This is a genomic window from Mitsuaria sp. WAJ17, assembly GCF_014174515.1.
In the GTDB taxonomy this organism is placed as follows: Bacteria; Pseudomonadota; Gammaproteobacteria; order Burkholderiales; family Burkholderiaceae_C; genus Roseateles_B.
The window spans coordinates 115,344-171,842 of record NZ_JACJUG010000005.1 but is presented as its reverse complement, the minus strand read 5'-3'; the positions used below and the strand labels follow the sequence as shown (position 1 = coordinate 171,842).

At 67.3% G+C, this 56,499-nt stretch carries 50 protein-coding genes (2 of these 50 running past the window's edge); 24 read left to right on the top strand and 26 right to left on the bottom strand.

Features of this window, described 5'->3' with window-relative positions; genetic code table 11:
- A protein-coding gene (locus tag H5407_RS06015; protein WP_183103529.1) for a malate synthase G crosses the window boundary here: on the bottom strand, positions 1-1,528 show its 5' portion. It extends 665 nt beyond the left edge of the window; the window shows 1,528 of its 2,193 coding nt (coding positions 1-1,528); the start codon lies at positions 1,526-1,528; the stop codon falls past the left edge of the window.
- A gap of 30 nt (positions 1,529-1,558) precedes the next feature.
- Complete coding sequence (locus H5407_RS06010; RefSeq protein WP_183103528.1) at positions 1,559-2,248, bottom strand: haloacid dehalogenase type II; 690 nt, start codon at positions 2,246-2,248, stop codon at positions 1,559-1,561.
- A 218-nt stretch (positions 2,249-2,466) separates the two neighbouring features.
- On the opposite strand from H5407_RS06010, the gene H5407_RS06005 reads away from it, so the two are divergent.
- On the top strand, positions 2,467-3,402 hold the full coding sequence (locus H5407_RS06005; protein ID WP_183103527.1) for a LysR family transcriptional regulator: 936 nt from the start codon (positions 2,467-2,469) through the stop codon (positions 3,400-3,402).
- A gap of 41 nt (positions 3,403-3,443) precedes the next feature.
- Entirely contained in the window at positions 3,444-3,899 is a 456-nt protein-coding gene (locus H5407_RS06000) for a DUF2214 family protein (RefSeq protein ID WP_183103526.1), read from the top strand.
- A 69-nt stretch (positions 3,900-3,968) separates the two neighbouring features.
- Here H5407_RS06000 and H5407_RS05995 read toward each other — a convergent pair whose 3' ends face one another.
- Complete coding sequence (locus H5407_RS05995) at positions 3,969-4,349, bottom strand: hypothetical protein (RefSeq protein ID WP_183103525.1); 381 nt, start codon at positions 4,347-4,349, stop codon at positions 3,969-3,971.
- Positions 4,350-4,498: 149 nt separating this feature from the next.
- The gene (locus H5407_RS05990; protein ID WP_183103524.1) at positions 4,499-5,899 is read right to left on the bottom strand and encodes a serine/threonine-protein kinase; all 1,401 of its coding nucleotides are present in this window, start codon (positions 5,897-5,899) and stop codon (positions 4,499-4,501) included.
- Positions 5,900-6,039: 140 nt separating this feature from the next.
- On the opposite strand from H5407_RS05990, the gene argS reads away from it, so the two are divergent.
- The 7 genes from argS to H5407_RS05955 all read left to right on the top strand — a co-directional run bounded on the left by argS (position 6,040) and on the right by H5407_RS05955 (position 13,326).
- Positions 6,040-7,764, top strand: a complete 1,725-nt coding sequence (gene argS / locus H5407_RS05985; RefSeq protein WP_183103523.1) for an arginine--tRNA ligase — start codon at positions 6,040-6,042, stop codon at positions 7,762-7,764.
- Positions 7,765-7,847: 83 nt separating this feature from the next.
- On the top strand, positions 7,848-8,513 hold the full coding sequence (locus H5407_RS05980) for an SPOR domain-containing protein (protein WP_183103522.1): 666 nt from the start codon (positions 7,848-7,850) through the stop codon (positions 8,511-8,513).
- Positions 8,514-8,576: 63 nt separating this feature from the next.
- The gene (locus tag H5407_RS05975; protein ID WP_183103521.1) at positions 8,577-9,239 is read left to right on the top strand and encodes a thiol:disulfide interchange protein DsbA/DsbL; all 663 of its coding nucleotides are present in this window, start codon (positions 8,577-8,579) and stop codon (positions 9,237-9,239) included.
- A 156-nt stretch (positions 9,240-9,395) separates the two neighbouring features.
- Positions 9,396-10,031 (top strand): lipopolysaccharide transport periplasmic protein LptA, encoded by a 636-nt coding sequence (lptA, locus tag H5407_RS05970; RefSeq protein ID WP_183103520.1) that lies wholly within the window; start codon positions 9,396-9,398, stop codon positions 10,029-10,031.
- On the top strand, positions 10,028-10,801 hold the full coding sequence (gene lptB / locus H5407_RS05965) for an LPS export ABC transporter ATP-binding protein (protein WP_183103519.1): 774 nt from the start codon (positions 10,028-10,030) through the stop codon (positions 10,799-10,801). The genes lptA and lptB overlap by 4 nt, the downstream gene beginning before the upstream one ends.
- A 12-nt stretch (positions 10,802-10,813) precedes the next feature.
- A complete protein-coding gene (locus H5407_RS05960; protein WP_183103518.1) occupies positions 10,814-12,322 on the top strand; it encodes an RNA polymerase factor sigma-54 in 1,509 nt (502 codons plus the stop codon).
- A gap of 56 nt (positions 12,323-12,378) precedes the next feature.
- The gene (locus H5407_RS05955; protein WP_183103517.1) at positions 12,379-13,326 is read left to right on the top strand and encodes a LysR family transcriptional regulator; all 948 of its coding nucleotides are present in this window, start codon (positions 12,379-12,381) and stop codon (positions 13,324-13,326) included.
- Between the two features lie 17 nt (positions 13,327-13,343).
- On the opposite strand, the gene H5407_RS05950 is transcribed toward H5407_RS05955, so the two are convergent.
- A complete protein-coding gene (locus H5407_RS05950) occupies positions 13,344-14,393 on the bottom strand; it encodes an aminoglycoside phosphotransferase family protein (RefSeq protein WP_183103516.1) in 1,050 nt (349 codons plus the stop codon).
- Between the two features lie 195 nt (positions 14,394-14,588).
- On the opposite strand from H5407_RS05950, the gene H5407_RS05945 reads away from it, so the two are divergent.
- From H5407_RS05945 to rsmA, 3 genes are read left to right on the top strand one after another with little or no spacing between them, the layout of a single operon-like run.
- Positions 14,589-17,030: an LPS-assembly protein LptD gene (locus H5407_RS05945; protein ID WP_310737621.1), complete on the top strand. Its 2,442-nt coding sequence runs from the start codon at positions 14,589-14,591 to the stop codon at positions 17,028-17,030.
- Positions 17,023-18,351 carry a peptidylprolyl isomerase gene (locus H5407_RS05940; protein WP_183103515.1) on the top strand — a complete coding sequence of 443 codons (1,329 nt, stop codon included), beginning with the start codon at positions 17,023-17,025 and terminating at the stop codon, positions 18,349-18,351. Before H5407_RS05945 ends, H5407_RS05940 begins: the two co-directional genes overlap by 8 nt.
- A gap of 13 nt (positions 18,352-18,364) precedes the next feature.
- Positions 18,365-19,126: a 16S rRNA (adenine(1518)-N(6)/adenine(1519)-N(6))-dimethyltransferase RsmA gene (rsmA, locus tag H5407_RS05935; protein WP_183103514.1), complete on the top strand. Its 762-nt coding sequence runs from the start codon at positions 18,365-18,367 to the stop codon at positions 19,124-19,126.
- A gap of 688 nt (positions 19,127-19,814) precedes the next feature.
- On the opposite strand, the gene H5407_RS05930 is transcribed toward rsmA, so the two are convergent.
- From H5407_RS05930 to H5407_RS05920, 3 genes are all read right to left on the bottom strand, one after another.
- Positions 19,815-20,210, bottom strand: coding sequence for a barstar family protein (locus tag H5407_RS05930; RefSeq protein WP_183103513.1), 396 nt, complete (start codon positions 20,208-20,210; stop codon positions 19,815-19,817).
- Between the two features lie 46 nt (positions 20,211-20,256).
- Positions 20,257-20,691, bottom strand: a complete 435-nt coding sequence (locus H5407_RS24190; RefSeq protein WP_404935593.1) for a ribonuclease domain-containing protein — start codon at positions 20,689-20,691, stop codon at positions 20,257-20,259.
- A gap of 330 nt (positions 20,692-21,021) precedes the next feature.
- Positions 21,022-23,319: an NADP-dependent malic enzyme gene (locus H5407_RS05920; protein ID WP_183103511.1), complete on the bottom strand. Its 2,298-nt coding sequence runs from the start codon at positions 23,317-23,319 to the stop codon at positions 21,022-21,024.
- 280 nt (positions 23,320-23,599) lie between these two features.
- Here H5407_RS05920 and H5407_RS05915 point away from each other — a divergent pair, with 280 nt between their 5' ends.
- The 7 genes from H5407_RS05915 to H5407_RS05885 all read left to right on the top strand — a co-directional run bounded on the left by H5407_RS05915 (position 23,600) and on the right by H5407_RS05885 (position 32,360).
- On the top strand, positions 23,600-25,660 hold the full coding sequence (locus H5407_RS05915; RefSeq protein ID WP_183103510.1) for an ATP-binding protein: 2,061 nt from the start codon (positions 23,600-23,602) through the stop codon (positions 25,658-25,660).
- Between the two features lie 37 nt (positions 25,661-25,697).
- On the top strand, positions 25,698-26,345 hold the full coding sequence (locus tag H5407_RS05910) for a response regulator transcription factor (protein WP_255501093.1): 648 nt from the start codon (positions 25,698-25,700) through the stop codon (positions 26,343-26,345).
- Positions 26,346-26,386: 41 nt separating this feature from the next.
- The gene (gene thiL, locus H5407_RS05905) at positions 26,387-27,349 is read left to right on the top strand and encodes a thiamine-phosphate kinase (protein WP_183103577.1); all 963 of its coding nucleotides are present in this window, start codon (positions 26,387-26,389) and stop codon (positions 27,347-27,349) included.
- Between the two features lie 77 nt (positions 27,350-27,426).
- Positions 27,427-27,990 (top strand): phosphatidylglycerophosphatase A, encoded by a 564-nt coding sequence (locus H5407_RS05900; protein WP_183103576.1) that lies wholly within the window; start codon positions 27,427-27,429, stop codon positions 27,988-27,990.
- 5 nt (positions 27,991-27,995) lie between these two features.
- Entirely contained in the window at positions 27,996-28,496 is a 501-nt protein-coding gene (locus H5407_RS05895; RefSeq protein ID WP_183103509.1) for a CinA family protein, read from the top strand.
- Positions 28,496-29,455: a glyoxylate/hydroxypyruvate reductase A gene (locus tag H5407_RS05890; RefSeq protein ID WP_183103508.1), complete on the top strand. Its 960-nt coding sequence runs from the start codon at positions 28,496-28,498 to the stop codon at positions 29,453-29,455. Before H5407_RS05895 ends, H5407_RS05890 begins: the two co-directional genes overlap by 1 nt.
- Positions 29,456-29,567: 112 nt before the next feature.
- Positions 29,568-32,360 carry an ATP-binding protein gene (locus tag H5407_RS05885; protein ID WP_183103507.1) on the top strand — a complete coding sequence of 931 codons (2,793 nt, stop codon included), beginning with the start codon at positions 29,568-29,570 and terminating at the stop codon, positions 32,358-32,360.
- A gap of 30 nt (positions 32,361-32,390) precedes the next feature.
- Here the strand turns inward: H5407_RS05885 and H5407_RS05880 are convergent, their stop codons facing one another.
- The 9 genes from H5407_RS05880 to H5407_RS05840 form a co-directional block, all read right to left on the bottom strand.
- On the bottom strand, positions 32,391-34,805 hold the full coding sequence (locus H5407_RS05880; RefSeq protein WP_183103506.1) for a bifunctional diguanylate cyclase/phosphodiesterase: 2,415 nt from the start codon (positions 34,803-34,805) through the stop codon (positions 32,391-32,393).
- A 22-nt stretch (positions 34,806-34,827) separates the two neighbouring features.
- Positions 34,828-35,445, bottom strand: coding sequence for a methylamine utilization protein (locus H5407_RS05875; RefSeq protein ID WP_255501091.1), 618 nt, complete (start codon positions 35,443-35,445; stop codon positions 34,828-34,830).
- A 78-nt stretch (positions 35,446-35,523) separates the two neighbouring features.
- Positions 35,524-36,618 (bottom strand): DNA polymerase III subunit delta, encoded by a 1,095-nt coding sequence (gene holA, locus H5407_RS05870; RefSeq protein ID WP_183103505.1) that lies wholly within the window; start codon positions 36,616-36,618, stop codon positions 35,524-35,526.
- Positions 36,619-36,628: 10 nt separating this feature from the next.
- A complete protein-coding gene (gene lptE / locus H5407_RS05865) occupies positions 36,629-37,126 on the bottom strand; it encodes an LPS assembly lipoprotein LptE (protein WP_183103504.1) in 498 nt (165 codons plus the stop codon).
- Between the two features lie 5 nt (positions 37,127-37,131).
- Positions 37,132-39,786 carry a leucine--tRNA ligase gene (gene leuS, locus H5407_RS05860; RefSeq protein ID WP_183103503.1) on the bottom strand — a complete coding sequence of 885 codons (2,655 nt, stop codon included), beginning with the start codon at positions 39,784-39,786 and terminating at the stop codon, positions 37,132-37,134.
- A 37-nt stretch (positions 39,787-39,823) separates the two neighbouring features.
- A complete protein-coding gene (locus H5407_RS05855; protein WP_183103502.1) occupies positions 39,824-40,252 on the bottom strand; it encodes a biopolymer transporter ExbD in 429 nt (142 codons plus the stop codon).
- A gap of 40 nt (positions 40,253-40,292) precedes the next feature.
- Complete coding sequence (locus H5407_RS05850) at positions 40,293-40,943, bottom strand: MotA/TolQ/ExbB proton channel family protein (protein WP_183103501.1); 651 nt, start codon at positions 40,941-40,943, stop codon at positions 40,293-40,295.
- Between the two features lie 5 nt (positions 40,944-40,948).
- Positions 40,949-41,764, bottom strand: a complete 816-nt coding sequence (dapB, locus tag H5407_RS05845) for a 4-hydroxy-tetrahydrodipicolinate reductase (RefSeq protein ID WP_183103500.1) — start codon at positions 41,762-41,764, stop codon at positions 40,949-40,951.
- The gene (locus H5407_RS05840) at positions 41,761-42,342 is read right to left on the bottom strand and encodes an outer membrane protein assembly factor BamE (protein ID WP_255501089.1); all 582 of its coding nucleotides are present in this window, start codon (positions 42,340-42,342) and stop codon (positions 41,761-41,763) included. The genes dapB and H5407_RS05840 overlap by 4 nt, the downstream gene beginning before the upstream one ends.
- A 103-nt stretch (positions 42,343-42,445) precedes the next feature.
- On the opposite strand from H5407_RS05840, the gene fur reads away from it, so the two are divergent.
- Positions 42,446-42,871 carry a ferric iron uptake transcriptional regulator gene (fur, locus tag H5407_RS05835; RefSeq protein ID WP_183103499.1) on the top strand — a complete coding sequence of 142 codons (426 nt, stop codon included), beginning with the start codon at positions 42,446-42,448 and terminating at the stop codon, positions 42,869-42,871.
- A gap of 27 nt (positions 42,872-42,898) precedes the next feature.
- Here the strand turns inward: fur and hprK are convergent, their stop codons facing one another.
- The 3 genes from hprK to hpf form a co-directional block, all read right to left on the bottom strand.
- Positions 42,899-43,861 (bottom strand): HPr(Ser) kinase/phosphatase, encoded by a 963-nt coding sequence (gene hprK, locus H5407_RS05830; protein ID WP_183103498.1) that lies wholly within the window; start codon positions 43,859-43,861, stop codon positions 42,899-42,901.
- 13 nt (positions 43,862-43,874) lie between these two features.
- Positions 43,875-44,345: a PTS sugar transporter subunit IIA gene (locus tag H5407_RS05825; RefSeq protein ID WP_183103497.1), complete on the bottom strand. Its 471-nt coding sequence runs from the start codon at positions 44,343-44,345 to the stop codon at positions 43,875-43,877.
- 238 nt (positions 44,346-44,583) lie between these two features.
- Positions 44,584-44,925 (bottom strand): ribosome hibernation-promoting factor, HPF/YfiA family, encoded by a 342-nt coding sequence (hpf, locus tag H5407_RS05820; RefSeq protein WP_183103496.1) that lies wholly within the window; start codon positions 44,923-44,925, stop codon positions 44,584-44,586.
- Positions 44,926-45,547: 622 nt separating this feature from the next.
- Between hpf and corA the strand changes: the two genes are divergently transcribed.
- Positions 45,548-46,522 carry a magnesium/cobalt transporter CorA gene (gene corA / locus H5407_RS05815; protein ID WP_183103495.1) on the top strand — a complete coding sequence of 325 codons (975 nt, stop codon included), beginning with the start codon at positions 45,548-45,550 and terminating at the stop codon, positions 46,520-46,522.
- A gap of 897 nt (positions 46,523-47,419) precedes the next feature.
- Complete coding sequence (locus tag H5407_RS05810; protein ID WP_183103494.1) at positions 47,420-48,298, top strand: ferritin-like domain-containing protein; 879 nt, start codon at positions 47,420-47,422, stop codon at positions 48,296-48,298.
- 70 nt (positions 48,299-48,368) lie between these two features.
- Here the strand turns inward: H5407_RS05810 and H5407_RS05805 are convergent, their stop codons facing one another.
- The 5 genes from H5407_RS05805 to H5407_RS05785 all read right to left on the bottom strand — a co-directional run bounded on the left by H5407_RS05805 (position 48,369) and on the right by H5407_RS05785 (position 52,708).
- Positions 48,369-49,268 (bottom strand): hypothetical protein, encoded by a 900-nt coding sequence (locus tag H5407_RS05805; RefSeq protein ID WP_183103493.1) that lies wholly within the window; start codon positions 49,266-49,268, stop codon positions 48,369-48,371.
- A gap of 12 nt (positions 49,269-49,280) precedes the next feature.
- Positions 49,281-50,171 (bottom strand): ABC transporter ATP-binding protein, encoded by an 891-nt coding sequence (locus H5407_RS05800; protein ID WP_183103492.1) that lies wholly within the window; start codon positions 50,169-50,171, stop codon positions 49,281-49,283.
- Positions 50,168-50,521 (bottom strand): GntR family transcriptional regulator, encoded by a 354-nt coding sequence (locus H5407_RS05795; protein ID WP_183103491.1) that lies wholly within the window; start codon positions 50,519-50,521, stop codon positions 50,168-50,170. The genes H5407_RS05800 and H5407_RS05795 overlap by 4 nt, the downstream gene beginning before the upstream one ends.
- A gap of 414 nt (positions 50,522-50,935) precedes the next feature.
- Positions 50,936-51,151, bottom strand: coding sequence for a hypothetical protein (locus H5407_RS05790; protein ID WP_183103490.1), 216 nt, complete (start codon positions 51,149-51,151; stop codon positions 50,936-50,938).
- Between the two features lie 42 nt (positions 51,152-51,193).
- Positions 51,194-52,708 carry a Fic family protein gene (locus tag H5407_RS05785; RefSeq protein ID WP_183103489.1) on the bottom strand — a complete coding sequence of 505 codons (1,515 nt, stop codon included), beginning with the start codon at positions 52,706-52,708 and terminating at the stop codon, positions 51,194-51,196.
- Positions 52,709-53,100: 392 nt separating this feature from the next.
- Between H5407_RS05785 and H5407_RS05780 the strand changes: the two genes are divergently transcribed.
- A complete protein-coding gene (locus tag H5407_RS05780; protein WP_183103488.1) occupies positions 53,101-54,225 on the top strand; it encodes an SMEK domain-containing protein in 1,125 nt (374 codons plus the stop codon).
- Positions 54,226-54,529: 304 nt separating this feature from the next.
- Positions 54,530-55,543, top strand: coding sequence for a tRNA pseudouridine(13) synthase TruD (truD, locus tag H5407_RS05775; RefSeq protein WP_183103487.1), 1,014 nt, complete (start codon positions 54,530-54,532; stop codon positions 55,541-55,543).
- A gap of 133 nt (positions 55,544-55,676) precedes the next feature.
- On the opposite strand, the gene H5407_RS05770 is transcribed toward truD, so the two are convergent.
- Positions 55,677-56,499: the 3' portion of a hypothetical protein gene (locus H5407_RS05770; protein WP_183103486.1), read on the bottom strand. The gene runs 386 nt beyond the window's last position; only the last 823 of its 1,209 coding nucleotides appear in the window; its start codon lies off the right edge, out of view; its stop codon occupies positions 55,677-55,679.

Genomic DNA, 56,499 nt, shown 5'->3' with positions numbered 1-56,499 from the left:
GGGCGCGTCCGCGCAGGCCGCAGGCCAGGCCCACCAGCACATTGCTGCGTTCATAGGCCTGGATCCAGGGGCTGGTCTTCATGTCGCCCTTGCGCAGCATGGGGCCGGCCAGCATGGCGGTGTGCATCTCGTCGCCGGTGCGGTCCAGGAAGCCGGTGTTGATGAAGGCCACGCGGCTGGCCGCCGCCGCGATGCAGGCCTTGAGGTTGACCGAGGTGCGGCGCTCCTCGTCCATGATGCCCAGCTTGACGGTGCTGTCCGGCAGGCCCAGCAGCTGCTCGACGCGGCCGAAGAGCTCGCTGGCAAAACCCACCTCGGCCGGGCCGTGCATCTTGGGCTTGACGATGTAGATGGAGCCGCGCCGCGAGTTGCGCAAGCCGCTGCCGGAGAGCTGCTTCAGGTCATGCAGCGCGATGGCGGTGGTGATGACTGCGTCCATGATGCCCTCGGGGATCTCCTTCTCCCCGTCCCACAGGATGGCCGGGTTGGTCATCAGGTGGCCCACATTGCGCACGAACATCAGCGAGCGGCCATGCAGCACGAGCTCGCCCCCGGCGGGGGCGGTGTAGCGGCGGTCGGCGTTGAGGCGGCGCACGAAGGTCTTGCCGCCCTTGGCGACTTCCTCGGTCAGCGTGCCGCGCTGGATGCCCAGCCAGTTGCGGTAGGCCAGCAGCTTGTCCTCGGCATCCACGGCGGCCACGGAGTCTTCCAGGTCCAGGATGGTGGACAAGGCGGCTTCCATCACCACGTCGGCGATGCCGGCGGCGTCGGTCTTGCCGATGGCGGTGCTGCGGTCGATCTGGATGTCCAGGTGCAGGCCGTGGTGGACCAGCAGCACGCTGCTGGGGGCGTTGGCCCCGCCCTGGTAGCCGGCGAACTGGGCGGCATCCTGCAGGCCCGTGGTGGCACCGCCAGCGAGGCTCACGACCAGGTGGCCGTTCTCGACGCGGTAGCCGGTGGCATCCCTGTGGGAAGCGCCGGCCAGGGGCGCAGCCTGGTCCAGCACCTGGCGGGCGAAGGCGATGACCTTGGCGCCGCGAACCGGGTTGTAGGCGCCCGCGCGCTCGGCGCCGTCGGCCTCGGGGATGGCGTCCGTGCCGTAGAGTGCGTCGTAGAGCGAGCCCCAGCGCGCGTTGGCCGCGTTCAGCGCATAGCGGGCATTGAGGATGGGCACCACCAGCTGCGGGCCGGCCTGTGTGGCCAGCTCGGCATCGACGTTGGCGGTGCTGGCCTGCACTCGCTCGGGCACGGGCACCAGGTAGCCCAGCTCCTTCAGGAAGGCCTGGTAGGCCGGCATGTCGGTGATGGGGCCGGGGTGGGCGCTGTGCCATTGGTCCATCGCGGCCTGGATGCGGTCGCGCTCGGCCAGCAGGGCGGCGTTCCTGGGCGCCAGATCGTGGACCAAGGCGTCGAAGCCGGCCCAGAAGGCGGCGCGGTCCACCCCGGTGCCGGGCAGGACCTCCTGGTCGATGAAGGCGGCCAGGCGGCTATCGACCTGCAGGCGGTGGAGGGTGGTGCGTGCGTTCATGGCAAACCTCGTGAAGACAAAGGAAGTGAGTCAGGAAAGGGTGTCGGGAAAGAGGGCCAGCACACCGCGCAGCGAGCTGGCCTCGTGATGCGGGGCAGGGCCCAGCTGCTCGCGCGGCTGGCCCTGGCGGTTGACCCACAGCGTGGTGTAGCCGTACCAGGTGGCGCCCAGGGCGTCCCAGGCATTGCTGGAGACGAAGAGGATCTCGCGCGCCGCCAGGCCCAGGGCGGCCGGGCCCAGGGCGTAGGCGGCGGGGTCGGTCTTGTAGCGGCGGGTCTCGTGCACGCTCAGCACCGGGTTCAGCCAGGGCGCAAGGCCGGCGCTCTGCACGGCGACCTGCAGCATGCCGGGGTCGCCATTGCTGAGGATGCCAGCGCGCACGCCGCGGGCCTGCAAGTGATGCAGAACCTCGCGGTTCTCGGGGAAGGCGCTGAGGTGGCGGTATTCGTTCATCAGCCGCTCCTCACTCGCCTGGCCAGGCGTGAGCTTCAGGCTGAGGCAGGCGTGGCGCAGCGCGGCGCGGGTGAGGTCCCAGAAAGGCTGGTACTGGCCGCTCATGGAGCACAGGCGGCTGTACTCGATCTGCTTGTCCCGCCAGCGTTGCGAGAGCGCCTGACCCTGGCCGGGAAAGAGCTGCTCTGCCATCAGCGCGACGCTGTGCACGTCAAAGAGCGTGCCATAGGCGTCAAAGAGCACGGCGCGGACGGTGGGCTGGGTCATGCCGCCAATTTAGGCCCAAACAAGGCCGGGATTGCTGCGTTGCACACACGAAGATTCATGATCAAAACGCAAAGATCCAGACGCTTTTGGCGTTGATTCCACTTGGAGAGATCACCTTTCATTCAGCGAAATGAGGATTGCAACCCTGCATAGGTGTAAATCCAACATTTGTCGAGGCATTGCCATCATTGAGCGTGGGTGGGCGCAGAATGCGGCGCATGGACCGGCTCAAACAGATGGAATCCTTTGTCGCCGTGGCGACCAAGGGCAGCCTCACCGCCGCCGCGCAGGCGGAAGGCGTGGCGCCCGCGGTGATGGGGCGGCGCATCGACGCGCTGGAGGAGCGTCTTGGCGTGAAGCTGCTGCTGCGCACCACCCGCCGGCTCTCGCTGACGCATGAGGGCACCGCCTTCCTGGAGGACTGCCAGCGCCTGCTGGTGGACTTCGCCAATGCCGAGGCCAGCGTCAGCGCTGGCGGCGTCAAGGCCAGCGGCCATCTGCGCATCACTGCGCCGGCCGGCTTCGGTCGCCGCCATGTGGCGCCCCTGGTGCCGGACTTCCTTGCCCAGCATCCGGACGTCTCGCTGTCCCTCAACCTCTCGGATCGCGTGGTGGACATCGTGCACGAGGGCTTCGACTGCGCCGTGCGCGTGGGCGACCTCGCTGACTCCAGCCTGGTCAGCATGCGCCTGGCGGACAACCGCCGCCTCTGCGTGGGTGCACCGGGCTATCTGAAGCGCGCCGGTGCCCCACAGCACCCGGACGAGCTGGTCCGCCATGCCTGCCTGGTGCTGAGCTCCGATGCCAGCCAGTCGCGCGGCTGGGCCTTCACCGTGGATGGACAACTGCAGTACATCCGCCCCGTGGGCCGGCTGGACTGCAGCGACGGGCAGGTGCTGCACGACTGGTGCCTGGCCGGCCTGGGCCTGGCCTGGCGCAGCACTTGGGAGGTGGAGGCGGATGTCGCCGCGGGGCGGCTGGTCTCGGTGCTGGACGAGTTCGCCGCGCCGCCCAATGGCATCTACGCCCTGATCCCGCAGCGCAAGCACCTGCCCCTGCGGGTGCGGCTGTGGATCGATTTCCTCAAACACCACTATGGCAGCGCGGAGTACTGGCAGCGCCTGGACCGCACTTCTGAGGCACACTCCGCCTGACTTTTTTGTTGGCTGACATCGCAATTCAGGGGAGTGCGTCGATGGTGCTCGAGACCGGCCTGGCCATCTTTCACTGGCTGTCCATCCTGACCCTGGTGGTCTTCATCAGCAGCGAGGCGGCGCTGTGCCGCGTCGAGTGGCTCAATGCCGCGGTGGTGAAGCGCCTGCAGCGGGTGGACCTGATCTACGGCATTGCCGCGCTGGCGGTGCTGGCCTCCGGCCTGATGCGGGCCTTTCTGGGCATGAAGGGCTCGGCCTGGTACTGGGGCCAGCCCTTGCTGCATGCCAAGCTGACGCTGTTCGTGCTCGTGGGGATCCTGTCCATCAAGCCCACGCTGACCTTCCGCCGCTGGGGCCGCCAGATGGCCGCGGACGGGCGCCTGCCCGAGGCCGCCGAGATTGCCTCGACGCGCCGCCTGGTGATGATCCAGGCGCACCTGATCCTGGTCTTCCCCGTCCTTGGGGCCATGCTGGCGCGGGGCATACTGACGCGCTGAATACACGCGGCCCCACGAGCAAAGGCCCGCATGCAGCGGGCCTTCGGCTTTCAGCGGATCGAGAGGGGGTCAGCCCTTGGCGGCGTCCGCCGCGCACTTCTTGACGAAGCTGTTCTTGGCAGCGCCTGCCAGCTTCTTCTCTGCGGCCTTGGCCTCGCAGGCGACGGCCGGGTCGGGCTTGGCCTCGGCAGCGGCGCCGCCGCCAGCGGCATCGGCATTGCATTTCTTCAGAAAACTGGTCTTGGCAGCGCCTGCCAGCTTCTTCTCGGCCGCCTTGGCGTCGCATCCGTTGGAGGCTCCGGCGTCGGCGTTGCACTTCTTCAGGAAGCTGGTCTTGGCCGCACCGGCCAGCTTCTTCTCGGCGGCCTGCTCATCGCAGCCAGCATGGGCACTGAAGTGGGCGGCGCCCAGCGCGAGGCTCAGGGCCAGTAGGGAGAGGGACTTCTTCATGGTGGAACTGCCTTCCTGCTTGTGGACTTCGGGAACAACAATGGGTACTGCCTGGAACTGCTGTCGGGAGGCGCCGGGGTCAGGTCTTGCCTGAGATGGGTGGCGCCGTGGGAACTCAATGCCTGGCGAGGTCTTCCGGTTGACCGCGCTCAGAGGATCCTTCGTGGATGGGCCATGCTCTCGTGCGCGGCATGCAGGCGCCGCACCAGGACCTGGATGAAGGCCCGGTCGAAGCGGTGCTGGCATTCGGGGCTCAGCAGGGCCAGGGACTCGGGCGTGAAGGAAATCGTCGTGCAGACCTCGGTCACGCGGATGTCCGTGCTGTGACGGCGCAGTTCCGGGTTGGGCGCCAGATAGGCCATCTCGCCCACCGAGGTGCCGGTGCCCAGGGTCGCGACCTGCTGGCCGTCCCGGAAGACCTCCACCTCACCCGCGGCGATGATGTGGAAGCTGTTGCCCTCCTGGCCCTTCTTGTAGAGTGCATGGCCCTCGGGGTAGCGGCGCCACTTGGCGCGGTGCACTACCTCCCACAGCTCCACATCCCCGAAGCCGGCGAAGAACTCCAGGCCGCGCGCGAGGTTGAAGCGCTCCGAGTCCTTGACCTCGTACAGCCGCGCCAGCGGCACCAGTTGCTTCGCCACGAGCTCGGACAGGGCGGTGGCGAAGCTGTCCCAGTCGGCGTAGCGTTCGGCCGGGTGCTTGGACAGGGCCTTCTGGATGACGGCGTCCAGCTCGGCCGTCACTCCACCCCTCAGATCGGTCAGCGGCTGGGGCACCTGGTGGTAGATCTGGTGCATCAGCGCCATCTGGTTGGGCGCGTCGAAGGGGGGGCGGCCGGCGATCAGGTGATAGAGCACGGCGCCCAGAGCGTAGATGTCGGCCTGGCAGCCGACATCGCCACCCTCGATCTGCTCCGGCGGCATGTAGGCCAGGGATCCCACGCGATGGATCTGGGTCTGGTCGGCATTGAGGTTCAGGGCGCTGCCGAAGTCGCTGACCTTGACATCGGTCACCTGCCCCTGGGTGTCCAGCACGGCCAGCAGATTGGCCGGCTTGACGTCGCGGTGGATGACGCCCTGGCGGAATACATAGCCCAGGGCCATGGCGCACTTGAAGCCCAGCTCCACGATCTGGTCCAGGGGCAGCAGGCGGTCGCTGCGGCAGAAGCTCTTGAGGGTGACGCCGGGCACGTACTCCATCACCAGGAAGGGGGCGTCGGCGTCGGGCACGGCGTCCAGGATCTGGACCACGTTCGGGTGCTGCAGCCGGCCGGCCAGCGCGGCCTCGGCGGCGAAGAAGCGCCAGCTGATCTGCCCTTCCGCCGATTCGCGTTGCTGGCTGGCCCAGGCGCGCTGGCGCTTGATGGCCACCTCCAGGCCGCGGAACTCGTCCAGGGCCAGGAAGACGTCGCTGGTGGCGCCTTCGCCCAGCTGGCGCAGCACCTTGTACTTGCCGATGTAGGCGGGGAGGTCCCGGGAGGAGATCGGGCCCAGGGCATCGGAGCCCGCGGACGGCACGGAACTGGCGAGTGTGCGGGAGTCAATGCTCATGACGGCTCGTATCCTGCCCCAGGCCCCCAGGCGAGGCAAGACCGTGAACAGGCAGTAACAGGCCCAGGCAACAGCTGTTCCGCGATGGCACAAGCACCCGGGCCCGGGTGCGGGGCGGGGGGTTTCGTAGAATCGCGCCCATGATCCAAGCCAAGCAGGAACTGCTCGCCGCCCTGGGCGAGGCCATCCACACTCTCAGCCCCGAGGCCACCCTGGCCCCGGCCTTCGAATCGCCCAAGCAGGCCAGCCATGGCGACCTGGCCTGTACGGCCGCCATGCAGCTGGCGCGACCGCTGAAGGCCAACCCGCGCGCGCTGGCCGAGCAGCTGATCCAGAAGCTGCAGGCCAGTCCGGCCTTCGAGCGCTGGGTCTCGGCGATGGAGATCGCCGGCCCGGGCTTCATCAACATCCGCCTCAAGGATGCAGCCAAGCAGGCGGTCATTGCCGAGGTGCTGGGCGCCGGCAGCCATTTCGGCGACCGTCCGGCAACCGGCAAGCACGTGATGATCGAGTTCGTCTCGGCCAACCCGACCGGCCCGCTGCACGTGGGCCATGCCCGCCAGGCCGCGCTGGGTGATGCGATCTGCTCGCTGCTCAAGACCCAGGGCCACGATGTGACCCGGGAGTTCTACTACAACGACGCGGGCGTGCAGATCGCCACGCTGGCCCACTCCACGCAGTTGCGGCTCAAGGGCTTCAAGCCAGGCGACGCCTGCTGGCCCACCGATCCCGACCATCCCGACACCAAGAAGTTCTACAACGGCGACTACATCCAGGACATCGCCGACGCCTTCCGGCGCAAGGAAACGGTCAAGGCCGATGACCGTGAGTTCACAGCCTCGGGCGATGTAGAGGACCTCGACGGCATTCGCCAGTTCGCCGTGGCCTATCTGCGCCACGAGCAGGACCTGGACCTGCAGGCCTTCGGCCTCAGGTTCGACAACTACTTCCTTGAATCCAGCGTCTATGCCAACGGCCAGCTCGAAGCCGCGGTGCAGCGCATGATCGACAGCGGCAAGACCTACGAGAAGGACGGCGCACTGTGGTTCCGCTCGACGGACTATGGCGACGACCAGGACCGGGTGATGCGCAAGCGCGAGGGCGGCTTCACCTATTTCGTGCCGGACGTGGCCTACCACGTCAACAAGTTCGGGCGCGGCTACACCCAGTGCATCAACATCCAGGGCACCGACCACCACGGCACCATCGCCCGCGTGCGCGGCGGTCTGCAGGCGCAGAGCCTGGGCATTCCGCAGGGCTTCCCGGACTACATCCTGCACAAGATGGTCACGGTCATGAGGAACGGCGAGGAGGTCAAGATCTCCAAGCGCGCCGGCTCCTATGTGACCCTGCGCGACCTGATCGACTGGACCAGCCGCGACGCCGTGCGCTTCTTCCTGATCAGTCGCAAGGCCGACACCGAGTTCACCTTCGACGTGGATCTGGCCCTGAAGCAGAACGACGAGAACCCGGTGTTCTACGTGCAATACGCCCATGCGCGCATCTGCTCGGTGATCCGCAAGTGGGCCGAGCAGGGCGGCGATGAGGCCGGCCTGGCCGGCGCCGACCTCAGCCTTCTGACGGCGCCCACCGAAGCCGCGCTGATGCTCAAGCTGGCGGACTACCCGCGCATGCTCAGCAGCGCCGCGCAAGACCTGGCCCCGCACGACGTGGCCTTCTACCTGCGCGATCTCTCCGGCGCTTATCACAGCTACTACGCCGCCGAGCGCGTGCTGGACCAGGCCCCCGAGCTGACCCGTGCCCGCGTGGCCCTGCTGGCAGCCACCCGCCAGGTGATCCGCAATGCCCTGGCGGTGCTGGGCGTCAGCGCGCCGGAAGTCATGGCGCGCGAGGTCGTGGCCTGAGCGCTGTCCGAACCTGTCGGCGAGCCTAGAATCCGCCGCGTTGAAGAGTCGGCCCCAGGCGGGGCCGCGAGCATGGAGATGGCATGAGCAAGGCTGAAGCTGGCAAGCAGCGCGGTGGATTTGTCCTGGGGCTGATCGTGGGCCTGCTGTTGGGCCTGGCGATTGCGCTGGGTGTGGCGCTCTACATCACCAAGGTACCCATCCCCTTCGTGAACAAGGTACCGCAGCGCACGGCCGAGCAGGACGCCGAGGAAGCGGCGCGCAACCGGAACTGGGACCCCAATGCCCCGCTGGCCGGCAAGGCCGCGCGCAGCGCCAGCGGTGTGCTGAGCCCGGCGCAGCCCGCTTCGGCCCCCGCGCCGCAGGAAGTGGCCCGGCCCGTGGACAAGCCGGCCGACAAGCCCGCGGAAAAGCCGGCCGACAAAGTGAGCGACAAGGCGGCCGACAAGTCCACCGACAAGGTCATGGAAAAGGTCGCCGAAAAGACGGCCGAGAAGGCCGCCGCGGATGCCGCCAGCCTGTACTTCGTGCAGGCCGGCGCCTTCCTGAAGCCCGAGGATGCCGAGGCGCAGCGCGCCAAGCTGGCCATGGCCGGCTTCTCGTCCAAGGTCTACGAGAAGGAGCAGTCGGGCCGCACGGTCTACCGCGTCCGCATCGGTCCCATTGAGAACCGTGACGAAGCCGAGGCCCAGCGCAGCAAGGTCGAGGCCGCCGGCATAGAGGCCAATCTGGCCCGTGTCGCACGCTGAGCCAATGGTCCAGCGTCCTGCCCCATCCACGCGATCCGCGCCCCATCGATCCAGGAGAATGCCGTGAGCATCAACCGCCGTGAATTCGCCGCCGCCAGCCTGGTGGCCCTGAACCTGCCCCTGACCGTCCAGGCCCAGGGCGGCCCCGTCGAGGGCCGGCATTACCAGAAGCTGCAGCAGCCCCTGCCCACCACCGCTGGCAAGATCGAGGTGGTGGAGTTCTTCTGGTACGGCTGCCCGCACTGCTATATCTTCGAGCCCGCCCTGGGGGCCTGGACGGCCCAGCTGCCGGCCGACGTGAGCTTCCGCAAATCCCATGTGCTGTTCCGCCCGAACATGCGGGTGCACCAGCGCACCTTCTTCGCTCTCGAGGTGATGGGCAAGGAGACGGAAGTGCGCGGCAAGATCTTCGACGCCATCCACCGCCAGGGCCAGCGCCTGGACGAACTCGAGGCCATGACCGCCTTCCTGTCCAAGCAGGGCATCGACGCGGCCAAGTTCAAGGACACCTATGCCTCCTTCGGCGTGAACAACAAGTGCAGCCAGGCCGACAAGCTGGCCGAAGGCTTCCGCATCGAGGGCGTGCCCACAGTGGGCGTGGCCGGACGCTTCCTGACCTCGCCGGCCATGGCCAGCTCGGGCATGCGCATCGACGAAGAGCAGAGCGGCCTGCGTGCCCTGGCCGTCCTGGACTTTCTGATCAAGCGCGCCCGCCAGGGCGCCTGAACCCCTGCCGCCTGGCACGCCAAGCCCCCGGCCATGGGGGCTGGCAGGGGCCGCCTCGTGGCAGAATGGTCTGCAAGAACCGTGCCTTGCACTGTGCGCCCTCGGGCGCCCGGGCTGCCGGGGCGCGCCATCCCTGAACTTTCGTCCGAGCGCTGTATGACTGCCACCGGCTTGCGAGCCTCCGCCCTGCTGTGCCTGTCCCTGTCGATGGGCCTGATCGGCATGAACCCGGCCCATGCGGCCCGGGACGATGCCAACAAGCCCCTGAGCGTCAGTGCCGACAAGGGCGGGCGCCTGGATGTGGTCCGCCAGCGTACCGAGCTCAACGGCAATGTCGTGCTGAGCCGCGGCAGCATGCAGCTCAAGGCCGAGCGCATGGACATCCAGGAAGGCGCCGACGGCTTCTACCTGGCCTATGCCCAGGGCGAGACGGGCAAGCCGGTCAGCTTCCGCCAGGACCGCGACGTGCCCGGCGAGTCCATCCAGGGCTATGCCGACCAGCTCGAGTACGACGGCCGCGCCGATACCGTCCGTTTCATCGGCAATGCAGTGGTGCGCCGCATGCGCGGCAGCCTGGTGGTGGATGAGGTCAGCGGGGCCGTCATCGTCTATGACAACCGCACCGAGGTCTTCGGCGTGGAAGGCGGCCAGGGCGCCCTGCAGCCCAATGGTCGCGTGCGCCTGGTGATGAGCCCGCGCGGCAGTGCCTCGGCACCCGCACCCACGGCCTCGACGCCTGCCTTGCAATTGCAGCCCAGCCCCGGCCTGCAGCCTCTGCGCAAGATGCCATGACCCAGCGCTCCGCCCTCGAAGCCGGGCCGCCCAGCCGCCTGGAGGCCGAAGGCCTGCAGAAGAGCTACGGCGTGCGCAAGGTGGTCAAGGACGTGCACCTGGCCGTCCACAGTGGTGAGGTCGTGGGCCTGCTGGGCCCCAACGGCGCCGGCAAGACCACCAGCTTCTACATGATCGTGGGCCTGGTGCGGGCGGATGCCGGCGAGATCCGCATCGATGGCCAGCCGGTCCAGCGCCTGCCCATCCACCAGCGCTCGCGCCTGGGCCTGAGCTACTTGCCGCAGGAGGCCTCGATCTTCCGAAAGCTCAGCGTCGAGGAGAACATCCGCGCCGTGCTGGAGCTGCAGCAGGACGACATGGGCAAGCCCTGGCCCGAGTCCCGGGTGCGCGAGATGCTGGAAAGCCTGCTGGCCGATCTCAGCATCGAGAAGCTGCGCGATAGCCCGGCGCCGGCCCTCTCCGGCGGCGAGCGCCGCCGGGTGGAGATCGCCCGTGCCCTGGCCACGCAGCCGCGCTTCATCCTGCTGGACGAGCCCTTCGCGGGCGTGGACCCGATTGCGGTGTTGGAGATCCAGCGCATCATTGGCTTCCTCAAGGCGCGCGGCATCGGGGTGCTGATCACCGACCACAACGTGCGCGAGACCCTGGGCATCTGCGACCGGGCCTACATCATCAGCGAGGGCCGCGTGCTGGCCGAGGGGCAGCCGGACGAGATCGTCCAGAACCCCGAGGTCCGCAAGGTCTATCTGGGCGAACACTTCCGCATGTAAGGGCGGCCGTCGATGAAGCCCTCCCTGCAGGTCCGCCTTTCCCAGCACCTCTCGCTGACGCCCCAACTGCAGCAGAGCATCCGGCTGCTGCAGCTCTCGACCCTGGAGCTGAACCAGGAAGTCGAGCAGATGCTGGCCCAGAACCCGCTGCTGGAGACTGAGGAAGAGTTCGAGACCCGCCAGGAGCCGGCGCGCGCCGAGCTGCAGGCTCCGGCCGGTAACGGCGCCGATGAGGGCACGGGCTCGGCGGGCGAGGATGGCACGGAGGCCCTGGGCGAGATGCGGGCCGAGGACTTCGGCACCACCGAGCGCGAGGACTGGGAGAACGGCACCGAGGGCGACGACTTCGATGGCATCCGCGAGCTGCCCAGCGGCAATGCCGCACCCGGCGACGACGGCGACGAGCGCAGCGACACCGACGCCGGCAGCATCAGCCTGCAGGAGCATCTGCAGTCGCAGATGGCCGGCATGAGCCTCTGCGACGAAGACCGTGCGGCCTTGCTGGTACTGATCGAGTCCCTCAACGACGACGGCTATCTCGAGGATTCGCTGGAGGAGATCGCCTCCAGCCTGAATCCCGAGGGCGATGCACAAGTGCAGGAGGAGCTGCTGGACCGCCTGCGCTGCGCGCTCAAGTGGCTGCAGAGCCTGGAGCCCGCCGGCGTGGGCGCGCGCGACCTCTCCGAGTGCCTGGTGCTGCAGCTGCGCGCCCAGCCGCGCAGCCAGGTGCAGGCAGTGGCCATCCTGATCTGCAAGCAGCACCTGGAGCTGCTGGCCCGGCGCGACCTGCGCCGCCTTGGCTCGCTGACCGGGGCTGACGAACCTTTGCTGCGAGAGGCCCAGGCCCTGATCGCGCGCCTGGAGCCCAAGCCCGGCCGCCCCTTTGTTCGCAATGTGGCGCAGGCGGTGATCCCTGATGTCATCGTGCAGAAGTCGGGCCGCGGCTTCCGGGTCATGATCAATCCCGAGGTGGCGCCCAAGCTGCGCATCAACGAGCTCTATGCCCAGGCCCTGCGCCAGACACGCGGCGGCGTGACCAACTCGCCGCTGGGCGGGCAGCTGCAGGAGGCGCGCTGGTTCATCAAGAACATCCAGCAGCGCTTCGACACCATCCTGCGGGTCTCCGAGGCCATCGTCGAGCGCCAGAAGGGCTTCTTCACCCACGGCGAGCTGGCGATGAAGCCCCTGGTGCTGCGCGAGATCGCCGACGAACTCAGCCTGCACGAGTCCACCATCTCCCGCGTGACCACGGCCAAGTACATGGCCACGCCCTGGGGCACCTTCGAGCTCAAGTACTTCTTCGGCTCGGGCCTGGCGACGGAGACCGGCGGCAATGCCTCCAGCACTGCGGTGCGAGCCCTGATCAAGCAGTTCGTCGCGGCCGAGGACACCAAGAAGCCGCTGTCCGACAGTGCTCTGGCCAGCATGCTGGAGGAGCAGGGCATTCAGGTGGCCCGGCGCACGGTGGCCAAGTACCGCGAGGCCCTGAAGATCGCGCCGGCCAATATGCGCAAGACCTGACCCTTCGGGCCTGGCAAGCAAGACCTGACCCCAGCCTAGGCACGTAGACCCAGACCATGGACCAGCTCAAGGCAATGCGTGTGTTCGCCCGGGTGATCGATGAGGGCAGCTTCGCCGGCGCGGCCCGCGCGCTGGACCTGGCGCCTGCCGTTGTGACCCGCCTGGTGGCCGACCTGGAGGAGCACCTGGGCGCGCGGCTGCTCAACCGCACCACCCGCCGCTTGGCCCTGACCGAGGTGGGAGAGGCCTACCTGGAGCGCTGCCGTCGCGTGCTGATGGAGCTGGAGGATGCCCAGGCCCTGGTGCAGTCCGCAACGCACGAGGCCCGCGGCCATGTGCGGGTGCTGGTGCCGCCGGCCATCGCCGTGCACCAGCTGGCCAAGCACCTGGCCCGCTTTCACCAGCAGTACCCGCACGTGACCCTGGAGCTGCATTCGCCGGGCCCGGTGACGCAGATCGACGAGGCCTTCGACATCAGCATCCTCAGCACCAAGGAGCCCTTGCAGGGTGACTTCGTGGCGCGGCGCCTGGCACGCACCGAGGTCATTCTCTGTGCTGCGCCGGAGTACCTGCAGCGCCGCGGCCGGCCCCAGCATCCCCAGGAGCTGCCGCAGCATGACGTGCTGGTGCCGCCCCTGGCCATCCAGCAGCGAGGCATCGTCTTCGTGCGTGGCCGGCGCGAGGCACCCGATGAGCGCATCGAGGGCGAGTGCCGCCGTGGCGTGCTGACCACCGGCCACAACGACACCAACTACGCCGCCGCCCTGCACGGCCTGGGCATCGCGGCCCTGCCGTCCTTCATGATCGAGGACGCGCTGATGGAGCATGCGCTGGAGCGGGTCATGCCGCAGTGGCAGCTGCAGAGCTACGACATCTGGGCCGCCATGCCTTCGCGCAAGTTCCTGCCGGCGCGGACCCGCGTCGTCCTGGACTTCCTGGTCAGCGTCTTCGGCGGCCAGGATCACGACCCCTGGCTGGAGGCCGCGGGCTGCGCAAGCCCCTGAGCCGGGCCCGGGCGGCGTCAGCGCAGGCTGAAGCCGTCCTGCACCAGGCTGCCGCGCAGGTCTTGCAGCAGTTGGGTCAGCGGGGACAGCTCCACATAGCGCGTGCTCACCTTGATGGCGTAGGCGAAGAGGCGGGGCAGGTCCTCGGCATAGCGGGGCTTGCCGTCACGGTGCTTGAGGCGGCAGAAAATGCCCAGGATCTTCAGGTGGCGCTGCAGACCGCACCATTCGATGCGGCGCCAGACCTCGCCGAAGTCGTCGCCGAAGTCGCAGGAGGACAGCAGGCCGGCCCGACGGGCCTGCTCCCAGTAGCGGATGGCCCAGTCCAGTTCGCGCTCCTCGTCCCAGGAGATGAAGGCGTCGCGCAGCAGGGAGGCGATGTCGTAGCAGATCGGGCCGCGCACCATATCCTGGAAGTCCAGGATGCCGGGCAGGGGCTCGCAGACCATCAGGTTGCGCACCATGTAGTCGCGGTGCATGGCGACCATGGGCTGATCGAGCATGCTGTGCACCAGGACCTTGCAGCTCATCTCCCACCAGTTCTGCTGCTGCGCGGACCACTGGCGGCCGTGTTCCTTGAGCACGCACCAATCGACGAAGATCTGCAGCTCGCGGCGCACGAAGGCCTCGTCATAAGCGGGCAGGCTGTTGGCGTCGGCCCGCGACTGCCATTGCACCAGGGCGCCGATGGCGGCACGCATCAGGCGGTCGGCCTCCTTGGGTTCGGCTTGCAGCAGGGCCTGCAGATAGGGCGTGTCGCCCAGGTCCTCCAGCAGCATGAAGCCCAGCTCCGTGGAGCTGGCCAGCACCTGGGGTGCGTGCAGGCCGGCCTGCTTGAGCTGCGCGCCGACCTGCAGGAAGGGACGCAGGTCATTGCTGGCGGGCGGGGCGTCCATCAGCACGAGCGGGCCCCGCGCCGAGTCCAGGCGCAGGTAGCGGCGGGTGCTGGCATCCTCGCTGGCTGGGCGCAGGGTGTCGGCGCGCAGGCCGAGTGCGGGCTCCAGGCCTTGCAGCCAGTGGTGCAGGACCTCGGCACGGGCGGGATCGGGCCAGGAAACAGTGGACATGGGCGATTGCTGATCAGGGCGGCGCAGACAGGGCCGCAGTCGGAGGGGGATGCGAACCAGTTCCTGTCCCTTCCCTGCCTGATGGCAGGGGGACGCGGTGGCCGGCTCATGGATAATGAATTCTACAAACCGCCATCATGGCGAGCGCCGGCCTGCCCCGCAGGCTGCCACTCCACTTCGAACGATGCCGTCGCCGTGCTGCGTCCCGCTTCCGTCCTGCCATCCCCGCTGCCCCCCCTGCGTTCCCTGCTTGCCCTGACGCCCCTGGCGCTGGCGGCCATGGGCGTGGGTGCCCAGACCTTGGACCCCGAGGCCATCCCGCCGCGACTGAAGCCGGCCCGCAGCCTGGACACGGCCCGCTCGGGCAATGCCGAGCAGAAGCCAGCCCTGGTGTTGGAGGCCGAATCCCTGAAGAGTCAGGTCGATACCCAGACCCTTGCCCAGGGCCAGGTCCGCCTGCGCTACGGCGACCTGCTGCTGCGCGCGGACCAGCTCAGCTATGACCAGGCGAAGGACCTCGCCCGGGCCGAAGGCTCGGTGGAGGTCAGCCGCAACGGCACCGTGGTGCGCGGGCCCAGCCTGCAGCTGTACCTGGAGAAGTTTGAGGGGGAGTTCCTCTCGCCCCAGTACAGCTTTGCGCTGACCGGCGGCAGCGGTCGTGCGCAACGCCTGCGATTCATCGACGCCTCGCGCGTGGAGGCGCAGGGGGCGACCTACTCCAGCTGCCCCGTCGAGGAAGGCAGCGGCCGGCCGGCCTGGCAGCTCACCACCCGGCAGCTGCGCATGAACTTCGACGCCAACGAAGGTGTGGCCGAGGACGCCGTGCTGCGTTTTTACGGCGTACCCATCCTGGCCGCACCTGCCCTGAGCTTCCCGCTGGGCGAGGGCCGCAAGTCGGGCTGGCTGCCGCCCAATCTGGGCCTGGACAATCGCAGCGGTTTCGAGCTGGGCCTGCCCTACTACTGGAACATCGCGCCGCAGCGCGACGCCACCCTCACGCCCTTCTTCATGACGCGCCGCGGCGCAGGTCTTGACAGCGAGTTCCGCTACCTCGAGCCCGGCCATGCCGGTCAGCTGAACCTGGCCTTGCTGCCGCGCGACCGCATCATCGACCGCAGCCGCTGGGACCTGCGCCTGAGCCACGATGGCGAACTGATGGACGACTGGCGCTACCGCTGGCGCCTGGAGCGGGTGTCCGACGACGAATATTGGAAGGACATGCCCCGGCGCCTGCAGAACGTGCCGCAGCGTCTGCTGCCGGCGGATTTCAGCCTCAGCCGCCTGCGCAGCTACGGCTGGGGCGAGATGCAGAGCTATGCCCGCGTGCAGCGCTGGCAGGCCTTGCAGGGCCTGGACGTGGCCGCGCAGTTTGAAACCCCCTACCAGCGCTCCCCGCAGGTCGGCCTTCGGCTCAACACACAGGCCGACGACCTGGTGCTGGCCGGCTTCCGCCCCTGGGGTCGTCGCGCCCGCCTGGAGGGCGGCCTGGAGCTGGAATACAACCGCTTCGACCTGACCACCTCGAGGCAACTGCTGGATCCGTCGGATCCGGAGGGCAAGAAGCTGCTGCCCGTGCCGAACACCGGCGAGCGCCTGCACATGCTGGGCCACGTCAGCTTGCCCATGGGCGGCGCCGCCTGGTGGCTGGTGCCCAAGGTCTCGCTCAATGCCGCGCGCTACCGCCTGGACCAAGCCGTGGCCGACGGCCGCACCAGCCTGGGCCGCAGCATCCCGACCTTCAGCCTTGACCATGGCTGGGTCTTCGAGCGCAACACGACCCTGTTCGACCGCGCCATGCAGCAGAGCCTGGAGCCCCGTCTGCTGTACGTGCGCACGCCGTATCGCCAGCAGGACCTCTTCCCGCGCTTCGACAGTGCCGCCAAGGACTTCAACGCCGACTCCATTTACGCCGAGAACCAGTTCTCTGGCGTGGACCGGGTGTCCGACGCCCATTCGCTGACCGCGGGCGTGACCTCGCGCTGGTTGGATGCCGCGCAGGGCGAGGAAATGCTGCGCCTGGGCCTGGTGCAGCGCTTCCTCTTTGCCGATCAGCGCGTCACGCCGGATGACAAGCCGGTGTCGCAGCGAGTCTCCGACGTCCTGCTGCTGGGGGCCGCCCACCTGGATCGCCGCTGGTGGATGGACGGCGCCCTGCAGTACAGCCCCGAGGCCGGACGGACCATGCGTTCCGTGCTGCGCGCCCGCTATGCGCCGGGCCCCTTCCGCACGGTCAGCGTGGCCTACCGCCTGGCCCGCGAGCAGAGCGAGCAGGTGGAGCTGGCCTGGCAGTGGCCTCTGTTTGGCGCCGCTGAGCGCCCGCAACGCCGCAGCAGTGCCGGCAGCTGTGGCGGCGCCTGGTACAGCGCGGGCCGTGTGCAGTACAGCATGCGCGACCGCCGCCTCACGGATTCGGTGGTGGGCTTCGAGTACGACGCAGGCTGCTGGGTGCTGCGCGTGGGCGCCGAGCGCCTCTCCGCCGGCCGCGCCGAGACCAACACGCGCCTGCTGCTGCAGATTGAGCTGGTGGGCCTCTCCCAGCTCGGTTCCAATGCGCTCAAGGTCTTGAAGGACAATATCCCCGGTTACCGTCAGCTGAGCTCAGACCGCTCGGCCAGCTCTCATGGCATCTATGACTGATCTGTCCCTACGCTCCATTCTTGTCGCTGGCCTTTGCGCCGGCCTGTACGCCGGTGTGGTGCCCCTGGCTGCAGCCCAGTCCGGCGCCAGCCGCATCAAGCCCGGGGACCATATCGCCGTGGTGGTGAACCAGGACGTCGTGGCGGCCAGCGAGATCACCCTGCGGGCCGAGCGCGCGCGCGAGGAAGCCCGCCGCCGAGGCGAGGCCAACCCCAATATGGACGAGCTGCGCAAGGCCGCCATGGATGCGCTGATCGAAGAGCGGGCCATGGTGACCCTGGCTCGCGAGACAGGGCAGCGCGTCGAGGACCCCGAGCTGGACCGCGTGGTGGCCAATGTGGCGACGCAGAACAAGCTGTCCATGGCCGAGCTGAAGGAACGCCTGAAGGCCGACGGCATGGACTTCAAGACCTTCCGCGAGAACCTGCGCGACCAGATGCTCATGGAGCGGGTGCGCGAGCGCGAGGTGCAGAAGCGCATCAGCATCACTGACGGTGACATCGACCGCTACCTGGACGAGCGCCAGGCCAAGGCGGACAGCAACCCGCAGCTGAACATCGCCCAGGTCCTGGTCCCCATCCCCGAGAAGGGCAGCGAGGCCCAGGTGGCCGAGCGCAAGGCTCGGGCCGAGACGGCGTTGGCCCGCATCAAGTCGGGCGAGGACTTCGCCAAGATCGCACGCGAGTTCTCCGAGGATGCCAACAAGGACCGCGGCGGCGAGGTGGGCCTGCGCCAGGCGGAACGCCTGCCGGACGTCTTCGTCGATGCCGTGCGCGATCTCAAGCCCGGCCAGGTGAATCCGCGCCTGATCCGCTCGGAGGTGGGCTTCCACATCATCAAGCTGCTGGCCCGCGAGGCCGCCGCCAATCCCAACGTCATTACCCAGACCCATTCGCGCCACGTGCTGCTGCGCCCCTCGCAGCAGCTGACGGCTGAGGTGGCGGCTCGCCGTCTGCAGGAATTCAAGCGGGCCATTGAGGCCGGGCAGCTGAGCTTCGAGCAGGTGGCCCGGGACAACTCCGAGGACGGCAGTGCCCCCAATGGCGGCGACCTCGGCTGGGTGAGCCCCGGCAACTTTGTGCCGGAGTTTGAGGAGGCCATGAATGCGCTGCCGCTGAAGGGCATCTCCGGGCCGGTGATGTCCCGCTATGGCGTGCACATGATCCAGGTGCTGGAGCGCCGCCAGGTCGAACTGGAGCCCAAGCAGCTGCGCGAGCAGGCCAAGGTGGCTCTGCGCGAGCGCCGCTATGAGGACGCCTACAAGGACTGGCTGAAGGAGTTGCGCGCCAACGCCTTCATCGAAATGCGCGAATGGCAGTGAGCGAAGGCGCCTGATGCAGCACGTCGCCCGCAAGCGTTTTGGCCAGCACTTCCTGACCGATGGCGCGATGATCGAGTCCATCATCGACGCCATCGCGCCGGAGCCCGGCGATGCCATGGTGGAGATCGGCCCCGGCCTGGGCGCCATGACCCTGCCGCTGCTGGCCCGCATCCAGCCGCTGACCGTGATCGAGCTGGACCGCGACCTCGCCGCCCGCTTGCGCAAGCGGGGCGACCTGGAGGTGATTGAGTCCGACGTACTGAAGGTGGACTTCGCGGCCATCGCCGCATCCAAAGGGAAGAAGCTGCGCGTGGTGGGCAATCTGCCCTACAACATCTCGACGCCCATCCTCTTCCACCTGCTGGGCTTCGTGGACCATGTCGTCGATCACCACTTCATGCTGCAGAAGGAAGTCGTGGACCGCATGGCCGCCTCGCCTGGCAGCAAGGATTACGGCCGGCTGTCCGTGATGCTGCAGTGGCGCTATGACATCGAGTCGGTGCTGGACGTGCCGCCCGAGTGCTTCGACCCGCCCCCGCGCGTGGACTCCGCCATCGTCCGCATGATTCCGCTGGCCCAGCCGCCGGTGCTGGACTCGACCCTGCTCGAGCAGATGGTCGCCGCCGCCTTCTCGCAGCGCCGCAAGCTCCTGCGCCACAGCCTGGGCGTCTGGCTCGCCCAGCGCGGCTTCCAGGGCCATTTCGACCTCCAGCGCCGCGCCGAGGAAGTACCGGTCCACGAGTTCGTGGCCCTGGCGCAGCAGCTCCAGAAATGATCAAGCCCGCCATGAGCGGGCTTTTTTCTTGACCACGTCGTAGGGCGTGCGTGACGACGGGTTCGGGCAAGGTGCCGTCGTTCTGTTCCGGCGTGTCCACTGGCAGCAAAAGTTTAGGTTTGTCCGACACCTGCCCGTCGCGCAGCCCAGGGCCGTGCATCACGCTGACCTGAGGGTAGGTGTTGGATAAACCTCGAATGGCCGAGAGCAGGCGAATGACTCGGGACTGACCGCCGGCGGCAGCCGCTGCTGAGCAGTCCTTCATGCCGCCGCCTTTTGGGCCGAGCGGGGTGCCCAGTGCCCCCATGCGAACGACCCCAGAAACAAAGAAGCCTACCGGTATCACCCGATGGGCTTCGCCCCCAGCGAATACCGCTGATCCGGCTTTGCCGGGCCGCCGGGCGTGCCCCCTTGAGGGGGCTGAGGCCGGACACAAACGCCTTGGCGTTTATGCCTGCCGAAGGACCGGGCCTCTGGCCCGGTGCGCCCTGCAAGGGGCCGTCAGGCCGTAGGGGGTGGTCTCATGCCGCGCTCAGCCACATGGCCGTATCGAAGGCGCTGCTCATCATTGGCATGTTCATGCCGAAATTGGCGTTGGCAGCAGCCTTGCTGCTCTTCGTTGCAGGCTTCTCAGCAACCGGGGCCACCTCAGCAGCCCGCTCCCATGACCCGTTTTCTTGGGAGCGGGCTACTGAAAAGAATAGAAACACCGGAAGGGGACCTTGCGATCCGCCCAGTAGTCGGCGGCATCGCGGAACACATCCAGCAACTGCTCGCGGGACTCGCGGTCGAAGCGAAGATTGTCCGGCAGCTGCTCCAGCACCACGACAAAGCCCGGCTGCGCGCCCGACTTGTGGACCAGGTCGGTCATGCAGTCATACAGCGCATCGAGGTTCTTGCCGAAATGGGCAGGGAAGAGGAAGGACTGCGCGATCCCTTCCAGCACATCCTGCTTGGACTCCGCCTCGGTCAGGTTGGCGTAGAGGAAATGCTGGCCGGCCGCCTGGGCCGCCTGCATCAAGTCCTCTACGCGGTAGGCCCGTATGGCCTGCACGATATTGGGACGGACGGTCTGCAAAAGCATGGTCACGTTCCTCCTAGAATGGTCACAGAACTGGGTGCGCCGCTGCTCATTTCACGATCTTGCGAAAGCTCGCGTAATGATCCTCGGTGTAATAGCAAACCTCGGGATTGCTGGGGGGCTGGCCGCCGCACACGATTCGCCGGGCGCCCCGGTTGCGAGCGCCGGGCGTCTTGACGGTGTACTCGTGGTAGAAGCCGCGGGCCTTCTTCGGCAGCTGCCGCTCGCGATTGCCGAAGACCACGCCGTCTTTCGCGTAGGGGAAAGGTCCCCCGGAAAGAATCAGCTGATGGGTCTGCTGGGCTTCGCGCGGCAAGGCCGACAAGGCCACCGTGCTGCTCGCTGCGTCGGTTGTGCTGGCGTTTTCCTTGGCCTGCGCACTGGGCGCAGTTGCCAAGACCACGGCGACTGAGACGGCAGCAGCAAGGCGGCTGCCCCACTGTTGCCACGCGGGCCAAGGCCCTGACCGATCGAGCAAAAACACGGGTTTACCCTGAATCCTGAAGGCAAGATGGTACCGAAGCCCCCCGGAAATCTCAAGCCGAGGTTTTTGCCGATGCCTAGAAATGCGGCAATGTGAGTGTGCGCACACCATGCTTATGGCGGGCTTAAATACTCACTTTTTGCCCAGAATTTGGGCTCAGTGAGCCGTCACAAACTTTTATGAAGAGCGCGTGTTTCACACGGACGATTGCACAAAAAATGTGCAAATCCGGTTGGCGGACTCCTGGAACTTACCGCGTCGCAGCATCACTGCAGGCTTGTTGGCATGCCTGCCCGGGCCCTCCCGGGCCCGGGGCTTCCCGGCTCGAACTCAGCGGGCGGCGTTGGCGTCCGCCACGGTCAGGGCCGTCATGTTGACGATGCGGCGCACGGTGGCCGAGGGCGTCAGCACATGCACGGGCTTGGCCGCGCCCAGCAGCACCGGACCGATGGCAATGCCACCGCCGGCCGTCGTCTTGAGCAGGTTGTAGCTGATGTTGGCGGCGTCGATGTTCGGCATCACCAGCAGGTTGGCCTCGCCCGACAGCGTGGTGCGCGGCATCAGCTGGGTGCGGTAGTTGGCGTCCAGCGCGGTGTCGCCGTGCATCTCACCGTCCACCTCCAGCCAGGGCGCGGACTGCTGGATCAGGGCCAGGGCCTCGCGCATCTTGACGGCGGAGGGGTTGTTGCTGGAGCCGAAGTTGCTGTGCGAGAGCAGGGCGGCCTTGGGCCGAATGCCGAAGCGGCGAAGCTCCTCCGCGGCCATCACCGTGATCTCCGCCAGCTGCTCGGCCGTGGGGTCGTAGTTGACGTGGGTGTCGACCAGGAAGACCTGGCGGCCCGGCAGGATCAGACCGTTCATGCAGGCATAGGTCTTGACGCCCGGGCGCTTGCCGATGACCTGGTCGATGTATTGCAGGTGCATGGCGGTGTTGCTCCAGGTGCCGCAGAGCATGCCATCGACCTCGCCCTTGTGCAGCAGCATGGAGCCGATCAGCGTCAGGCGGCGGCGCATCTCGATCTTGGCCAGCTGCTCGGTCACGCCTTTGCGCTCGGTCAGGCGGTGGTAGGTTTGCCAGTAGTCGCGGTAGCGGTGGTCCTGCTCGACGTTGACGATGTCGTAGTCGCGGCCTTCCTGCAGGCGCAGGCCGAAGCGCTCGCAGCGCTGCGCGATGACGGAGGGGCGGCCGATCAGCGTGGGGCGAGCCAGGCCTTCATCGACCACCACCTGCACGGCGCGCAGCACGCGCTCTTCCTCGCCTTCGGCATAGGCCACGCGCTTGTGGGCATTGGCCCGCTTGGCGATCTGGAAGATGGGCTTCATCGTCGTGCCCGAGGCATAGACGAAGCTCTGCAGCTTCTCGCGGTAGGCGTCCCAATCGACGATGGGGCGGCGGGCCACGCCGGAGTCCATGGCGGCCTGGGCCACGGCCGGTGCGATCTTGATCATCAGCCGCGGGTCGAAGGGCTTGGGGATCAGGTACTCGGGCCCGAAGCTCAGCGTGGCGCCCGCATAGGCGGCGGCCACCACCTCGCTCTGCTCGGCCTGGGCCAGCTCGGCGATGGCGTGTACGGCGGCGATTTCCATCTCATCGGTGATGGTGGTCGCGCCACAGTCCAGGGCGCCGCGGAAGATGTAGGGGAAGCACAGGACGTTGTTGACCTGGTTGGGGTAGTCGGTGCGGCCGGTGGCCATCACGGCGTCATTGCGCACGGCCTGCACTTCCTCGGGCAGGATCTCGGGCGTGGGGTTGGCCAGGGCGAAGATCAGCGGACGCTCGGCCATGCTGGCCACCATGTCCGGCTTGAGCACGCCGCCGGCCGAGAGGCCCAGGAACACGTCGGCCCCGGCGATCACCTCGCGCAGACTGCGCAGCTCGGTGGGCTGGGCGAACTGGGCCTTGTCCGGGTCCATCAGCTCGGTGCGGCCTTCGTAGACCACGCCGGCCAGGTCCGTCACCCAGATGTTCTCGCGCGGCAGGCCCAGCTTGAGCAGCAGGCTCAGGCAGGCCAGGGCGGCGGCACCGGCGCCGGAGGTCACCAGCTTGACCTGCTTGATGTCCTTGCCCAGCACCTTCAGGCCGTTGAGCAGGGCGGCGCCCACCACGATGGCCGTGCCGTGCTGGTCGTCGTGGAAGACGGGGATCTGCATGCGCTCGCGCAGCTTGCGCTCCACGTAGAAGCAGTCCGGCGCCTTGATGTCCTCGAGGTTGATGCCGCCGAAGGTGGGCTCCAGCGAGGCGATCACATCGACCAGCTTGTCGAGGTCGCGCTCCTGGATCTCCAGGTCGAAGACGTCGATGCCGGCGAACTTCTTGAACAGCACGCCCTTGCCTTCCATCACGGGCTTGGAGGCCAGGGGGCCGATGTCACCCAGGCCCAGCACTGCGGTGCCGTTGGTGACCACGGCGACCAGGTTGCCGCGCGAGGTGTAGCGGAAGGCATTGGCCGGATCGGCCACGATCTCTTCACAGGCCGCGGCCACGCCGGGCGAATAGGCCAGGGCCAGGTCTCGCTGATTGACCAACTGCTTGGTGGGCGTGACGGCAATCTTGCCCGGCGTCGGGAATTCGTGGTACTCCAGGGCGGCTTGGCGGAGCTGGGCGCGTTTTTGTTCAGCAGTGGGCATGGACAGGTCTCGTCGTTCAGGGCCGGAACCGGTGCTGGGCCTTACGCCCTGGCGCCTGTCCGGACAAGCCGGGGTGGGCGGCGATTGTAGGAGCCGGGTCCTGACGCCAGCTGACGCCGCCATGCCGAATCGGCATGCGCCCCAGCCGGCGCCTGCGGGCGGCCCCGGTGCTCGAACGCTTTAGTGTGAACCCGAATGGCCGTGCCGGGGTACGCGAAACTGCGCATCTGAATTGCGCCCCAAGCAGCAATACTGGGCCGACCCCATGAATGATCTCCGCATGCCCCCAGCCGATTCAGCGCCTCCGGCCGCTGCCCTGCCGCACCGCCGCGGCCGGCGCTGGCTGCTCTGGGCGACCCTGGTTGGCCTGCTGCTGGTGGCGCAGAGCCTGCTGCTGGCCCTGACCCTCAGCTACGAGACCCAGCGCGCTCAGGACCAGGTCGATGCCCTGGCGCTGGAGCTGGTGGGCCGGCTGCAGCAGCTGGGTTCGCACCAGATGCAGGACGTGCAGGCCCTGATGTGGGAGGAGGGCGCCATGACCTGGCAGGCCGAGGCCGCCCGGCTGATGCGCGCCTCCCGGCCGCTGCTGCGCCTGGAGTGGCGGAACGCCCGGCGCCAGGTGCAGCGCGCCGTGGAATCGCCCTTCGGCGGTCCCGTGTTCGCGCGTCTGGCCCGCACCGAGCTGCAGATGGAGACCGAGCTGGCCTGCACGGCCGCAGTGCGACAGGGCTCGCCGCAGTATTCGCGCAGCTATTTCGTTCCCCTGGGCGGTGGCGACGGCCTGGAGGTGATCGACCTCTGTCTGCCCCGCCTGCAGGCCGGCCTCACCGAGGGCTACCTGGTCGCGACCGTGGGCCTGCACCAGTGGCTGGAGGAGGCCTCCACGGCCGAGCAGGCGCGCCGCCATGAAGTCAGCTTCGTCGAGGGCGACGGCACCCGCCTGGCCCGCGCCGGCCTGGTTCGCGGCGCCGGCCACTTCCGCGCCGAGCGCGTGCTGGACCTGCCAGGCCTCACGCTGCAGCTGCGCGTGGACAGCGCGGCGGGCAGCCCCAAGCTGATCCCGAACCTGATGACTTCCCTGGTGCTGGGCTTGTCCCTGGCGCTGTTCGGCGTGGTGATCCTGCTGGCCCGCGATGTGCGCCGCCGTGCCACTGCCGAGCGCGCCCTGGCCGAAGCCCTGGCCTTGCGCAAGGCCATGGAGAACTCCCTGATCACCGGCCTGCGGGCCCGCGACATGGACGGCCGCGTGAGCTACGTCAACCCGGCCTTCTGCCAGATGGTGGGCTTCAGCGCCGAGGAGATCCTGGCCACCGGCGGCGAGAGCGAGCAGAGCGCGCCGCCCTATTGGCCGCCCGAGTTCGTCGAGGAATACCGGCGCCGCCACCGCGAACGCAGCGCCCGCTGGCAGGCGGACGAGCCCGTGCCCGGCGGCCAGGACCCGCGCCAGGGCTTCGAGACCGTCTTTATGCGCCGCAGCGGCGAGCGCTTCCCGGTGATGATCTTCGAGGCCCCCCTGCTGGACGCCCAGGGCCAGCAGACCGGCTGGATGAGCGCGGCCCTGGACATCAGCGAGCAGCGCCGCATCGAGGAACTCTCGCGCCAGCAGCAGGAGCGCCTGCAGGCCACGGCCCGGCTCGCGACGGTGGGCGAGATGGCCTCTCTGCTGAGCCATGAGCTCAACCAGCCGCTCTCGGCCATCGCCAGCTATGCCACGGCCTCGCTGAATCTGCTGCGCCTGGAGGCCTCGGATCCGCAGACGCCTGACATGGTGCGCCAGGCCGTGTCCCGAATCGCCGAGCAGGCCGAACGCGCCGGCCGCGTGATCAAGAGCGTGCATGACTTCGTGCGGCGGCGCGAGCAGGCGCGCGAGTCCATCGCCGTGGCGCAGCTGTTTGACGCCGTGCTGCCCCTGGTCAGGCTGCAGGCCCGCAAGAGCGGCACGCGCATCGAGGTCGCGCTGCCCGAAGGCCTGCCCGCCCTGCGCTGCGACCGCACCATGGTCGAACAGGTGCTGCTCAACCTCAGCCGCAACGGCATCCAAGCCATGGAGGCTCACACGGCGCTGGGCGAGCGCGTGCTGACCCTGGGCGCCAGCTTGCAGGGCCGCTGGGTGATGATCTCTGTGCAGGACCGCGGTCCCGGCATTCCCGAGGGGGTGGCCCGCCAGCTCTTCACGCCCTTCTTCACCACGCGCAGCGAGGGCATGGGCCTGGGGCTGAGCCTGTGCCGCACGGTCATCGAGCAGCATGGCGGCGCCATGGACTTCGAGAACCTGGGCGAGGAGGAGGCGCGGCGCGGCTGCGTGTTCCGCTTCACGCTGCCGGTGGACCCGGCCACCTGAGCGCATAACATCCGGACTGTCGACAAGGAGCCTGCCCATGTCCTCCAGCCTGCCCATGGTCTACATCGTCGATGACGAGGAGGTTGTGCGCGACGCGCTGGGCTGGCTGCTGCGCTCGCGGCGCCAGCTCTTCGAGGGCTTTGCCAGCGCCGAGGCCTTCCTGGATTTCCTGGACGGACTGCCGGAGGGCGGAGCCCGCTGGCCCAACTGCCCCAGCTGCCTGCTGCTGGACGTGCGCATGCCGGGCCTGAGCGGTCTGGCCCTGTTTGAGCGCCTGATCGAGCGCGGCCTGCTGCGGCGCCTGCCGGTGATCTTCCTCACCGGCCATGGCGATGTGCCCAGCGCGGTCGATGCCCTCAAGCGCGGCGCCTACGACTTCGTCGAGAAGCCCTTCTCCGACAATGCGCTTGTCGATCGCGTGCTGCAGGCCCTGGCGCAGAGCGGCGAGGCCATCGCCCTGCGCGACCGCGACCGCCTGTTGCAGCAGCGCGTGCATGAGCTGACCGAGCGCGAGCGGGAGGTGATGCAGCTGATCGTGCGCGGCCTGCCCAACAAGCTGATCGCCGACCAGCTCCACATCAGCGTGCGGACGGTGGAAGTGCACCGCGCGCGGGTCTTCGACAAGATGGAGGTGAAGTCTGCCGTCGAGCTGTCCAACCTCCTGCGTGAGCCCGGCGCGGCCTGAGCTCTCCGCCGCCCGGCGACAATCGCCGCATGAGTGCAAGCCTGGGTGAATTTGAGCTGATCCGCCGCTTCTTCGATCGCAGCGATCGATCCGCGCCGGCCGTGGTCAAGGGCATTGGCGATGACTGCGCCGTGCTGGCGCCCACGCCAGGGTGGCAGTGGCTGGTATCGACGGACATGCTGGTCGAGGGCCGGCACTTCCTCTCCACCGTCGATCCTGAGCGCCTGGGGCACAAGGCCCTGGCCGTCAACCTCAGCGATCTGGCCGCCTGCGGCGCCACACCGCGGGCCTTCTTCCTCGCCCTGGCCCTGCCTCGCGCCGACGCAAGGTTCCTGGAAGGGTTTGCCCGCGGCCTCTTCACCCTGGCCGACGCTCACGGCATCGCCCTGGCCGGCGGCGACACCACGGCAGGCCCGCTGAACGTGTGCATCACCGTGATGGGCGAGGCGCCGCAGGGGCAGGTCTTGCTGCGCAGCGGCGCCAGACCCGGCGACGAACTGTGGATCAGCGGCACCCTGGGCGACGCGCGCCTGGCTCTGGAGGTGTTTCGCGGCACGGTCGAGTTGCCCGGCGATCAGTTTGCCCAGGTGCGCCGCGCCATGGAACTGCCGCAGCCCCGCCTGGGCCTCGGGCAGGCCCTGCGCGGTATCGCCAGCAGTGCCGTCGATGTGTCGGACGGCCTGGTCGGGGATCTCGGCCATGTGCTCAAGGCGTCTGGCGTGGGCGCCGAGCTGTCTTTCGATGCCTTGCCGCGAAGCGCCATCCTGGCTGCGCAAGCCCCGGCTCTGCAGCAGGAATGCCTGTTGTCCGGGGGCGATGACTACGAGCTGGTCTTCACCGCACCGGCCGATCGACACCAGGCCGTGCGGGACGCCGCGGCCCGTGCGGGCACGCCGGTGAGCTGCGTGGGCCGCATCGGCGCCGAGCTGGGGCTGCGTCTGGTGGACGCCGCGGGGGCCCTGATGAGCAGCCGCTTCGCATCCTTCGACCATTTCAAGAGTTGAGCATGAGCGAGCCGCAAGACCTGACCCCCGAACCATCGGACGACATCGGCGCACCCCTGCGTCCGGACGACGTGCACATGGCCGACGCAACGCCCAGCCGGGCGGCGCCCACCCGGACGGCGCCGCGCCGCCCCACGGCCGGCTTCATGCTGCGTCACCCGGCCCGCTGGATCGCCCTGGGCTTCGGCAGCGGCCTCTCGCCGGTGGCGCCGGGCACCGTGGGCACGCTGTGGGCCTGGCTGAGCTTTGCGCTGCTGCAGCCCCATCTGGCGGAGCTGCAATGGCTGCTGCTGGTTGGCGTGGGGACGCTGGTGGGTGTCTGGGCCTGCACGCGCACCGCCCAGCACCTGGGCGTGGCGGATCCGGGGGCCATTGTCTGGGACGAGATCCTGGCCTTCTGGCTGATCCTGTGCCTGGTGATGCCCGTGGGCTTTGGCGGCCAACTGCTGGCCTTCGGGCTCTTCCGCTATTTCGACGCGGCCAAGCCCGGCCCCGTGCGATGGGCGGACGGCCTGTTCAAGGGCAAGCCTGGCGAGCCCATCACCTGGCGCCAGGGATTGGGCATCCTGCTGGATGATTTCGTCGCCGCTGGATGTACCCTCGTGGTGTTGGCGCTGTGGCGCTTCACCATTGGAGGATGATCATCATGCTGTGCCCTGACGAACCCGAACTGATCGAACGCATCGCTCTGGCCCTCATCCAGCGCCGCGAGCGCATGGGCACGGCCGAATCCTGCACGGGTGGGCTCATTGCCGCGGCCTGTACCAGCCTGGCGGGCTCCAGCCAGTGGTTCGAGCGCGGTGTGGTCAGCTACAGCAACCAGGCCAAGACCGAGATGCTGGGTGTGCCGCCGGGCCTGCTGGAGCTGCATGGCGCAGTCAGCGCCGAGGTGGCGCAGAGCATGGCCCGCGGCCTGTACGCCCATGCGCCCGTCGAGTGGACCCTGGCCGTGACCGGCATCGCCGGGCCCAGCGGCGGCAGCGAGGACAAGCCGGTGGGCACGGTCTGGCTGGCGCTCTACCACCACGGCAAGCCCATCAAGGTCTGGCAGGAACTGTTCAAGGGCGACCGCCACGCCGTACGCGCCGCCACCGTCCGCGTGGGCTTGACGGCCCTGTGCGATGCGCTGGAGGATCGGGACAGCTGATGGCGCTTCTCCTGTGCGGCGCCTGGCCGCTGGACCGACCCGAAGGCCGAGCCGAACAGCAGCGCTGGCTTCAGGCCTTGCGGCAGGCCCTGCCTGGCGAGGACTGGGTGCTGCATGCGCCTGAGGGCGCGGCTCAGGCCGCGGCCATCGAGGTTGCCGTGGTGGCCAACCCGCCGCCCGGCAGCCTGCAGGGCCTGCCGCGCCTGGCCCTGATCCAGTCCCTGTGGGCGGGCGTGGACCGCCTGGTGCAAGACCTGACCCTGCCGCCAGGCGTCCCTGTGTGCCGCATGGTCGATCCGGCCATGAACGAAGCCATGGTGCAGACGGCGCTGTGGGCCACCCTGGCCCTGCACCGGGGCTTCTTCCAGTGCCAGCAGCAGCAGCGCACGGCGCTGTGGCGCCAGCCGCCGCAGCTGCGCGCTGCTGAATGGCAGGTGCTGGTGCTGGGGCAGGGCGAGCTGGGCGGCCGCGTGGGGCGCAGCCTGGCCGGCCTGGGCTATGCCGTCGCGGGCTGGAGCCGTCGATCCCGGCAGCACGAGGGCGTGACAGGCCTGCATGGCGAGGAAGGGCTGGCCCGGGGCCTGGCCACGGCGGACACCGTGATCAATCTGCTGCCGCTCACTGACGAGACCCGCGGCTTCTTCGACGCTGCGCGCCTGGCCCGCTTCAAGCAGGGGGCCGGCTTCATCAACCTCGCCCGCGGTGCGCATGTCGATGAGCAGGCCCTGCTGGCGGCGCTCGATGCAGGCCGGATCGGACATGCCGTCCTGGACGTGTTCCAGCAGGAGCCCCTGCCGGCGCCCCATCCCTTCTGGTCGCACTCGCAGGTGACGGTGCTGCCCCACACGGCGGCGCAGACCGATCCACGCACGGCGGCCGAAGTGGTGGCGGCCAATGTCAGGGCGCTGCGCAGCGGCGCGGCTCTGCGGCACCGGGTCGAGCGCAGCCAGGGCTATTGAGGGGCCGCCTCACGGGCACCCCTCGGGCAGGCGGGCGTCCCTGAAGCGGGGCTTCTCAAGCGCGGCAGGCCTGCGTTAGCCTTGCATCTCGTCGTCGGGATGAGAAAGCACCATGGACTGGCTCCGCAGGCCTGCGTTGTTTCCGGGCCGCCTGACTTCGGCTGTCGCAGGGGCCGATGCGCCTGCGTCCCAGTCACTCGAGACCCTGGCCTTGCGCGCCTGGGCTGAACGCCAGTTGGACAGCCGCCAGGCCATGGCCTGGGCCGACGCCGTGCTGGAAGGCCTGCCTTCGATGGGCCTGCCGGCGAGCGGCGCGCAGTTGCTGTCGGCCCGCATGGCCTTGGTCCGGGCGGAGATTCACCTGCAGCAGCTGCGCCTGGACGAGGCCCAGCAAGGCGTCCTTGCGGCCCGCGCCCTGTTCGCCGCCTGCAACGATGATTGCGGCCTGGCCGATGCCTGCTGGCTGGACCACCTGCTGGCCAACGACCGCGGTGATACCCAGGGCCTGCGCCGCGCCCTGCTGGAGGCGCTGGACTGTGCCGAGCGCGCTGCCGAGCCGGAGCGGCAGCTGTTCCTGCAGACCGTGCTGGCCCGCTCTGACATGTTCCGCGACGCCGAGCAGGCGCGGCAGGACTGGGCCGGGCGGCTGCCGGAGTCCATCGAGGGCTTGTCGCCCATGTGCGCCGCGGCCCTGGCGGACTTCCTCGGCGTGCGGGAAGGGCTGCTGTCCCACTATTCCGCGTCCGCGGCCTGGTTCGAGCGGGGCTTCGAGCTGGCACAGGCTTCGGGGCAGCTGCGTCGAGCCATGGCCCTGGCCTCGAACCTGGGTTACACCTTCACGTCGGCCTCGGACTATGCGCGCGCCATCGACTGGCTGCAGCGCGGCCTGGAGCTGGCACGAGGCGCCGGCTGGCCGGGCTCCATCGGCCTGTGCCTGGCCCAGACCGGCGAGGCCATGCGCCGCGTGGGGCAGGTGCAGGCGGCGCGGGAGCTGTTGCAGGAATGCCTGGACACCCTGGCCGGACATCCGGACAACCGCACCCTGCTCCTGGCCCTGAGCTACCTCGGCCAGGTCGAGCTGGACTGCGGTCATGCGCCCGAGTCTCTGGCCATCTTCGAGACCCTGGTGCAGCGCGCTCTGCAGGTGGGCTCCAGTGACCTGCGCCTGGATGGCGAGCTGGGTCGCGCACGCTGCCTGCTGCGCCTGCAGCGGCTGGTCGAGGCGCAGGCTGCCGCCCAGGGGGCGCAAGATCTGGCACGCCAGCTGCAGCAGCAGACACTGCAGGTGGAGCTGCTGTGGCTGCAGGCGGCCATCGCGCGATCGGCCGCCGCACCGCCGGCCGAGGTGCTGGAGGGGCTCCTGAGCGCCTCGCGCCTGGCCGCGGTGATCGAAGGCTATCGCCCGCCGCCGGCCCTGCTGGAGGAGACGGCCGAAGCCCTGGCCGCCGCCGGCCGCCATCAGGAGGCCTATGCCAGTGCCCGCCAGGCCGCCCAGGTGCGCAAGGACAGCCTCAGCGACGAAGCCGCCAAGCGCGCCGCCGCTTTGCAGCTGCACCATCAGATCGAGGCCCTGGCCGCGGAGCGCGAGCACCTGCGCCGCCTGGCCGAGGCAGAGTCGGCACGCGCCCGGGCCCTGGAGGACGCGCAGCAGGTGCTCAGCCACCTGAGCCGCGTGGGGCAGGAGATCACGGCCGAGCTGGTCGCCGAGCGGGTTTTCGATTCACTGGAGCGCCATGTGCATGCCATGCTGCACGTGGCCTGCATGGCCATCTACCTGCTCGACGAGGCGGGCACCCAGCTCCATTGCGCCTTCGGCGTGGAGGAGGGCCAGCCCTTCGTGGATCCGCCGGTGCCAGTGGACGCGCCGCACAGCTACTGCGCGCGCTGCGTGCGGGAGCGCTGCAGCTTTGTCCTGGGCGTGGACGAGCAGCCGCATGAGGGATCGCAGGTGCCCGGCACCAGCCAGATGCTGAGCGTGATGTTCGCGCCGCTGATGATCAGTGAGCGTGTGGTGGGCGTGATGACCGTGCAGTCCCCGCGCGCTGCGGCCTATGGGCAGCGCGAGGAGCTGATCTTCTCCAGCCTCTGCGCCTACGCGGCCATCGCGCTGGACAACGCGCGGGCCTACCAGCGCCTGTCCGAGCTGCAGCGCCATTTGATGGCCCAGGAGAAGCTGGCCGCGCTGGGAGCCATGGTGGCAGGTGTGGCCCATGAGCTGAACACACCCATTGGCAACAGCCTGCTGGTGTCCTCGGCCCTGCTCAGCGATGCGCGGGACTTCGAGGGCCGCGTGGCCCGCGAGGCCCTGCGCCGCAGCGACTGGCAGCAGCATGCAACACGGGCCCGCGAGGGCCTGGAGGTCATCGAGCGCTGCATGGACACTGCAGCGGCCCTGGTGCGCAGCTTCAAGCAGGTCGCGGTGGACAGGAGCGCCGAGCAGCGTCGCCGCTACGAGCTGCTGGAGCTGTGCCAGCAGTGCCACCAGAGCCTGGGTCTCATGCTGCGCCGCGCTGGGGTGCTGCTGGATATCGCCGTTCCGGCTGGCCTGCTTCTGCACGGCTATCCGGGGGCCTTGAGCCAGGTGCTGGTCATCCTCATTAACAACGCCGTCACGCATGCCTTCGAGGGCCGTGAGGAAGGCCGGCTGCGCATGGAGGCGCAGCTCAACGGTCCGCACCAGGTGCTGCTGAGCCTGCGCGACGACGGAGCCGGCATGAGCCCGGCCGTGCTCAAGCGGGTGTTCGAGCCCTTCTTCACCACCAAGTTCGGACAGGGCGGCAGCGGCCTGGGCCTGGCGATCTGCCTCAACATCGTCGAGACCCTGCTGGGCGGCCGCATCCGCGTCAGCAGCGAGCCGGGGAAGGGCAGCTGCTTTACGCTGGAGCTGCCCCTCATCGCCCCCTGACAGCTCCTGAACCGGCGCGGAGCGCTCGCTTCAGCTGAGGCCGGCGAACAGCGATTCCGGCGGATCCTCGGCGTCCAGGGCCGGCGGCGACCACTGCGCCAGCCAGTCCACGAACTGGGACTCGGGCATGGGCTTGCTGATGAAGTAGCCCTGGCCCTCGTCGCAGCCCAGGCGGGCCAGGATCTGCCAGGCGCGCAGGGTCTCCAGGCCCTCGGCCACGACCGACAGGCCCAGGTTGTGGGCCAGCTCGATGGTGGAGCGCACGATCTTGGCGTCGTCCAGGTCGCGTTCCATGGCCATTACGAAGCTCTTGTCGATTTTCAGCTCGTCCACCGGCAGGCGCTTGAGGTAGGCCAGCGAGGAGTAGCCGGTGCCAAAGTCGTCGATGCTCAGCTTGAAGCCCATGGCGGAGAGCTGCTCCAGCGTGCTCAGCGCGCGGGCGGGGTCGTCCATGATGGCGCTCTCGGTGATCTCCAGGCACAGCGCGGAGGGTGGGACGCCTTCGGCCTCGATGGCGGCGCGTATCTTCAGGGGCAGATCCTGGTCCATGAGGTCGCGTGTCGAGAGGTTGACGCTGATGCGCAAGACCTGACCCTGCTCGCGGGCCAGGCGACAGGCGCGGGCCGAGGCCGCCACCACCCAGGCGCTGAGCTGGCGGATGAAGCCGGTCTGCTCCGCGAAGGGGATGAACTGCATGGGCGGCACCAGGCCGCGCTGCGGGTGCTCCCAGCGCACCAGGGCTTCGGCGCTGATCACCTGCCCGCTGCGCAGCTCCACCTTGGGCTGAAGGAACAGGCGCAGTTGCCCGCCCTCGACCGCCCTGCGCAACTCGCCCAGCAGGCTCAGGGACTCCTGGCTGCCGGCGTCCAGGTCGGGGCTGTAGAGCTGGCTGCCGCTCTGCCGCTGCTTGGCGGCGTACATGGCCAGCTCGGCTCGGCTCAGCAGGCTGCTGGCCTCGCGGGCCTGGCGGGGGTAGAGCACGATGCCGATGCCGGCCCCCAGGTCCACGGTCTGGTCCTCGATGTGCAGGGACTGCTCGAAATCGCGCTGGATGCGATCGGCCATGGCCAGGGCGGCCTCCTCGTCGGCGCCTTCCAGCAGCAGCGCGAACTCGTCGCCGCCCAGGCGCGCCAGGAGGCTTTGCGAGCCGCGGCACAGTTCGGCGAGCCGGGCGCCAACGCCGCACAGCAGTTGATCGCCCAGGCGGTGGCCGAGCACGTCGTTGACATGCTTGAAGCGGTCCAGGTCCAGCATCAGCACGGCACAGGGCGCTTCGCTGGCCTGCAGGCGTTCCTGCAGGCGCTGGCTGAACTGCTCGCGGTTGGGCAGGCCGGTCAGCGGGTCCCAGTAGGCCAGGCGATAGACCTGCTCCTCGCGCTCGCGGATGCCCAGCCGCATGGCCTCGAAGCTGCGGGCCAGCTCGGCCACCTCGCCCAGGTCGGATCCGGAGGCCACGGGGGTGTCGTAGTCTCCCGCGCCCAGGCGCTGGGCCGATTGCGTCAGCGAGGCGATGGGGCGGCTGATGCGCCGCGCGGTGAACACGCTGCCCATGGCGAAGGCGGCAATGCCCGCGGCCGTCAGGGCCAGCAGGGACCACTGCAGCTGGCGGTACGGGGCCACCGCCTCATCGAAGGAGGCCCACATCACCGCGCCGATCTGGCGCCTGCCGGCCAGCTCCTGCGGCAGGGGCAGCAGGCGCACCCTCCAGTGCTGCCCGCCCCACTCACGCCGCACGGACTGATTGGGACTGAGCTCCGCCATGGCACTGGTGAAGGCCGGGCCGCGCTCGCTGTCCTCCACCACGGAGACGCTTTCCTGCCAGCGCCCACGCTCGCCGGTGACGAACATGGCATCCACATTGATCAGGCGCTTGAGGTCCAGCAACGGGACTTCGTCCAGCCGGAAGCCCATCAGCACATGGCCGATGGTCATGGGCGCGCGCACCGGCACGGTGACCACCTGCATGATCTCGCGGTCCACCAGAACCAGGGTGGCCTGCTCGGGGTCGGGGTTCTGGCGCTTGAGCAGCGGCAGGTAGACCTGGGCCTCCTCTCGGGTGGCGGCAACCAGTTGGCCTGTCACGTCAGCATAGGCGACCAAGGCGGCGTTGACGCGCTCGCCATTGTTGTTGAGCGCGTCGCGAAGCGTTTCGACGTCGGCCTGTTCAGCGGAGGCCTGACTGCCGCCCAGGGCTTGGCGAAAGCCGTAGTCGGCCGCCAGCAGCTCTGCCGCGGCCTGCTCGCGGGCCGCTTGCTGGACCATCAGCCGCTGCAGCATGCGGCCGGCAGTGGCCAGCTTGGCCTCAATGGCGGCCTCGGCATTGGCTTCGATGCTGTGACCGATGAAGCCGTAGCTGGCCAGTTGGACCAGCAGCAGCAGGCCCAGGAACAGGGCCACGATGCGGCCCTCGATGCGGCGAGGGTTGAGGAAGGCAGGCAGCTGCATGGACGCGATCAGGACAGACCTCTCACTGAGGGGGCAGCACCAGGCTGGACACGCCGGAGGCCTGGCCGGTCGGTATGTTCAGTTTCTGGCTCAGCAGCAGGGGCTGCAGTCGCGAGGGGTGCCACAGCTTCAGCGCGTGCTCGCCCGGCGGCAGGTCCAGGCTCAGCTCGCCCCGGGCGTTGGTCTTGCCGAAGACGGGTGTTTCAACGACGACGATGAAGGCGCCCATGCGGTCATGGATGTTGCAGCCCAGGGCCGCGATGCCCGGCTTGTCGAACACGATGGGCTCGGAAGGCGTGCCCGAGTAGAGCTTGATGTCGAAGGCCTTGATGGGCGAGAAGGAGTAGACGTGGTGGCGGACCGTGTCGAAATTGGGGAAGTGCACGGCCGTGCCCGCCTGCACCACCAGCACATGGGGCTGGAACTGGCGGTCGCGCTGGGCCATTTCGGCGCGACCGTTGCTGCTGCGCGCGGGCCCCTTGATCTCGACCGCGACCACGGCATCGGCCAAGGGCTGCCCCTCGGTGTTGCGGAGCTGGAACTGCCAGGGGATGGCGCCAGCCCAGGCCGGCAACAGGCACTGGGCGGCGCAGCCGGCGCCCAGCAGGGTTCGGATCGTTCGCGGGAGCGTGCGCTGCATGCCTGCGCCTTCCAGGGAGGGACGACAGGCCAGACCATAACGCGAAACCCCGCCGCGCGGCGTGCCGAATGAGTCGTTTCAGGCCTTGAGAACGAGGCTGGCGTGATGTCCGCCCGCCGCGCGGCCCACCTTGCCTTGGGCCGTCTCCAGGAGCATCAGGGCCAGACGCTGCAGCGCAGCCCAGGCGTCCAGGGGCCAGTCGCGGTGGCGCAGGCCCTTGACGATGCCGTCGCAGACCTGGGCCGCATCGACCAGGGCCTGGACCTGCACGCTGTGCAGCCCCGGCACGATGCGCTCGAAGAGGCGCTCCTTCGCGCCCCAGACCCGCGATTCGCGCAGGGCCATGGGCAGGGGCTTGCCGGCATCGACCGCCTCCCGCACGCGCTTGAGGGCGCGGATGTCATCGGCCAGGGCCCAGTGCACCAGCACGGCGGCTTCTCCCTCGGCCTCCAGGCCCTCCAGCATGCGCAGCACGCGGGCGGTCTGGCCGGAGAGGATGGCCTCGCTGAGCTTGAAGACGTCGTAGCGCGCCACATTGAGCACGGCACTCTCGATCTGCTCGAAGCTCAGCGGCCCCGGCGGATGCAGCAGGGCCAGCTTCTGCAGCTCCTGGTGGGCGGCCAGCAGATTGCCCTCCACGCGATCGGCAAAGAAGGCCAGGCTGCGCTGCCCTTCCTCGCCGTCGAGCACGGACTGGCCCTGGGCCGAGAGGCGCTGGGCGATCCACTGCGGCAAAGCGCGGCGCTCGACCGGCTCGACCTTGATGCTCACGCCCTGCTGGTCCAGGGCGGTGAACCAGGCGCTTCCGAGCTGGGCTTTGTCCAGGCGGGGCAGGGTGACCAGCGTCAGCACGTCCTCGGGCAGGGCCTGGCAATAGCGCTGCAGGGCCTCGGAACCGTCCTTGCCGGGCTTGCCGGAGGGGATGCGGATCTCGATGAACTGGCGCTCGGCGAAGAGGCTCAGCGCCTGCGCCGCGCCCAGCACCGGGCCCCAGTCGAAATAGGCGCCGCTGACGATGAAGACCTTGCGCTCGCTGTAGCCCTGGGCGCGCGTCGCGGCACGGATGGCGTCCGCGGCCTCCTGCGCGAGCAGGGGCTCATCCCCATGCACGGTGTACAGGGGCTTGAGGCCTTTGGCGAGTTGCGCGGCCAGCGCGTCGGGGCGGATCTGCATGGTGGCGGCTTCAGCGCAGGCGCACGCTGCCCAGACGGCGCATCACCTGCGCGGCGGCGTCGTACTGCATGGCGCGATAGAGCTGGGCTTCCTCCTGCTCCTTGGCCAGGGCCTGGGACTCGAGGTAGCTCATTTCGCGGCTCATGCGCAGCTCGGTGATGGGCAGCAGCGGCTCGCCGCCGGGCGTGCGCACCAGGTAGTCCAGCTGCAGCTTGAGCTGCCACTCCCGCACCTGGCCGGCGCTGGTGGACACCACGACCGAACGCTCGCGGCTGTCCCGCAGCGCTTCCAGCACGACCTGCGCCTTGGACGGGTCCTGCACCAGCTGCAGCGGCGACTGCCGCAGTTGCCGGCGCAGCTCCTCGACCAGGGGCGAGTCGGGCGCGAAGCCCGCCAGGGCCAGGGACTGGAAGGCGAACTCCGGATCGCGGCGCAGCTCGAAGCCGCAGGCGGCCAGGCCGGTCAGCACGGGCAGCGCGAGCAGCCCGCGGCGCGAGAGGCGACTCATGGCGTTCAGACCACCACGTTGACCAGACGGTCGGGCACGACCACGACCTTCTTGGGGGCCTGGCCGCCGCTGAACTCGGCGAACTTCTCATGGGCCAGGGCGGCGGCCTCGATGGCGGCCTTGTCGGCGCCCGCGGGCACCTTCAGCGAGCCGCGCAGCTTGCCGTTGACCTGCAGCATCAGCTCGATCTCGTCCTGTACCAGGGCGCCTTCATCGACCGTCGGCCAGGCCGTGTCCAGCAGGTCGCCCAGTTGGGCCGCGAAGCCCAGCTCCTGCCACAGGGTGTGGGCGATGTGCGGGCAGGCCGGGTAGATCACGCGCAGCAGCACCGAGACGCCCTCGCGCACGGCGGCGGCCTGGCCGGCGACGTCCTTGAACGCTTCCAGCGCATTCAGCAGCTTCATGGCCCCGGAGACCACGGTGTTGTACTGCATGCGCTCGTAGTCGTAGGAGACCTGCTTGAGCACCAGGTGCACCTCGCGGCGCAGGGCCTTGCCTTCGGCGCTGAGTGCGGCGAAGTCCTCGCTGGCCGTCTTCAGCACGTCGGCGTTCTTGGCAGCGAAACCCCAGACGCGCTTCAGGAAGCGGTGCGCGCCTTCCACGCCGGCATCGTTCCACTCCAGCGTCTGCTCGGGCGGGCTGGCGAACATCACGAAGAGGCGGGCGGTGTCGGCGCCGTACTGGTTGATCAGCTCCTGCGGATCCACGCCATTGTTCTTGGACTTGGACATGGTGCCCACGCCCTCATAGTCGATGGCCGAACCATCGCTCTTGAGCTTGGCGCCGACGATCTTGCCGCTCTTCTCATCGAAGACGTTCTCGACCTCGTGCGGCCAGAAGTACTCGATGCCACCTTGCATCGTGCGGCGCGAGTAGATGTGGTTGAGCACCATGCCCTGCGTCAGCAGTTTGGTGAAGGGCTCGTCGATCTTGACCAGGCCCAGGTCGCGCATGACCTTGGTCCAGAAGCGCGCGTACAGCAGGTGCAGGATGGCGTGCTCGATGCCGCCGATGTACTGGTCCATCGCGGCGCCCTGGCGCATCCAGTAGGCCGTGCCGTCGCCGACCATGGCGTCCTTGTTCTGCGCGTCGCAGTAGCGCATGAAGTACCAGGACGAGTCCACGAAGGTGTCCATGGTGTCGGTCTCGCGCCGGGCCGGCTTGCCGCAGGTCGGGCAGGGCACGTTCAGGAAGGCGCTGTGCTTGTTCAGCGGGTTGCCGCTGCCGTCGGGGATGCACTCCTCGGGCAGGACCACGGGCAGGTCCTTCTCGGGCACCGGCACCGCGCCGTGCTCCTCGCAGTGGATGATGGGGATGGGCGTGCCCCAGTAGCGCTGGCGGCTCACGCCCCAGTCGCGCAGGCGCCAGGTGGTCTTCTTCTCGCCCAGGCCCTTGGCCCCGACGAGCTCGGCGACCTTGTCCACGGCGGCCTTGTGATTCAGGCCGTCGAGCACGCCGGAGTTGACGCAGACGCCCTGCGTCTTGTCGCCGTACCAGTCGGCCCAGGTGCTGGTCGAGAAGGCCTGGCCTTCGACGGCCACGACCTGCCTGATCTCGATGCCGTACTTGTTGGCAAAGGCGAAATCGCGCTCGTCATGCGCCGGCACGCCCATGACGGCGCCGTCGCCATAGCTCATCAGCACATAGTTGCCGACCCACACCGGCACCTGCGCGCCGGTCAGCGGATGCGTGACCACGAGGCCCGTGGGCATGCCCTTCTTCTCCTGCGTGGCGAGCTCGGCCTCGGTCGTGCCGCCCTGCTTGCATTCCTCGATGAAGGCGGCCAGTGCCGGGTTCGTGGCGGCGGCGTGCGCGGCCAGGGGGTGCTCCGGCGCGACGGCGCAGAAGGTCACGCCCATGATGGTGTCGGCGCGGGTGGTGAAGACGTAGAGCTTGCCGTCCTGGATCAGGGCGCCGCTGGCGTCCTTGATCTCATGCGGGAAGGCGAAGCGCACGCCCTGGCTCTTGCCGATCCAGTTCTCCTGCATCAGGCGCACGCGCTCGGGCCAGCCGCTGAGGTAGTTCTTGTCCTCGGGGTTGGCCACCGCGGCGAGCAGCTCTTCGGCGTAGTCGGTGATCTTGAGGTAGTAGCCCGGGATCTCGCGCTTCTCGACCAGGGCGCCGGAGCGCCAGCCGCGGCCGTCAATCACCTGCTCGTTGGCCAGCACGGTCTGGTCCACCGGGTCCCAGTTGACGACCTGGGTGCGGCGCTCGGCGATGCCCTTCTCCAGCATCTTCAGGAACAGCCACTGGTTCCACTTGTAGTACTCAGGCTGGCAGGTGGCTATTTCTCGAGACCAGTCGATCGCCAGGCCCATGGCCTGCATCTGCGACTTCATGTACGCGATGTTGGAGTAGGTCCACTGGGCCGGCGGCACCTTGCCCTTCATGGCGGCGTTCTCGGCCGGCAGGCCGAAGGCGTCCCAGCCCATGGGCATCAGCACGTTGTAGCCCTTCATGCGCAGCTGGCGCGTGAGCATGTCGTTGATCGTGTAGTTGCGCACATGGCCCATGTGCAGCTTGCCGCTGGGGTAGGGCAGCATGGAGCAGGCGTAGAACTTGGGCTTGTTCTCGTCCTCTAGAACACGGTAGGCGTCGCGTTCGTTCCAGTACTGCCGCGCGGCGGCTTCGATCTCGTTGGGGGCGTACTTGTCGTTCATGCGCCAAATTGTAGGCGCAGGGTGTGGCGCAGCCGCTTCAGGGCTTGTCGCTGCTCGGTGCTTGGGCGACGAAGGCAATGCGGTGCAGGCCGCCGTCCTGGATCCAGCCGATCAGCTCGGCCACGCGGCCGTAGGGCACGGCCTGGTCGGCGCGCAGCTGCACCTCCATCTCGGGGCGGGCCTGGCCCAGCTGCTGGATGCGCTTCCTGAACTCGGCGGGCGTGATGCGCTCCTCGCCCAGGTAGAGCTCGCCGCTCGGGTCCAGGGCCACGGCGATGAACTGTGGCGTGTCGGAGGGCGTGGCCGCCTCGCTCTTGGGCAGGTCCAGGCGCAGCGAGGAAGTCATCAGAGGGGCCGTGATCATGAAGATGACCAGCAGCACCAGCATGACGTCGATCAGCGGCGTCATGTTGATCTCGCCCATGGGCCGGGGCGATTCGCGGCGTTCGAGGCGGCCGAAGCTCATCTCGGCCCCCCAACCTCGGCGTTCGGCCCTTGGCGGGTTTTCATGGCGCCGGGGTGTCCAGCAGCTCGCGCAGATCGTGTGCAAAGCCTTCCAGCTCGGCCTCGCAGGCACCGATCAGCTTGCCGAAGACGTTGTAGGCCAGCACGGCGGGGATGGCCACCGCCAGGCCGGCCGCGGTCATGATGAGGGCCTCGCCCACCGGGCCCGCGACCTTGTCTATGGTCAGGTTGCCCGCCGCGGAGATGCTCTCCAGCGCGTGGTAGATGCCCCAGACGGTGCCGAAGAGGCCCACGAAGGGGGCGGTGCTGCCCACCGAGGCCAGCAGCACCTGCCCGTACTGCAGCTGCTGCACGACGCGGTGCAGGGCATCACGCAGCTGGCGGGTCAGCTGGGATTCCTTGTGCCCCTGCGCGGCCAGGGTCTGGGCAGCGGGCGCCTCGGTCGCGGCCTGCAGCAGGGGGGCCAGCACGCCTTCGCGGTCCAGACGTGACACCGTGCTGTGGCCGTCGGCCAGCGAGGCGGAGTTCCAGAAGGCCGACATGCCCTGCGCCAGGTCCACGCGGGCGCGGCGTAGCTGCCAGCCCTTCCAGAAGATCAGCACCCAGGCGCTCACCGACATCGCCAGCAGCAGCAGGGCCACCAGTCGGCCCACGCCATCGCTTTGCGCCCAGAACTGGAGGAAGCCGCCCATAGTGCTCAGGCGCCCCTGGCGCTCAGGCCTAGCACGTCGTCCATGCCGTAGAGGCCGGGGGCGCTGCGGGCCAGGAAGCGTGCGGCGCGCAGGCTGCCCTGGGCATAGGTGGCCCGGCTGGAGGACTTGTGCGAGATCTCGATGCGCTCGCCCGTGCCGGCGAAGAGCACGGTGTGGTCACCGATGATGTCGCCGCCGCGCACGGTGGCGAAGCCGATGGTGGAGGGGTCGCGCTCGCCGGTCACGCCTTCGCGGCCGTAGACGGCGCAGCTTTGCAGGTCGCGACCCAGGGCCTCGGCCACCACCTCGCCCATCTTCAGGGCGGTGCCACTGGGGGCATCGACCTTGTGGCGGTGGTGGGCCTCGATGATCTCAATGTCATAGCCCTCGTTGAGGGCGCGGGCGGCCATGTCCAGGAGCTTGAGCACCACATTGACGCCCACGCTCATATTGGGCGCCATCATGATGCCGATCTTCCCGGCGCCGGCTGCGATGCGCGCCTTCTGCTCGGGTTCGAAGCCCGTGGTGCCGATGACCATGGCGATGCCCAGCTCCTCGCACAGGGCCAGGTGGGCCAGCGTGCCTTCGGGGCGGGTGAAGTCAATCAGCACCTGGGCGCCCTGCAGGCCGGCGCGCAGGTCGTCCGTGACGCGCACGCCACTCTCGCGGCCCAGGAAGCCACCAGCGTCCTGGCCCAGCAGCAGGCTGCCGGGGCGGTCGAGGGCGCCGCTGAGCTGGCAGTCCGGGGACTGCAGCACGGCCTCGATCAGCATGCGGCCCATGCGTCCGGAGGCGCCGGCAATGGCAATGCGCACGCTCATGAGCGGGGCTCCAGCGGGGGATAGCTGCGCACCGGGCCCATGGGCTCAAGCACCGTCGGGGCCTGCTTTGTGGGTGCAGGCAGTGCCTTGCGCTCATTGTCGCTGAGCGCCAGCTTGGGGGCGTCGCCCTTGAGCTTCAGGGTGTTGATGGAGGCGACGAACTCGCGCTCGGTGGGGATGTCGTTCGGGGCGTCCACGCTCTTGAGGGCGTCACCCTCGAACCAGATCACCACATGGCGGCGCTGGGGCTCGGTGCCTTGGCGACGGATGGTGAAGATGTAGTCCCAGCGGTCCTCGTGGAAGACGTCGGTCAGCATGGGAGAACCGAGCAGGTCCTGGACCTGGGCGCGCGGCATGCCGGGCTTGACGCTGGCCAGCAACTCCTTGGTCAGCACGTTGCCTTGCACCACCTCCACGCGGTAGGGGCGCACCAAGCCCAGCACCTTGTCGCCGGTGGCGGAGCCCAGCTCGCTCAGTTTGGGCATCTGGCTGCAGCCACCCAGGGCCAGCAGTGCCAGCGCCAGCGCGCCGGTCAGCGGCCAGCCGTGGTGGCTGGCGTCAGGAGAAATGAGTCGCATGTCACTAGGGGCTTAGAAGTCGGCGGCCCAAGCTGGCTATGATCGACCCATTCTAGCGGCAGGCCCGGGGCCTGCTGAACGCACGCTGATTGCCTGCAAGACCATGAACCGCACCGACGAAATCAAGAACAGCGGCCTGAAGGCCACGCTGCCGCGCATCAAGATCCTCGAGATCTTCCAGAAGACTGCGCAGCGGCACATGACGGCCGAGGACGTCTACAAGGCGCTGCTCGTCGAGGACGCCGACATCGGCCTGGCCACCGTTTACCGCGTGCTGACCCAGTTCGAGCAGGCCGGCTTGCTCTCGCGCAATCATTTCGAATCCGGCAAGGCGGTGTTCGAGCTCAACGAGGGCCACCACCACGATCACCTGGTCTGCCTGACCTGCGGCAAGGTTGAGGAATTCTTCGACCCCGAGATCGAGTCGCGCCAGCACAAGATCGCCCTGGATCGTGGGTTCGAGCTGCAGGAGCATTCGCTGTCGCTCTATGCGAACTGCATCAAGAAGGACTGCGCCAACCGACGCTGATCCGTCCTGCGCCGCCGGACCCAGGCCTCAGGCGTCGTCCTGCAGGCCTTTTTCAATGGCGCGCTGGTGGCGCTCGACGAACTCGCGGTAGGTGTCGATGCCGCGCAGCTGCAGGATGGTGTTGCGCACGGCGGCTTCCACTAGAACGGCTAGGTTGCGCCCGGCATCCACCGCAATCACGACCTTGCGCACGGGCATGCCCAGCACGTCCTCGTAAAGGGGTTCATACGGTAGGCGCTCGAAGTCGCGCTCCATGGTCTCCTTGCGGACCAGGTGCACGATGAGCTTGAGCCGCATCTTGCGACGCACGGCCGTCTCGCCAAAGATGGCCTTGATGTCCAGCAGGCCGATGCCGCGCACCTCCAGCAGGTTCATCAGCAGCTCGGGGCAGCGACCCTCGATGGCGGTCTGGGCGATGCGGAAGAAATCCACCGCGTCATCGGCCACCAGGCCGTGGCCGCGGGAGATCAGCTCCAGGCCCAGCTCGCTCTTGCCCAGGCCGGACTCGCCGGTCAGCAGCACGCCCAGGCCCAGGATGTCCATGAAGACACCGTGCCGGGTGGTCCGGTTGGCGCACAGCAGGGCCAGGTAGGAGCGGACCACGTCGATGGTGTGGCCGGCGGACTCCGAGGTGACGAAGAGCGGGATCTCGGCGCGGTCGCACATCGCCACCAGGCGGTCGGGCGGCGTCTGATCGTCCGCGACGATGATCACCGGTGGTTCCAGCGTCACGATGCGCGCGATGCGGCGGTCCAGCACTTCGCCCGAGGCCTCGCTGAGGTAGGCCACCTCGCGGCGTCCCACGATCTGCACGCGGTAGGGGTGGATGTAGTTCAGGTAGCCGACCAGATCGGCGGCGGACTGGGCGTCCCGCACGGCGGTGTCGTCGAAACGGCGCTCGGGGTGGGCGTGCCCGGCGATCCAAGCCCAGCGCAGGGCCTCACGGAGTTCTTCGAAGAGGCGGTCGGCACTGATTGAGGTGGGTTTCATCCCTGGACCGGCCTCAGGCTACCGACTTCAGCGGTTCCCAGTCGGCGATGAGCTTGTGCAGCGTCGCCGCCTCGGCTTCGGTCTTGAGGCGCTCGCGCAGTTCGCGGTCGGAGAGCATCTCGGCGATCTCGGAGAGGATTTCCAGGTGACGCTGGGTGGCAGCCTCGGGAACCAGCAGGAAGATCAGCAGGGAGACGGGCTCGTCGTCCGGAGCGTCGAAGCCGATGGCTTGCTGCACGCGCAGCACCGCGGCCAGCGGATTCTTCAGGCCCTTGATGCGGCCATGGGGGATGGCCACACCATGGCCGAGGCCGGTCGAGCCCAGGCGTTCGCGGGCAAAGAGGTTGTCCGTGACCAGGGCGCGCGCGATGGAATGGTTGTTCTCGAACAGCAGGCCTGCCTGTTCGAAAACTCGCTTCTTGCTGGAGGCGTCCACATTCACCAGCACATTGCTGGCAGGCAGGATGGCGGCGAGACGGTTCATCGAGGTCACAGCGCCGATTACGGCCGGGTCGGCCTTGGGCGGGACGCTTGGTCACTAGGATTGGAAAACCGATTATAGAAAGCTCCTTGACCCTGGATGTCCTGCAGGGTCGAAGAGCCCTCCAAATGGGTGCGATAGCGTGATATTGAGGCGCTTCGGCAACGCCGTCGCGCCTGGGGCAGGCAGCAAAAAGGCGCCCGGGTGGGCGCCTTGCGTACAGGACGGGTTGACTCAGGACTCAGGAGGCCGGCATGTCCATGCGCTTGGCGGCCTGATGGTGGTGGTCCTGGAGCTTGTCCTTGTGGCGGCAGACCTGACGATCCAGCTTGTCCATCAGCTGGTCAATGGCGGCATAGAGATCTTCGTGAGCTTGCTCGACAAAGATGTCACGTCCCTTGACGTGGACGGTGACTTCGGCCTTTTGCCTGCGCTCCTTCTCCTTCTGCTTCTCCACCGTGAGCAGGACGTTGATGTCAACGACCTGGTCAAAGTGGCGGGTCACCCGGTCCAGCTTGGTCAGCACGTATTCGCGCAGCGCTGGGGTCACTTCAAGATGGTGGCCGCTGATAGTCAGGTTCATAAAGCCTCCTTTCACAGGGCTTGGTCGCGAGAAAGCATTGATTCTTGAGAACACTGGCGGACGCTGTCGGCGGCCGCTCTTCTTCAGGGATACAGAGGTCTTGAGGGGGAGATTGAGGCGTCTTTGAAAGGTGTGCGGCGGTCAGTAGCGGAGTGGAGAAATCGTTCTTGCTGCGGACCAGTGTGCTCCGGAAGCATGACTGTGACAAGCGTTTTAAAGCGCCTTCTGGTGGCTCGCAGGGGTGCTCTTTTGCTTCAGCGCAAAGGCGTGATGGAATGCGCGATCCGCCGTCGCGCAATGCGTGTGGCACCTCAGGGCAAGCCCGCTGATATCGTCGGCGGCGCAGCCATAGAAAGGCTTGATGCGCTCAGGGGCCGGACGCGATAATGCGCCGTCCCCACCACTGGAGTCTTTCTTGGACAGCGATCACCCTCGGTGACCGTCCACTCCAGCGTCCTGGTGCACGCAGGCCCCTGAGCAGGTGTCGCGTTGCGGCCGGTGTCCGGAGTGAGACGGGTCACCCCCCTGCCCCGGACCTGGCCCGCCCTGCGCGGCCGTCCATCGCCCACAGACTGTTCCTGCCGCGCACGACTGGCGGCTGGACGCATGCGCTGGAGCCCTCATGCTCAATGTCTTCACGCTGGACAACGGCCGCCTCAAGGGCGGGTTGTTCCAGGACGAAACCGAATCCGCCGCCGACCTGGCCATGGCCCGTCCCGTATGGGTGGACCTGGAGAACCCGACGTCCGAGGAGAAAGGCTGGATACGCGAACGTTTCGGGCTGATCATCCCGGAGGACATCATCGACGATGACCTCGAGGAATCCGCCCGTTTCTACGAGGAGGACAACGGCGAGTTGCACATCCGTTCCGACTTTCTCATTGAGGATGACGAATCGGCCCGCAATGTGCGCGTGGCCTTCATCCTGCACCAGAACGTGCTCTTCTCGGTGCACAACGAGGATCTCCCGGTCTTTCGCCTGCTGCGCCTGCGAGCCCGCCGCATTCCGGCCCTCATCGAGGACGCCAAGGACGTGCTGCTGAAGCTCTACGACGCTGACGCGGAGTACTCCGCCGACGTGCTGGAGGGCATCTATGACAAGCTGGAGCGCATCAGCGCCCGGGTGCTGAAGAGCGACGTCAACGATGCCGAGGCCGGCGAGGTGCTGGCTGCCATTGCCCGCGAGGAAGACTTGAACGGCCGGATTCGCCGCAATGTAATGGACACGCGCCGCGCCGTCAGCTTCATGATGCGCAGCCGCATGCTCAACGCTGAACAGTTCGAGGAATCGCGCCAGATCCTGCGGGACATTGACTCGCTGGACTCCCACACGGCCTTCCTGTTCGACAAGATCAACTTCCTGATGGACGCCACGGTCGGCTTCATCAACATCAACCAGAACAAGATCATCAAGATCTTCTCCGTGGCCAGCGTGGCCCTGCTGCCCCCGACCCTCATCGCCAGCATCTACGGCATGAACTTCAAGCACATGCCGGAACTCGATGCGGAATGGGGCTATCCCTTCGCCATCGCCCTGATGGTGGCCTCCGTGGCCGCGCCCTTCATCTATTTCCGCCGCAAGGGCTGGCTGCGCTGAAGGCGCAGCGCCTGAAGCGCCTGTGTGGGCGCAGCAAATGCTGCTGCAACCGTCCCGCGAGGGCCGGCGGGCCGGGCGGTGCCTCGCTGGGGCAGCTCCTGTTGCTCAGGGGCATCCGGCGAAGGCAGGTGACCCGGGTTCAGGATTCGTCTTTTGGGATGGTGGCAATCGTGCGCCGCGAAGCGGCTGCGCCCGCGCGGTGCGCTGCGCTGCCGCATGCGACTGTAGCTTTACGTCAGGCGACGGAAAGGAAAAAGGGCTCCCGCAAGAGCGGGAGCCCTGGACATAAAAGAAGCCGCAAGATGCCCCGGGACCAACGAGGGAGGGAGGGAGGAGGAGGAGAAGAGTCCCGGGATTTCAGCCCCAACACTGGGGAGATCTTGCGACTGAAAGCTTGTAGCTACTGTACTCGTTTGTGGTTTCGCTGTGTAAGCGCGCCGGGCGTTCTTTTCAAACCTTTGCGTAAATCTGTAAATGATTTTGCGCTTCAGGGAGGATTGTTAGGCCTGGCGAGCGGAAGTTTTGCTACTTCTGTCCCAGGTGCCGGGTACAAGAGCGAGTTTCTGAGCCGAAGTGTGGGCCTTCGGGCTTACGCCAAGCTTCAAAGACGGGGTTTATCCATATCGACGTGCGGGCGGATGTCCCCCGTTTCTGTGTCATGCGGAAATGCGACGCCAATCCGGGGGAAGTGCCCGGGAGGGCCCTTTGCCCCTGGCGCAGGTCAAGGAGCCGCAGCCTGGCGGCAGACTGGAGCACAGGAAAGACGGGCTTGTCACATGGCTGCAAGCCTGAGCTGATGAACTACGGGCTCGTCGGCGGGTGGGGCCTTGCCTGGGGGCGAAAGCTCCCAGGTTCCCGCCCCGTTTAGAATGCCGCCCCTAAACCATAGGACGGACCATGCTCTACCCCGAACTCTTCAAGCAACTGGAAGCCGTGCGCTGGAACATGGACACCGACATCCCCTGGGACACGTTCGATGCCAGCCTGCTCACCGAGGACCAGGCCCAGACCATCAAGATGAACGCGATCACCGAGTGGGCGGCCCTGCCGGCCACCGAGATGTTCCTGCGTGACAACCGCGACGACAGCGATTTCTCCGCCTTCATGAGCGTCTGGTTCTTCGAGGAGCAGAAGCACTCCCTGGTGCTGATGGAATACCTTCGCCGCTTCCGCCCGGACCTGGTGCCCAGCGAGCAGGAACTGCATGAGGTCCGCTTCGACTTCGACCCGGCGCCTGCCCTCGAGACCCTGATGCTGCACTTCTGCGGCGAGATCCGCCTGAACCACTGGTACCGCCGTGCTGCCGAATGGCACACCGAGCCGGTGATCAAGGCCATCTACGAGACCCTGGCCCGCGACGAGGCCCGCCACGGCGGCGCCTATCTGCGCTACATGAAGCGCGCCATGCAGAAGTTCGGCGACGAGGCCCGTGCCGCCTTCGCCAAGGTGGGTGTGCTGATGGCCAGCGCCCGCCGCACGGCCCAAGCCCTGCATCCGACCAATCTGCACGTCAACGCCAAGCTCTTCCCGCGCGACACCATCCAGAGCCGCCTGCCGGATCCGGAGTGGCTGGAGAAGTGGCTGGACAAGCAGATCCAGTTCGACGCTGTCTGGGAGACCAAGGTGGTCGAGCGCATCCTGCACAATATGAGCCTGCTGATGGAGCGCAGCTTCGCCAGCGTGCAGGAGCTGAACCGCTTCCGCAAGGAAGTGAGCGCCAAGGTGGCCGCAGCCACCGGTGCAACTGGCGGCACCGAGCCCAGCCCTGCAGCCTGATCGCACCGTCGATCTCGCAAAGACAAAGCCCGCCAATCGGCGGGCTTTTTTGCTGGAGACTCGTGGGAGCTCAGCTGGCCTGGCGGCGCTTGAGCACCAGCAGGTAGAAGCACAGGCTTGCCAGGGCCAGGCCGCCGACGAAGTGCGGCGACGCCAACTGGGCGAAAGCTGCGCCCAGATCATGCAGCACCAGCTGCAGCAGGCTGGCGAAGCTCTCGTGTTCCAGCTGCCGGGCGGCGCCCCGGCCTTCCAGGGTCATGCTGGCATTGAACAGGGCCTTGCCGGCACCCTCGAACTGGGCCTTCAGCAGCTGAGCCACCACGTGGTTGTGATAGAGCTCTTTCAGCACGTTCGCGAGGATCACCGTGCCGCCGATCAGCACCGGCACACCCCAGCGTTTCAGCCAGGCGGCCGCAGCCATCAGGGCCATGAACAGGGGCGACAGCCACAGGGTCATCAGCAGCAGGCCGATGCTCAGGCGCAGCCATCCCAGGACGGCGATACCCATCAGGCTACCCCAGGGCACCTGACCGAAGCCAGCAAAGCCGTGGATCTTAAGCAGGGCGGCCGCGGCCATCACGGGCCCGCAGACCAGGCCGACGGCCACAGCTGCCATGGGCACGAGCAGCGCGTGGGTCAGCACGGTGGCTCCGATGCTCTCGACGTGAGTGGCCGGCAGGGAGAGCCAGAACTCGACAGAGCGGTCCTGCTGGTCGCGACGGGACAGGCCCGGCAGCTGGAACATCGACACGATCCAGCTCAGCGCGAAAACGCCCGCCATGCTACCCAGCATGGCCACGGCTGCCACGGCCACCGGCGGCGGCACTTGGGCGTCGCCATCGACGATGGGGCCCTGGAGGGGCATCAGCAACAGGATCAGTGCGGGCGGCACCAGCATCACCAGCAGCCAGCCGAGGCGATGCTGCATCCACTCGCGCTGCAGGAGGGTCAGGAATCGTTGTGCTTTCATGGTCGGTCTCCTTCAGGCCTCGCGGGGCTGCAGTTCAGGCTTGCGGGTCAGGGCGACGAAGAGGTCGACCAGGCTGGGGCGGAATCGCTGGCCCAGGGCCTGGACGTCCGGGGGCGGCTCGCCGTCGAACAGGGCGGCCGAGCGGCCCTGCTGGCGGTATCGCAGCAGCGGGTGGGCGCGTGCCACGGTGTCGGCGGCGGCCGGATCGTGGGCCAGGGCCACGAAGCGGGAGTCCATCTCTTCCAGGCTGATGTTGAGCACCAGCTTGCCTTCGTCCAGCATCATCACGTCGGACAGCAGGCTCTCGATCTCCTCGACCTGATGGGTGGAGATCACCACCGTGCGTTCGCCGTCGCACCATTCGTCGATGAGCATCTCGTAGAAGCTCTTGCGCGAGATCACGTCCAGCCCCAGGGTGGGCTCGTCGAGGATCATCAGGCGGGTGTCGATGGCGGCCACCAGGGCCAGGTGCAGCTGGGTCACCATCCCCTTGGACAGCGACTTGACCTTGTCATTGAGGCTCACGCTGGTGCGCTTGAGCAGGGCCCTGGCGCGCTCGGCAGAGAACTGGGGCTGCAGGCCGCTCATCAGCGTGATGAGCTCATGCACGCGGGCCCAGCGTGGCAGCACGGCCACGTCGGGGATGTAGGAAAGGCCCTTGAGCAGCTCGGTGCGCTGGCTGCGCGGATCCAGGCCAAGCACACGCAGCTCGCCTTCGCCGCCCTGCAGGCCGACCATGGCTTTCATCAGCGAGGTCTTGCCGGCACCGTTGTGGCCCAGCAGACCCACCACGCGGCCCTTGGGGATCTGAAAGCTGAGGTGGTCGCAGGCCACCTTGCGGCCATAGCGCAGCGTAAAGTCGCGCGCGCTGACCAGGGGTTCGGTATTGTTGTTCGTGTTCATTGCAGTTCCTCCCATTGCAGATCCTGGGCGCTGAGGCCCAGGCGCTTCAGCTTTTCGCGCAGCAGGGGCCATTCCTTGCTCAGGAACTGCTCTCGCTCGCTCTCCAGCAGGCGCTGGCGGGCGCCGGGCCGTACGTACATGCCCAGCCCGCGACGGCTTTCCACCAGGCCGTTGTCGGCCAGTGACTGCAGCGCGCGGCTGACCGTCAGCGGGTTGATCAGGTATTGGGTGGCCAAGAGGCGGACCGAAGGGAGGGCTTCACCTTCGGGCGGATTGCCATCCAGCAGCTGACTGGCCAGGCGGTCGGCCAGCTGCTGGTAGATCGGCGCATTGTCGTTCCAGCTTTGCATGTCGCTTCAGGCCAGGAGCCTGCGGTGTGTTGCTGATGTAGCACACCATAACAATGCTCAGTCCGGGCCCCTAGCGGGGGGCGACAGACTGCAGCTGGGGCGGGATGAACTGCATGGGGTGGCTGTGGGTGTCGGTTTGCGCTGTAGTTCGAACTCTTTGAGCTGTAGTTTGAACTCAGGAGGCCGCGGTTTGCGGCTTTATACTCGATGTAAGTTATTGATTTGACGAAGATTTCCCTGTTGCAAGACGATCGAGCGGCCATGGCTGCGTATAACGACCTCTGCACACATGCAGGCTTTCTGGGAGAGCTGCGCAAGATTTTTGAGAATGAACGCAAGCAGCCAATTTGTCTTGCATGAACTGGCTGCGCGAGTTGCCGAGCTGCAGCGAGCTCGGTCGGTCGGCGGCGGCCGTCACACAAATGAACGTCTGAAGCGCCCGATGTGCAACGATGGCCGCCAGCGTTGCTTGGTCAGGTGCACCGTAATCGATAGCCAGAGGGCCAGTAGCCAGCGTTTGGCCCGCCAGGCCCAACGCAAAAGCCCCATCACGACGAACGGCATGAGCACCGAGAAGGCGCCCACGGTCAGGCTGCGCTGCATCTCCGAGTTGCTGGGGCCGAGTTGCATGGGTTGTTCTCCGATGAAATTGACAGGGACTGCAGCGCGCGATCAGCCCCGTGGGTGAACCATCCCATCGGCCTCTTCAAGCTCCTCCAGCGCCTCGTTCGCGGCCGCCATGCCTGCCTCGATGAGCTCCTTCGGGTGGCCCTTCGCAATGAGCTGCTTGTAGCGGTTGTTCGACAAGGTGCCCTGGGTCGAGATGGCCCTGGCCATGACCACCAGGTCGTTGTTGTTCATGTCGATGGCGTTGTTGATTGCGCTGTAGACCGCGTCGTAGCGGTGCAGGAACGACATCTCGTGCTGGAGATCATGCTGCAGGGCTTGCAGAGCCATCTCGAGGCCGAACTCGACACAGTGCGTGCCGTCCCAGTAGCGGTAGATCTCGGGCTCACCCTTGAAGTTCTGGAAGATCTGGTCGTCGGACACATAGGTTACGTCCCAGAAGGCGCGCGCCGGCTTCGAGAACGACTGCAATGCCTTCAGGTATTGGCCCTCATGGCGCTTCATGGCGATCGACACCGGCAGCACCAGGCCGCTGGCCAACCGCGCATCGGAACAGGCCACCTTGTGGAATAGGAATCGCGACAACCGACCGTTGCCGTCCATAAACGGATGAGCAAAGACGAAGGCGAAGCTCGCCAGACTGCCACGCACCAGCGCATCCACCTTGCTGTTGCGGTCGTTGCACAACGACATGATGGCGTTCATGACCGACCTGACCATCTCAGGCGGAGGCGGCAGGTATGTCACGCCCAACGCACCGCGCATGTCGTTGCGTAGACGGTTCTGTTGCTCTCGAAACCCCCACGCCTTATCCAACGGATTGTTGACCGCAAGGTTTTGCAGTGCGACCAGGTAGGCCTCGCTGACCGGCTCATCATCTTGGGCCTTGGCGAGCAACGCGGCGAACGCTTCTGCCTTGGTCGGGCTTGGCTTCTCCCGCTCGATCGCATAGCTGTGGTCGGCTTCACTGAGGTAGGCCCATCGGACAGCACGATCCAGTACGCCTGGATCGACGCCAGCGACGAAGGCCTCCACTTGACTGAGCACATCGGCAGCCAACAGGTTGACCACGGACTTCGTCCGCCGCACGGTGATGCAGTAGTCTGGGCTGCCGATGCCATTGAAGTCGACCCGCCATCGACTGTCGCGCTGGACTCGATCCGTGACGTAGAGTTGCTCGTCGAAGAGCTTTTCGTAGGCGCCTACGGCCGCAGGCAGGCCCTCAAGCTTGCTGCCGTTGGCGATCTCCCAGAGGTAGCAGGCGACGCGCGCGTAGGCGCTGCTTGTCGAGCGCTGAAAGGCCTGGGCCACCGACTGGCCGGGGATCTTCTTCAGCGAGAGAATGGCAGCCTGCAGATTCAGCCCCTCGTGCTTCAGTGCGAAGAGGAGATGCTGCAGCGGGTCGTCTGAGGCCGGCGCAACGCCGGCCGGAACCAGCAGGCAGTCTGCCTGCTCCGTGACTCGTGTGACCGGTCCGATCTTGGCTGGCCTGTCGATCGGAAATGCCCCGCTATTGAGGGTCGAGGCCAGGAAGTCGTAACCGATCGAACGTGTAGCCATTTTTTTCTCCGCCTATCCAAGAAATCTATCCGAAAACGGTGTTCTTGGAATTTTTTTATCTTGAATGGCGGGCGCACTGCACCTCACTTCCCTACGCCATCTCGCAAATGCCGCATAGGAGCAGTTGCCGCCAGCGGGCGGTCAGCAGTGCGACGTAGTGCCGCGGCGCCGGGCCGCCGCCGTACAAGCCCAGGGCCCAGGCGTCGTTGAGCTCACATTCTTCTATAGTGACGTTTCGGTGCACCGCTTGTTCGGCGGAATTCGAACCACTGACTGGGGGCACTGTGGGCGTTGCGGCAAGCTGTTTTGTCTTGCGCATCTTTCGCCTGTTCAGCAGCCGGTAGCCAGTAGTCGGTCGCAGATGCGATGCGCTTCATGCGCTTTGGAGGGGGATGACCTCACCAGTTGCCCGTGTGAGGATTCAGCTTGATCGTTTCCGGTATCCAGGATTCAGTGGCCAAGGCTACGCACTGCAGCTCACCACGAAGAAGGAACAAATGCTTACTCGCGGCCACATCGTCGGCCTGGTCCTGGACCATTTCACCGAACTCAGCGAGCGCATTGCCATGCGCAGCCGCTTCAACTTTTTGGACTTGAACGTCCACGTCGAAAACTACCTTCGCGACCTGCTCAACATCGTGCACGGGACCGAACTAGAGAATCTCAACAAGAACTCAGCCAACGAAGCGGGCCTGGACCTCGGCGATGAGAAGGCCAAGCGTGGCATTCAGATCACCTCCCGATCTGACGCAAGGAAGATCCGCAAGACGTTGGAAAACCTCACCTCCGACCAGAAGGCCAAGTACAGCGAGATCATCGTGCTGGTAGTCGGGAAGAAACAGGGTTCCTACACGCTGACGGACCAGATCTTCACAGACTACAACTTCACTGAGAGCAACATCTGGGACATGACCACCATTGCCCGCGACATGGTTGCCCTGGATAGCGATGCTCTGTACCGTCTGCACCAGCTCGTTCGCAAAGAGGCCGCCCGGGTGCTCATTGAGTTGGAGGTCCCTGACGAGCAAGGCCAATACAAGACCTCCGGCTATGAAATGTGGGAGCAGCCTCCTAAGCCCAAGACCACAGACGGGGCGGCCTTCATCAAGTTCCTTGAGGAGGACAGATGCGAAGTCTCAGCGAAGGAGGCAAGCGCAATCCGCGAAGGTCTTGCCAGCCTGGGACGGACCCTTGCCGGCCTTCCGCGCATCACTCGCGAGTTCTTGGTCATGCTCTATGAGCTCCGGCAGGACAACAGCTCTGGGCGACCTCGCCTCCAGTACGGATTCGTCGAGCGCATGTACCGTGGGGATGACCTGAAAGGCGAAATCGCCCTGCTGGAGCACGCTGGCTTGCTAGACATCAGCGAGAGCAGCCATGAGCACAGGTCTTATGAGATCACGCTCTATTTGCCATGCGGTTCGGACCACCTCAAGGACGGCCTCTTGCACTACGTGGAAACCAAGGGCCTTAGCTTGCGAAGGGTGCTCGGGGAGGTGGATCTGTCCAGCTTCTGAACCAAAGTCGTTTTGCACGGCCCGGGGCGCGGGGGGGCAAGAGAACGGCTACACGAACTCGGCAGTAGCGGGTTCAGCGACGGCGATGAAACAAGTCGCGCCAAGCCCTTGATGCGTCGCATGCCCGCTGTTCAGCATTTAGCGCAAACCGACAGCCGAGGTGGCTGCGCGCAACCGCACCCACTGAACTCGCCGTTGCTGACGCTCACCGGGGCAAGCGGGTAAGGAGACAATCACCGCCCGGACTGTCCCCGGCCGCCTGGACAAGCTGTCTCTTTCATCATCTGGTGCTGCCAGACCACTCATGACCGACGCTCAATACACGACCTTGCCCCAGTGGCCCAACGCCTATCCGGCCAGCGGCGCCAGCGCCACCCTGAAACTCCGCAACGAGGATTTCATCGTGACCGAACTGCCGCTGCAGCAACCCTCCGGTGAGGGCGAGCACATCTGGCTGGACGTCGAAAAGACCGGTGCCAATACCGCCTTCGTCGCCCAGCAGTTGGCCGAAGCCGCGGGCGTGCAGGAAAGGGATGTCGGCTATGCCGGCCTCAAGGACCGCTACGCCATCACCCGACAATGGTTCAGCATCTATTTCCCCAAGGGCGAGACGCCCGACCTGACCCAGTTTCAGCACCCGGAGTTCACGGTGCTGAGTCAGAGCCGGCATGTCAAAAAGCTGCGGCCCGGTGACCTGCAGGGCAACCGATTCCAAATCGCGCTGCGTGAGGTGACCGGCGACCGCGACGCCATCGAGACCAATCTCAAGGCCGTTGCGTCGCATGGCGTGCCCAACTACTTTGGCGCTCAGCGTTTCGGGCACGACGGCGGCAACGTGGAGCAGGGCCGAGCTATGCTGGCGCGCGAAATCCGCGTGCGCAACCCGAAGAAGAAAGGCATCTACCTGTCGGCGGTGCGCTCCTTTGTCTTCAATGAAGTGCTGGGGCTGCGGATTCAGCAGGGCCTCTGGGGCAAGACCCTGCCCGGCGACGTGATGGATGAGGCGGGCCTGCCTACCGGGCCGCTCTGGGGACGTGGCCGGGTGATCTCCACCGATCAAGCGCAGGCCCTGGAAATGGGAGTGGCTGGACGTCACGCCACCTTGTGCGACGGCATGGAACACGCCGGTCTGGATCAGGAGCGCCGCGCACTGGTGGCGCGCCCCGTGGACATGTCATGGGAATGGCCGCAAGCGGATCAACTGGTGCTCAGCTTCTCCTTGCCCGCCGGGAACTACGCCACTTCCGTTCTGAACGAGATCCTTCGCACCACGGAGCCTGACCGGCACACGGAGAACGAGTCGGCGGCTGTCGAATGACGGGGCCTGGATTGCCCCGGTGTTCCTTGGCAACGTCGTACCACTCGACGTGCCGGCAAGGGCGGCGGCGGCTGTCCTTGCCGTTGCAGCCGCGCCTTTGCAGCGACTGCCTCCAGCGCGCCTCAGCCGCGCCTCACCCCACCAGTGCCCCATGATGAAACCCCAGCCGCGGATCTCCGCCGGGTGACAGGGCCACGAAGTCCTGCAGCGGCGGCATGGCCACGCGCAGCCGGAGGGTGTTGGCGGGATAGTCGTAGACCGTGATGTGGTTGAGGCCTCGGTTGGCGGTGAACAACAGGCGCTGGTCGGCCGAGAGTTGGCAGGCGTAGACCGAATCCAGCACCGCCCAGCGCGAGATGCGTAGCGCGGACAGGAAGTGCCGGCTCTCATGCAGCACGTTGCCGCGGGTGAGCGCGTCGGCGATCTGGGCGCCGACGGCCTTGCGCTGGCTGAGCACCGTCGAGACGTCGGGACGCTCATCGATCATGCGCCAGCGCGCCAGACCTTCCCGTTCAATCATGATGATGCTCTGGCTGGCGCCATTGCAGAAGATGAGCTCGCCCTTGGACAGCGTCACGTCGCTGTTGATATGCGCCGGCACCTCGCGTCCCGCAGCCCAGTGACGCAGCACGCTGCCAGTGACGGCATCGATCTCAAAGGCGTATTCCTTGAGGAAGGCCATCGCCCATTCATGCCAGTCGCGCCCTTCTTGCGGCAGCACACGGAAGCTCAGCGCATAGAAGATGTCCCGCGCCGGGTCCGCCACCACATGCCAGCAGGTGGCGGGCAGCTCGACGCGGCGCGCTTCGCCGGTCTGTAGATCGTAGATGCCGACCTCGCGCGCCTCGCCCTGCCTGGGGTGGTCCATCGAGCCGTACACCAGGTAGCGCCCCGAGGCGCTGCGCTTGAGCGCATGTGGCAGCTTCACACGGTGGGGGCCGAGCTTCACGCCCTCG

Bases quoted from the DNA above. Each gene is read 5' to 3' on its own strand.
- lptB (WP_183103519.1), top strand. From the start codon at position 10,028: ATGACCCAGCGCTCCGCCCTCGAAGCCGGGCCGCCCAGCCGCCTGGAG.
- lptE (WP_183103504.1), bottom strand. From the start codon at position 37,126: ATGAGTCGCCTCTCGCGCCGCGGGCTGCTCGCGCTGCCCGTGCTGACC.
- H5407_RS05930 (WP_183103513.1), bottom strand. From the start codon at position 20,210: ATGCTTTTGCAGACCGTCCGTCCCAATATCGTGCAGGCCATACGGGCC.
- fur (WP_183103499.1), top strand. From the start codon at position 42,446: ATGAACCGCACCGACGAAATCAAGAACAGCGGCCTGAAGGCCACGCTG.
- H5407_RS05810 (WP_183103494.1), top strand. From the start codon at position 47,420: ATGCTCTACCCCGAACTCTTCAAGCAACTGGAAGCCGTGCGCTGGAAC.
- H5407_RS05910 (WP_255501093.1), top strand. From the start codon at position 25,698: ATGTCCTCCAGCCTGCCCATGGTCTACATCGTCGATGACGAGGAGGTT.
- H5407_RS05825 (WP_183103497.1), bottom strand. From the start codon at position 44,345: ATGAACCGTCTCGCCGCCATCCTGCCTGCCAGCAATGTGCTGGTGAAT.
- holA (WP_183103505.1), bottom strand. From the start codon at position 36,618: ATGCAGATCCGCCCCGACGCGCTGGCCGCGCAACTCGCCAAAGGCCTC.
- H5407_RS05980 (WP_183103522.1), top strand. From the start codon at position 7,848: ATGAGCAAGGCTGAAGCTGGCAAGCAGCGCGGTGGATTTGTCCTGGGG.
- H5407_RS06005 (WP_183103527.1), top strand. From the start codon at position 2,467: ATGGACCGGCTCAAACAGATGGAATCCTTTGTCGCCGTGGCGACCAAG.
- hpf (WP_183103496.1), bottom strand. From the start codon at position 44,925: ATGAACCTGACTATCAGCGGCCACCATCTTGAAGTGACCCCAGCGCTG.
- H5407_RS06010 (WP_183103528.1), bottom strand. From the start codon at position 2,248: ATGACCCAGCCCACCGTCCGCGCCGTGCTCTTTGACGCCTATGGCACG.
- H5407_RS05995 (WP_183103525.1), bottom strand. From the start codon at position 4,349: ATGAAGAAGTCCCTCTCCCTACTGGCCCTGAGCCTCGCGCTGGGCGCC.
- leuS (WP_183103503.1), bottom strand. From the start codon at position 39,786: ATGAACGACAAGTACGCCCCCAACGAGATCGAAGCCGCCGCGCGGCAG.
- H5407_RS05900 (WP_183103576.1), top strand. From the start codon at position 27,427: ATGGCCGACGCAACGCCCAGCCGGGCGGCGCCCACCCGGACGGCGCCG.
- H5407_RS05795 (WP_183103491.1), bottom strand. From the start codon at position 50,521: ATGCAAAGCTGGAACGACAATGCGCCGATCTACCAGCAGCTGGCCGAC.
- truD (WP_183103487.1), top strand. From the start codon at position 54,530: ATGACCGACGCTCAATACACGACCTTGCCCCAGTGGCCCAACGCCTAT.
- H5407_RS05885 (WP_183103507.1), top strand. From the start codon at position 29,568: ATGGACTGGCTCCGCAGGCCTGCGTTGTTTCCGGGCCGCCTGACTTCG.
- H5407_RS05990 (WP_183103524.1), bottom strand. From the start codon at position 5,899: ATGAGCATTGACTCCCGCACACTCGCCAGTTCCGTGCCGTCCGCGGGC.
- corA (WP_183103495.1), top strand. From the start codon at position 45,548: ATGCTCAATGTCTTCACGCTGGACAACGGCCGCCTCAAGGGCGGGTTG.
- H5407_RS06000 (WP_183103526.1), top strand. From the start codon at position 3,444: ATGGTGCTCGAGACCGGCCTGGCCATCTTTCACTGGCTGTCCATCCTG.
- H5407_RS05960 (WP_183103518.1), top strand. From the start codon at position 10,814: ATGAAGCCCTCCCTGCAGGTCCGCCTTTCCCAGCACCTCTCGCTGACG.
- H5407_RS05890 (WP_183103508.1), top strand. From the start codon at position 28,496: ATGGCGCTTCTCCTGTGCGGCGCCTGGCCGCTGGACCGACCCGAAGGC.
- H5407_RS05805 (WP_183103493.1), bottom strand. From the start codon at position 49,268: ATGAAAGCACAACGATTCCTGACCCTCCTGCAGCGCGAGTGGATGCAG.
- hprK (WP_183103498.1), bottom strand. From the start codon at position 43,861: ATGAAACCCACCTCAATCAGTGCCGACCGCCTCTTCGAAGAACTCCGT.
- argS (WP_183103523.1), top strand. From the start codon at position 6,040: ATGATCCAAGCCAAGCAGGAACTGCTCGCCGCCCTGGGCGAGGCCATC.
- H5407_RS05920 (WP_183103511.1), bottom strand. From the start codon at position 23,319: ATGCCCACTGCTGAACAAAAACGCGCCCAGCTCCGCCAAGCCGCCCTG.
- H5407_RS05880 (WP_183103506.1), bottom strand. From the start codon at position 34,805: ATGCAGCTGCCTGCCTTCCTCAACCCTCGCCGCATCGAGGGCCGCATC.
- lptA (WP_183103520.1), top strand. From the start codon at position 9,396: ATGACTGCCACCGGCTTGCGAGCCTCCGCCCTGCTGTGCCTGTCCCTG.
- H5407_RS05785 (WP_183103489.1), bottom strand. From the start codon at position 52,708: ATGGCTACACGTTCGATCGGTTACGACTTCCTGGCCTCGACCCTCAAT.
- H5407_RS05840 (WP_255501089.1), bottom strand. From the start codon at position 42,342: ATGCGACTCATTTCTCCTGACGCCAGCCACCACGGCTGGCCGCTGACC.
- H5407_RS05780 (WP_183103488.1), top strand. From the start codon at position 53,101: ATGACCTCACCAGTTGCCCGTGTGAGGATTCAGCTTGATCGTTTCCGG.
- H5407_RS05790 (WP_183103490.1), bottom strand. From the start codon at position 51,151: ATGCAACTCGGCCCCAGCAACTCGGAGATGCAGCGCAGCCTGACCGTG.
- H5407_RS05940 (WP_183103515.1), top strand. From the start codon at position 17,023: ATGACTGATCTGTCCCTACGCTCCATTCTTGTCGCTGGCCTTTGCGCC.
- H5407_RS05955 (WP_183103517.1), top strand. From the start codon at position 12,379: ATGGACCAGCTCAAGGCAATGCGTGTGTTCGCCCGGGTGATCGATGAG.
- H5407_RS05915 (WP_183103510.1), top strand. From the start codon at position 23,600: ATGCCCCCAGCCGATTCAGCGCCTCCGGCCGCTGCCCTGCCGCACCGC.
- H5407_RS05895 (WP_183103509.1), top strand. From the start codon at position 27,996: ATGCTGTGCCCTGACGAACCCGAACTGATCGAACGCATCGCTCTGGCC.
- H5407_RS05875 (WP_255501091.1), bottom strand. From the start codon at position 35,445: ATGCAGCGCACGCTCCCGCGAACGATCCGAACCCTGCTGGGCGCCGGC.
- dapB (WP_183103500.1), bottom strand. From the start codon at position 41,764: ATGAGCGTGCGCATTGCCATTGCCGGCGCCTCCGGACGCATGGGCCGC.
- H5407_RS05800 (WP_183103492.1), bottom strand. From the start codon at position 50,171: ATGAACACGAACAACAATACCGAACCCCTGGTCAGCGCGCGCGACTTT.
- rsmA (WP_183103514.1), top strand. From the start codon at position 18,365: ATGCAGCACGTCGCCCGCAAGCGTTTTGGCCAGCACTTCCTGACCGAT.
- H5407_RS05855 (WP_183103502.1), bottom strand. From the start codon at position 40,252: ATGAGCTTCGGCCGCCTCGAACGCCGCGAATCGCCCCGGCCCATGGGC.
- H5407_RS05850 (WP_183103501.1), bottom strand. From the start codon at position 40,943: ATGGGCGGCTTCCTCCAGTTCTGGGCGCAAAGCGATGGCGTGGGCCGA.
- H5407_RS05950 (WP_183103516.1), bottom strand. From the start codon at position 14,393: ATGTCCACTGTTTCCTGGCCCGATCCCGCCCGTGCCGAGGTCCTGCAC.